The sequence below is a fragment of the Actinomadura macra NBRC 14102 genome (assembly GCF_001552215.1).
Lineage (GTDB): Bacteria > Actinomycetota > Actinomycetes > Streptosporangiales > Streptosporangiaceae > Spirillospora > Spirillospora macra.
Genome location: NZ_BCQT01000027.1, coordinates 1 through 56,214, shown reverse-complemented (window position 1 = coordinate 56,214; position 56,214 = coordinate 1). Strand labels below are relative to the sequence as shown.

Genomic DNA, 56,214 nt, shown 5'->3' with positions numbered 1-56,214 from the left:
CGGTGCGCCGGCCGGAGCTCCGCGTCCCCGAACCGGAGGTGCGCGCCGCGCTCGAACGGCGCCGGGGCCTGTTCGTGTTCCCGGCGCAGAGCAACTTCACCGGCGTCCAGCACCCGCTGGACTGGGTCGCTCTCGCGCAGGAACACGGCTACGACGTGCTGCTGGACGCGGCGGCGTTCGTCCCCGCCAACCGCCTGGACCTGAGCGAGGTCCGTGCCGACTTCGTCCCGGTGAGCTGGTACAAGGTGTTCGGCTACCCGACCGGCGTCGGCGCGCTGGTCGCGCGGCGCGCCGCGCTGGCCCGGCTCCACCGCCCCTGGTTCGCCGGCGGGACGATCCAGGCGGTGAGCGCGCTCGGCGGCTGGCACGTCCTGGCTCCCGACGAGACGGCGTTCGAGGACGGCACCCTCAACTTCCTGTCCATCCCGGACGTGCAGTTCGGGATCGACTGGGTCGGCGGCATCGGCATGGACCTCATCCACCGGCGCGTCCGCTGCCTGACGTCCTGGCTCCTGCACCGCCTCGCCGACCTGCGCCACACCGACGGCTCACCCATGATCCTTTTGTACGGTCCGGACGACACCCATCGCCGCGGCGGCACGGTCGCCTTCAACGTCCTCGACCGCCGCGGCCGGATCGTGGACGAGCGGATCATCGCCCGCGACACCGCCGCCGCCGGAATCTCCGTCCGCACCGGCTGCTTCTGCAACCCCGGTGCCGGGGAGGGCGCGTTCGAGATCTCCGAGCGGGCCCTGCGCAGCACCGCGAGCCACAGCTTGCACACGCTCGACGACTACCTGGGCTTGCTCGGCCTGCCCACCGGCGGCGCCATCCGCGCCTCGCTCGGCCTGGTCTCGAACGTCGCCGACGTCGAACGGCTCGTCACGTTCCTGGACGCCACCTACGCCGACAGCGCGCCCTTCCCGGACGGGCTGAAACCCCGCGAACGGTGCTAGTCGGCTCCACCACGCGGTACAAGCCGGGCATTGGCAGTGCGTACCGCAGAGCTTGCCCGCAGGCACCGCGGGGGTCGGTCACTGGGCACCACGGGGCTTCGCCGCAGGGCACCGCCAGGCCTTGGCCACAGGGCACTGCGGGGATCAGCCACAGGGCACCACGAGGCTTCGCCGCAGGGCACTTCCGGGGATCGGTCACAGAGCACCAAGGGGCTTCGCCGCTGGGCACTGTGGGGGTTGAGGGCAGGGCGACAAGAGGTGCTGTGAGGCAATGGTCATGGAGGGTGACCGCCGGCGGTGCGGGTTACGTGCCCGCGCGTTCTACTACGGTGGCCCATTCCTCCAAGAGTTCCTGGGCGGCATCCTCGTCGGGCCCCTCGGCCCACAGATGGGTCACTGCCTCCGCCGGGTCGGGGAGCACGAGGACCCAGCGGCCGTCGTCCTCGACGACGCGGACACCGTCGGTGGTGTCGACGGTGCGGGCGGAGGCGGCCTCGACCACGTGGCGCATCACGCTGCCCTTCGCCGCCCAGGGGGTCGGAACGGAACGGCGGAGGAGGTGCGCGTCGGGGATCCGGCGGTCGATCTGGGAGAGCGTCAGGCGGGTCCTCGCGACGAGGCCGACGAGACGGATGAACGCGGCGATACCGTCGACGGTGCCGCTGAACTCGGGCATCAGAAAACCGCCGCGCCCGTCCCCCGCGAAGATCACGTCAGGCCGGGCGGCGGCCTTGGTGAGGACGTCCTGGGACGTGGAGGTCCACTCGACCTGGACGCCGTGGAAGCGGCAGACCTGCTCCGCGACCCGGGTCGTGGTGACCGGGAGCGCCACGCGGCCGGCACGGCGCTCGGCGGCGACGAGGTCGAGCATGACGAGCAGCGCCCGGTCGTCGCCGACCAGTTCGCCGTTCTCGTCCACGAGGGAGATGCGCTCCCCCACCGGGTCGAACCGGACACCGAAGGCGGCGCGGGAGGACGACACGAGCCCGCCGAGGCGTTCCAGGTCGCGCATCCGCTCGGCGAGGGTCTCGGTGGGGTTGGCCTCGTCCAGCCGGTTGTTGCGGGTCAGGACCTCCACCCCGAGCTTGCCGAGAAGGTTCGGCAGGACGAGGGACGCGGTGCCGCCCGCGCAGTCCAAAACGATCTTCAGTCCGGCCTCGCGTACGCCGCTGATGTCCACCCGGCGGAGCAGGTCGCGGGTGTAGGTCTCCACGACGCGGGGAGGGTAGGTCAGCTCGGCGATCTCGCCGGGGAACGCGCGCCGGTACTCCTGCCTGCCGAAGACCCGCTCCAGCTTGCGCTGCGCCGCCTGGGACAGGTCGGCGCCGTCCGCGTCGAGGAAGATGATGTCCACGCCCTGCGGGTCGCCGAGGGTGGTGCGGATGTAGATGCCGCCCACGCAGTCGGCGCGGCCGGTCTCGAAGCGGGCGACGGTCAGCGGGGTGGCCTCCAGGTCCTGAACGTCGATGGCGCTGGCGGTCAGCGCGCTGATCACGGCGCGTTTGAGGGTGCGGGCGGCACGCGAGGCGTCCCGCCCGGTGACGACGGTGGTGCCCTTCTTCAGGGTCGTCGCGTAGGCGCTGGCGAGACGCACCGCGAGCTCCGGGGTGATCTCCACGTTGACCAGGCCGGACACGCCGCGGGGGCCGAACAGGTTGCGCTGCCCGCGCGACTCCCAGATCACGCTGGTGTTCACGACGGCGCCGGCCTCGATCGTCTTGAAGGGGTAGACCTTCACGCCGCTGGAGACGTACGCCTCCGCCTCGATGACGCACTCGTCGCCGACGATGGCGCCCTCCTCGACGCGGGCGCCGGCCATGATGTCGGTGTTCTTGCCGATCACGCAGCCGCGAAGGTTCGTGGACGGTGCGACGAACACGTTGTCGTGGACGATCGCCCGGTGCAGGAACGCGCCTTCCTTCACCACCACGTTGCTCCCGAGGACGGTGTACTCCCGGAGCTCGACGCCGGCCTCGACCTTGGCGTAGTCGCCGATGTAGAGCGGGCCCTTCAGCACGGCCTCGGCGTCCACCTCGGCGCCCTCGGCGACCCATACGCCCGGGGACATCTCGAACCCGCCGAGGTCGATGCCGACCTGCCCCGACAGCATGTCGGCCTGCGCCTTCAGGTAGCTCTCGTGGGTGCCGACGTCCTCCCAGTAGCAGTCGGCGACGTATCCGAACAGCGGCGCGCCGTCGGCGAGAAGCCGGGGGAAGACGTCGCCGGACCAGTCGACGACCTCGCCCGCCGCGACGTGGTCGAGGACGTCCGGCTCCATGACGTAGATGCCGGTGTTGACGGTGTCGGAGAAGACCTGGCCCCACGTGGGCTTCTCCAGGAACCGCTGCACGCGGCCCGCGTCGTCCACGATGATGATCCCGAATTCGAGGGGGTTCGGGACGCGTTTCAGGCCGATGGTGACCAGGGCGCCGTTGCGCTGGTGGAAGCGCACCATGTCGGTCAGGTCGATGTCGGTGAGGGCGTCCCCGGAGATCACCAGGAACCGGTCGTCGCGCAGGGCCTCCTCGGCGTTCTTGACGCTGCCGGCGGTGCCGAGCGGGATCTCCTCCGTCGCGTAGCTCAGCGACATGCCGAGCTCCTCGCCGTCGCCGAAGTAATTGCGGATCAGCGCCGCGAGGAACTGGACGGTGACGACGGTCTCGCTGAACCCGTGCCGCTTGAGCAGGCGCAGCACATGTTCCATGATCGGCCGGTTGACCAGTGGCAGGAGCGGCTTGGGCTGGTTGGCGGTCATCGGACGCAGCCGCGTCCCCTCGCCCCCCGCCATCACGACGGCCTTCATGGGGGGTTCTCAGCTCCCTTCTGATCGCCGCCCGGCAGGGTCCGCGGCGGGCGGTCCCCCCGGGTCCGGCACGGCGGCCGGTCCGGGCGGTACGCCCGGGTCCGGCGCGGAAACCGGCGCGGAGGCCGGGGGTGCGGCGCGGCCGGCCAGCACCAGTCGCCGCGTCTGGGTCCAGTAGAGGACGGCCGCCCACCAATACAGAGCCGTTCCCCAGATGGCGAAGGACCAACCGATGACCTTCGCAGTTGTCGCCGCTGCGCCGTCATGGTCTCCCAGCAGCAGCAGCGGGAAGGCGTACAGCAGGCAGAGCGTGGCCGCCTTGCCGATGAAATGGACGGGGAGCGTCCCCCCGTATCCCAGCCGCCGGACGATCGGTGCGATCGGGGTGATCGCCACCTCGCGGGCGACCAGCAGGACCACCAGCCACAGCGGGATGATGTCGCGGATCGTGAGGCCGACGAGCGTGGCGAAGATGTAGAGGCGGTCCGCGGCCGGGTCGAGCACCATGCCGAGCTTGCTGGTCTGGTTCAGCGCGCGCGCCAGCTTCCCGTCCAGCCAGTCCGAGAGTCCGGCGAACACCAGCAGGCCGAGCGCCCACCAGTCCGCCTCGATCAGGACGAGCCACAGGAACAGCGGGACGCCCAGGAGCCGCGCCAGGCTCAGGACGTTGGGCACCGTCAAGATCCGGTCTTGTCCCGCCACAGCACTCACCGACGAGCTCGCCTCCCTGCGTCCCCCTTGATCCTGACCCTACCGGTAAGGGTTGGAAAGCCCCCGATAGCGTCCAGGGCATGCGATGGACTGTGCACGGGGAAAGGTCGATCTACGACAGCCCCTGGATGAACGTGCGGCTGGCCGACGTCGAGCTCCCCGACGGTCGGCGCCTCGACCACCATCTCCTGCGGGTGCGTCCCGCCGCGGGCGTCATCGCGGTCGACGGCCGCTCACGGGCACTGCTCATCTGGCGGCACCGCTTCATCACCGACCGCTGGGGCTGGGAGATCCCGGGCGGGCGGGTCGAGGACGGCGAGGACTCCGCCGAGGCGGCCGCACGCGAGCTCGTCGAGGAGACCGGCCACCGTGCGGGGCCGCTGCGCCGCATCCTGGAGATTCCGCCGTCACCCGGCGTTCACGACGGTATTCACCACATCTACCGGGCGGACGGAGCCGAGCGGATCGGCGAGCCCACCGACGTGGAAGCGGAACGTATCGAGTGGGTTCCGCTGGCGGACGTCCCGGACCTGGCCGCCCGCGGCGAGGTCGGGTCGGCGTCCAGCCTTTGTGGGCTGCTCTTCCTGCACGGCCTCAGCGGGGGGTGACGGACTCCACATCCGCATCCGCGACGGGCAGGAAGGCGGTGACGGCGAACCCGCCGCCGTCCCGGACGCCTGCGTCCAGGGTCCCGCCGACGCTGCGCGCCCGCTCGATCATCCCGAGCACCCCGAACCCCTCCGGTGCTCCCCCTGCCGTCCCGCGCCCGTCGTCGGCGACCCGGACGACGAGCCCGCCCGCGTCCCGGGTCAGGTCGACCGCGACGGTGCTGGCGGCGGCGTGCTTGACAACGTTGGTCAGCGCCTCCTGGACGATCCGGTAGGCGGCGACGCCCACCTCCGGCGGCAGCGTCCCGATCCCGCCGTCGTCCAGCGTGACGGTGAGGCCCGCCGCGCGCGCCGCCTCCACGAGATCGGCGATCCCCTGGACGCCCGGCAGGACCTCCCGCGGCCCGTCGTCGGTGCCCCGCAGGACCTGGAGGGTCCCGCGCAATTCCGTCCGCGCGTCCCGGCAGGTGGCGGCGATCGAGGCCAGCGCCTCGCCGAGCTCCGCGCGGTCCATGGGACGATCCCCGCGGACGAGGTGCGCCGCCGCGCCGGCCTGCACGCCGATCACGGTGATGCTGTGCGCGAGGAGGTCGTGCAGGTCCCGTGCGATCCGGAGCCGTTCCTCGGCGACGCGCCGTCGCGCCTCCTCGTCCCGCGTCCGCTCCGCCCGCTCGGCCCGCTCGGTGATCGCCGCGACGCGGGCACGGTGGCTCCGCCACACCTGCACGGCGATGGCGATCGCGACGACGCCCTCGATCACCGCGATCTGCTCCCGGACGCTGCTGCCGCCCGCGCGCATCGCCATCCCGACCACGCACGTCAGCAGCAAGAGCACGACCACGCTGAGCACGACCCGGACCCGCCGTCCGAGCACCGCGTACCCGAACAGGGCGATCACCTCGGCGGGTACCAGCGCGTGATGCTGGTACTGCAGCAGGTGATACGGCAGCGCCAGGACGACCAGGACCGCCAACGCCCTGCCCGGCCACCGCCGCAGCACTGCCAGCGGGGCGTGCACGCTGACCAGAAGGAGGACGCCCAGCGCGTCCAGCGAACGCATCTCGGGCCATATCGTCGCCGCGACCGCCGCGCACCCGGCGAGCACCGTCGCCGCCAGCGCGTCCCTGACCTGACCGCTCACCCGGGGGACCGTCACCACGCCCCCATCCTCCCCGACCGGATCCCTCTCCTGCACCCGCCCCTGTCCGCGGGCGCAGGCCATCCTCGGAATGCTCGGCGGGCTCACCCTTCCTCCTGGTCATCTGCTGGGGGTTCGCGGCCAGCACCTGCTCGTCACCGGTACCGTCGCCGATGTGCATCGCGAACCGTCGGCCCCTAACAGGAGCACGCCACAGCAGATTCTCGGCACGATCGCGGGAGGTACCCCATGAAGGGGATCTTCCTCATCACCGGAATCCAGGCGTCCGGGAAGTCGACCGTCGCGCAGGTGCTCGCGGAGCGGCTCCCCCGCTCGGTGCATGTGCGGGGCGATGTCTTCCGACGGATGGTGGTGGGCGGGCGGGCGGACATGACTCCGGATCCGTCCGATGAGGCCGTTCGGCAGCTCCGCCTGCGGCACCGGCTGACGGCCCGCACGTGCGACGCCTACTTCCGTGAGGGGTTCACCGTGGTCGCGCAGGACGTCGTCCTCGGCGAGCACCTTTCCGAGATGGCCGATCTCATCGAGGGACGGCCACTGTTCGTCGTGGTCCTCGCCCCGCGGCCGGAGGCGGTCGCGGCCCGCGAAGAGGCCAGAGGCAAGGACGCCTACGACGCGTGGACGATCGACCTGCTCGACAAGGGACTACGGACGGAGACGCCCCGCATCGGCCTGTGGCTCGACACGTCCGACCAGACGCCTCAGGAGACGGTGGACGAAATCCTGATGCGGGCGCGCGAGCCGGACTCCTGGGCCTTGTGATTTCGAAGATCTTCGGGAATGGCGGGCCCTTACCCCATGGGCGACGGTTGCGGCAATGGGGGTGCGGCGGGTTACGGTCGGGCACGACAGATCGCGGGGGCCCGGCGAACCGGGCTGAGATAGCGGCTGGGACGGCTGCTGACCGCTGGAACCTGACCGGGTAATGCCGGCGTAGGGAGAGATCGAGTCGTATGACCGAAACTGTGGTTTCCGCTGCCCGCAAGACGTTCCTCCAGGGTTCGAGACCTGACCTGCGTGTGCCCATGCGGGAGGTGCCGCTGACCAACGGCGACGCCGTCGTCCTGTACGACACGTCGGGGCCGTACACCGACCCGTCACATGAGACGGACGTGCGCCGAGGGCTGCCCGCGTTGCGGGACGCGTGGATAGCCGAGCGCGGCGACACCGTCGCCTACGAGGGGCGGGCGGTGCGGCCCGAGGACGACGGGCGCCGCTCCGGTGACCCGCTGCGCGACCGGGCGGCGTTCCCGCCGAGACGGCCGCGCCGAGCATCGGGAGGGGCGGTGACCCAGCGCGCCTACGCCCAGCGCGGGGAGATCACGCCCGAGATGGAGTTCGTGGCGCTGCGCGAGGGTGTGGCACCGGAGTTCGTCCGGGACGAGCTCGCGGCCGGGCGGGCCGTGCTGCCCGCCAACGTCAACCATCCCGAGATCGAGCCGATGATCATCGGCTCGAACTTCCTGGTGAAGGTGAACGCGAACATCGGCAACTCGGCCGTCGCCTCGTCGATCGAGGACGAGGTGGAGAAGATGACGTGGGCGACGCGGTGGGGCGCGGACACGATCATGGACCTGTCGACGGGCCGCGACATCCACACCACGCGGGAGTGGATCCTGCGGAACTCGCCCGTCCCGGTCGGGACGGTTCCGCTGTACCAGGCCGTGGAGAAGGTCGGCGGCGACCCCGCCGAGCTGACGTTCGAGATCTTCCGCGACACGGTCATCGAGCAGGCCGAGCAGGGCGTGGACTACATGACCGTCCACGCCGGGGTGCTGCTGCCGTACGTGCCGCTGACGGCGCGCCGCAAGACCGGGATCGTGTCGCGGGGCGGGTCGATCATGGCGGCGTGGTGCCTGGCGCACCACGAGGAGAACTTCCTCTACACGCGTTTCCGCGAGCTCTGCGAGATCTTCGCCGCCTACGACATCACCTGGTCTCTCGGCGACGGGCTGCGGCCGGGTTCGATCGCCGACGCCAATGACGAGGCGCAGTTCGCCGAGTTGCGCACGCAGGGCGAGCTGACGCGGATCGCCGCCGAGTTCGGCAACCAGGTGATGAACGAGGGCCCCGGGCACGTCCCCATGCACAAGATCAAGGAGAACGTCGACCTCCAGCGGGAATGGTGCGACGAGGCGCCGTTCTACACGCTCGGACCGCTGACCACCGACATCGCACCCGGCTACGACCACATCACCTCGGCGATCGGGGCGGCGATGATCGGCTGGTACGGCACCGCGATGCTCTGCTACGTCACGCCGAAGGAGCACCTCGGCCTGCCGGACCGCGACGATGTCAAGGCCGGCGTGATCGCCTACAAGATCGCTGCCCACGCCGCCGACCTGGCGAAGGGCCATGCCGGCGCGCAGGCATGGGACGACGCGCTCTCGGAGGCGCGGTTCGACTTCCGGTGGGAGGACCAGTTCAACCTCTCCCTCGACCCGGAGACGGCCCGTGCGTTCCATGACGAGACGCTCCCGGCGGCCCCGGCGAAGACCGCGCACTTCTGCTCGATGTGCGGGCCGCACTTCTGCTCCATGAAGATCACGCAGGACGTCCGCCGGTACGCCGACGAGCACGGCATGGGCACGGACGAGGCGCTGTCCGCCGGAATGCGAGAGAAGGCGGACGAGTTCAAGGCCGCCGGCGGCCGCGTCTACCTGCCGATGGCACCTGGCGGTTCCTGACCGCCCGTCCCAAGCCCGCCGCGGATGCCCGACCCCGCGGCGGGCTTGCGGCTTCCCGGCCTGCGGAGATCGCGGCGCATCCCCGCTACTATCGGGGGACCGTTCCAAACCACGCGTCCGCGTCCCCCGCCAGGAAGGACCGAAGGACCAGGTGACCACCGACGACACACCGCGGGCCCCCGCCGCCCGGCCCGAGCGCGCCGACGTCCGCCGCAACCGCGCGCGCCTGCTCGCCGCAGCCCGGGAGATGTTCCTGCGCGACGGCGCCGACGCCTCCCTGGAGGGCGTCGCCCGGCTGGCCGGCGTCGGGATCGGCACCCTCTACCGGCACTTCCCCACCCGGCAGGACCTCCTGGAGGCCATGCTCGCCGGCGTCTACGACGACCTCGCCGCCCGCGCCCGCGACCTGCTGACGGCGCCCGAGCCGGGCGAGGCGCTGATGACCTGGCTGCGCGCCTTCATCGCTCAGGTCACCGCGTTCCGCGGGATGCCGGCCTCGGTCATGGTCACGCTTAAGGACGAGCGGTCCGAACTCTTCCCGGCCTGCCATGCGATGCGCACCGGCGGCGAGGAGTTGTTCGCCCGTGCGCAGAAGGCAGGTGAGGTCCCGGCGGGCGCCGAGTTCAACGACGTGCTCCGGCTGGCCAACGCCATCGCGATGGCCACCGAGGACGACGCCGCCACCGCGAACCGCCTGCTCGCGCTGGCCGCCGCCGGCCTGCACCCCGGCGGGCGCTAGGCGGGGACGGTGATCGCGGCGGCGATCAGCCCGTCGGCGGTCGTCCAACGGCCGGCGAAACCGGCGAACGGCGCATCGGGGACGAGTATTTCCGCGGTGAACGTACCGGCCGGGTCGAGGACGAGAGAGGCGTCCTCGAAGCCGAGCCAGCGGCGTGCCGTCGGGAACCACGCCTTGTAGACGGCCTCCTTGGCGCAGAAGAGTAACCGGTCCCAGTGCACGTCCGGGGATGCGCGGCGCAGCCCCTCCAGCAGCGGGGCCTCCTCCTCGCGGGCGATGGCGTCAAGGACGCCGTCGGGCAGCGGGCCGTGCGGCTCGGCGTCGATCCCGAGCGCGGCGACATCCGCGGCCCGGGCGACGGCGGCGGCCCGGTAACCGTCACAGTGCGTCATGCTGCCGACCACGCCCTCGGGCCATCGCGGCGCGCCCTTCTCGCCCCGCGTGATCGGGACGGGCGGCATCCCCAGCCCGGCGAGCGCCTCGCGCGCGCACCAGCGGACCGTGGTGAACTCCCGGCGGCGCTTGTCGACGGCACGCGCGACCGCCGGCTCCTCCTCGGGGAGCAGAACGGCCTCGGGCGGGTCGGCGTAGGCGGCGGACGTGACCACGCCCGCCGGCACGATCCGTTCGATCACGCGTCCTCCCGCGCGAGCAGGACGGGACGGGGCCCTCCGGGCGCGGTGTCGCGCTTGCGCCATTCGCGCGGGTAGCCGACGGAGACCTCGACGTGCGGCACGCCGTCGGCCCAGATCGTGCGCGGGATGTGCAGGTGCCCGTACACGACGGAGACGGCGCCGAACCGGACGTGCCAGTCGGCGGTGCGCTCGCTGCCGCACCATTGGGCGAACTCCGGATACCAGAGGACACGCGTGGGTTCGCGGATGAGCGGCCAGTGGTTGACAAGGACCGTTCTAGTGCCGGACGGCAACTCCTTGAGCCGGCGCTCGGTGTAGGCGATCCGCGCGTCGCACCAGGCGTCCCGCGTGGGGTACGGATCGGGGTACAGGTAGACCTCGTCCGTGCACACGATCCCGGCATCCCGCGCGAGCTTGAGGGCCTCCTCCTTGTTGGACGCGCCGTCCGGCCGAAACGTGTAGTCGTAGAGGACGAACAGGGGCGCGACGGTCACCGGCCCGCCCTCGCCCTCCCACACCGGGTACGGGTCCTCGGGCGTCAGCACGCCCAGGCCGCGGCACATCTCGACGAGCCGCCGGTAGCGTGCCTCGCCGCGCAGGCTTACCGGATCGTCCTTCGTCGTCCACAGCTCGTGGTTGCCGGGCACCCAGACGACCGTGCCGAAACGCCCGGCCAGGGTCCGCAGCGTCCACTCGACATCGGAGAAGCGCTCGCCGACGTCCCCGGCCACGATGAGCCAGTCGCCGTCGGACGCGGGCCGGAGTCCCTCCACGAACGCGCGGTTGTCGGGAAATCCCACGTGCAGGTCGCTGATGCCGTACAGACCGCTCATCCAATGATCGTAGGCTGCCCGGAGCACGGACCGCCGCGTCCGCCGGACGCGGGGCACGCCGGCGACCGGCTTGGCCGGACAAGGCCATCCGGGCGCCGGACCTGCGCCGCACCTCAGACGCTGGACCGTCCCGAACGAAGGTCATTCACGGCCCCTCACACGGGTGAGACAATTCACGGCGAGCCGGTCAAGGACGGGTGGTGGTTCGGTGGACGCGCCCCGGCCGGCGCCCGCCGGTGACGAGGATCTGCGGGCCCGGCTCGCGGCGGGCGACGAGCAGGCGCTCGGCGAGATCTACGACCTGTACGCGCCGCTGGTGCACGGGCTCGCGCGGCGGGTCACGGGCGACCGGGAGGCGGCCCGCGACGTCACGCAGGAGGTGTTCACCGGCCTGTGGGAGCGCCCACTGGCCTTCGACCCCCGACGCGGCTCGCTGCGCGGGTGGATCGCGACGCTCGCGCACCGCCGCGCGGTCGACTGGGTGCGCCGCGAGGCCCGGCGCCGGCGTCCGCTGCCCGAGCCCGAACCCGCGCCCGCCGCGGGCGGGGCCGACGAGGCGGTGCTCGCCGGAGAGCTCGCGAGCCGGGTGAAGGAGTCGCTGAAGTCGCTTCCCGTGCCGATGCGCGACGCTCTGGAACTCGCCTACTACCGAGGGCTGACCTACCGGGAGGTGGCCGCGGCCCTGGGGATCCCGGAGGGGACGGCCAAGTCCCGCATACGCAGCGCCCTCGCCCAGTTAGGCCGCCGCCTGGAACGCGAGGGCCTGCTCCCCTGAGCGCGGAGTACGCCTGAGACGCCGGAAAAGCTCAAAACGTTGGGATGTTGTCCCCATCCGGTCATGACCCAATCCGCGGCCGGAGAGGGCGACGAAGGCGTGACATCAGCGGTGCCGGACGAGGCACCGCCTGGCTCGCGAGAAGGACCCAACGATGTCACGATCGTTCCACCTCAAAGCCGCCGCGCTGTTCACGGCGGGTGCCGCGCTCGCGGCGGCGGGCCTGGCCGGCTCCGGGCCCGGCGCCGCCACCGCGTCCAGCCACCGCGAGGCCCCGCTCATCTCCGGGCAGCCGCAGTACGACAACACCGACGTCTACGCGTTCGTCAGCCCCGACAAGCCGGACACGACGACGCTGGTGGCCAACTTCCTGCCGTTCGAGGAGCCGGCCGGCGGCCCGAACTTCTACAAGTTCGCCCACGACGCGCGGTACGAGATCAACGTCGACAACGACGGCGACTCGCTCCCGGAGTTCACCTACCGGTTCGAGTTCAAGGACTCCCTCCAGAACCCGAACACGTTCCTCTACAACACCGGCCCGGTGAAGAGCCTCGTCGACCCGAACCTCAACTTCCGGCAGACCTACGACCTGAAGCTGATCCACCGCAAGGCCGGTGCGGTGGTCGCCACCCGGACGCTGGCGACCCACGTGCCGGTCGCGCCGTCCAACGTCGGCCGGGCGTCGATGCCCAACTACCGGACGCTGCGGGAGCAGGCGGTCAAGACGCTGTCGAGCGGGGCGCAGGTGTTCGCCGGGCAGGCCGACGACCCGTTCTTCCTGGACCTGCGCGTCTTCGACCTGCTGTACGGCGGGAACCTCAAGGAGGTCGGCAACGACACGCTGCGCGGCTACAACGTGCAGTCGGTGGCCCTGCAGATCCCGACGAAGGCCCTGGTCAAGCCGGGCCAGCCGATCGTCGGCGTGTACTCGGCAGTGCAGCGCAAGAGCGCGTCGGGCGACTGGGTGCAGGTGTCGAGGCTGGGGATGCCGCTGGTGAACGAGGTCGTCAACCCGCTCAAGGACAAGGACAAGTTCAACGCCTCGGTGCCGTGGCATGACGCGCAGTTCGCGCCGAACGTGACGGACCCGGAGTTGCCGAAGCTGATCCAGGGCATCTACAAGATCGCAGCGCCGGCCGCGCCGCGCAACGACCTCGTGCAGGTCTTCCTGACCGGCGTGCCGAAGCTCAACCAGCCGCCGAACGTCCGGCCGGCGGAGCTGATGCGGCTCAACACCTCGATCCCGCCCACCGCGAAGCCCAAACGGCTCGGCGTGCTGGACGGCGACAACGCCGGATATCCCAACGGCCGCCGGCTGACCGACGACGCCATCGACATCTCGTTGCAGGTCGTCGAGGGTGAGCTGCTCGGCAAGAAGAACGACCTCGGCGACAGTGTGGACGCCAACGACGTCAAGCTGGAGAGCGCGTTCCCCTACGTCGCGCTGCCGACGTCCGGCTCCGCCGTACAGCGCGGTGACCGCAGGGAGACGCTCGGCAAGAGGAGCTCCAACCTGAAGGCCACGCCGGCGTCGGCCAACGAGCCGACCGGCGAGCGCGTTCCGGTCGTGCCCGTCCTGGCCCTGGGTGTGGGCGCGGCGTTCCTCGTCGGGGGCGGCGCCCTGTGGTTCCGGCGACGCCGTGGGCCCATCCTCTGAGCCGTCCTCGGCACATCGGCCACACCCGATCCCGGTCCGGCCGCGCCCCTGCCCCGGCGCGGTCGGGCCGCCCCGCCCGCACGAAGGATCTTCCATGGCACACGTACTCGCACGGCGCCTGCTGATGGCGGGCCTGATCGCGGCGATGATCACCGGCTTCACGCTCGCCGCGACGATCCGGGTGGAGCGCCCGCCGAGCACCTCCGACGCCTCGTTCGCGGCGAGCGCCGCCCGCGCGCCCGCGGCGACGCTGAGCGGCTCGGTCGACCGGTTGCAGCGGCACCTGCGCGACCAGCCGCGTGACGCGTCCGGCTGGGCGGCGCTGGGGCTGGCCTATGTGGAACGGGCGCGGCTCACCGCCGACCCGTCCTACTACCCGAAGGCGGCGGACGCCCTCGGCAGGTCCATGGGGCTTCGCCCGCGGGACAACGACACGGCCCACGCGGGGCTCGCCGCGCTGGCCGCGGCAAGACACGACTTCCCCACAGCGCTGGCGGAGGCCGACCGAGCCCTGGACATCAACGCCTACGGCGCGCGCGCGCTGGCGGTCCGGGTGGACGCGCTAGTGGAGCTGGGCCGCTACAAGGACGCACGGAAGGCGGCCGAGCACGCCGACGCGACCAAGCCCGGCATCCCCGTCTTCACGCGGCTCGCCTACGTCCGCGAGCTCTTCGGACAGACGGGCGAGGCCCGGCGCGTGCTGCAGCTGGCGGCGTCCTCGGCCACCGACCGGGGCGACGTCGCCTACGTCCGGACACAGCTCGGTGAGCTGGCCTGGAACCGGGGCGACACGCGCACCGCCGGACGCGAGTTCGCGGCGGCGCTCCAGGCCGACCCCACCGACCTTGGCGCGCTCGACGGGCGGGCGCGTGTGCGCGCGGCGACCGGTGACGTGCCCGGGGCGCTGCGCGACCAGCAGGCCCTGGTCGGCCGGACGCCGCTGCCCGCGCGGCTGACCTGGCTCGGCGAGCTGCACGAGTCGGCCGGACGCCGGGACGAGGCGGCCAGGCAGTACGCGGTCGCCGCCGCGTGGGGCGCCCTCGCCAAGGCGAACGGGGTCACGCCCGACCTGGAGACGGCGCTGTTCAACGCCGACCACGGCGACCGTGCGGCGGCGCTGCGCGCGGCGCAGGCCGAGTGGGCGCGCCGTCACAGCGTCCACGTCGCCGACGCCCTCGCCTGGGCGCTCCATGCCAACGGGCGCGACGAGGAGGCGCTCCGCTACGCCCGCGAGGCCGCCGCGACCGGATACCGCAACGCCACGTTCCAGTACCACCGCGGCATGATCGAACGATCCCTCGGGAAGCGGGCCGACGCGCGGCGCGACCTGTCGGCGGCACTGCGCCTCAACCCGCACTTCTCCCCGCTGCACGCCCCCCGCGCCTGGGCGGCGCTGGCGGACCTCGGCGGTGCCGCGTGATCGCGCTGCTGCTCGCGGCCGGCGCCGCCGCGTCCGCCGCGCACCCGCTCGGCAACTTCTCGGTCAACCGCTATGACGGGCTCGTCGTGGCGCCGCACGAGCTGCGCATCGACCACGTCCAGGACCTGGCCGAGATCCCGACGGCGCAGGTGCTCCAGGACGGCACGGACCTGCGCAGCTGGGCCGGGCGCGAGTGCGCGCGTTCGGCCGCGGCGTTCCAGATCACCGCGGACGGGCGCGCCGTTACGGCGACGGTCCGCTCGTCCTCGGCGGTCGCGCACCCGGGTCAGGCGGGGCTGCGGACGCTGCGGCTGGAGTGCACGATCACCGCGCCATTCGAGGGTGCCCGGCTCGGCTTCCGTGACACCGGCGCCGGAGACCGCGCCGGCTGGCACGAGGTGACGGCGGCGGGTGACCGCATGACGCTGACCTCCTCCGACGCCCCCCGCGACTCCCGGACGGCGCGACTCACCCGCTATCCGGAAGACACCCTGGGATCACCGCTCGACCAGCGTGCGGCGACGGCGGAGGTGCGCGCGGGCGGCCCCCCGCTGGCCGCGCCCGCGCCCGGCGCCGCCGCGGACCGGATACTGCCGCGCGGTGCCGATGGGCTCACGCGCGCCTTCACCGGACTCGTCGCGCGCCATGACCTGAGCTTCGGGTTCGCCCTGTTCGCGTTGCTCCTCGCCATGGTCCTGGGAGCGGCCCACGCGCTGGCCCCGGGCCACGGGAAGACGATCATGGCGGCACAGGCCGCCGGGCACGGCCGCCGGTCGCGGCGGGACGTGCTCACCCTCGGCCTGACCGTCACCGTCACGCACACCGCGGGGGTCCTCGCGCTGGGGCTGCTGATCGCGTCCGGTTCGTCCGTCGCCGCACCGCAGGTGTTCCCCTGGCTCGGCGCGGCGGCGGGGTTCCTCGTCGCGCTGGCCGGCGTCACGCTCCTGAGACGCGCCCTGCGCCGGGTCCACCATCATGAACACGGCCATGGGCACGGGCACGGACATGGGCACGGGCATGGGCACGGGCACGGGCACGGGCATGGGCACGGACATGGGCACGGGCACGGACATGGGCACGGGCACGGGCACGGACATGGGCATGGGCACGGTCATGGGAGTGCGAGGCGTGGGATGGTCCTGGTCGGGTTCGCCGGGGGGTTGATGCCCAGCCCGTCCGCCATCGTGGTGCTGCTCGGCGCCCATGCGCTCGGGCACGCCTGGTTCGGCGTCCTGCTCGTGCTCGCGTACGGCGCGGGACTGGCGGTGATGCTCATGTCGGTCGGGCTCCTCGTCACCGGATCAGGGCGGCTGCTGGTCCAGCGGCTGCCCTCACTGCGAACGCTGGGGGCGCCGCGCCTCCTGCCGGTCGGGACGGCGTCGCTGGTGGTGCTGCTCGGGGTGGGCCTCACCGCGCGAAGCCTGGCGCCGCTGCTCGCGTGACACCAGGGCTCCGCACGATCAGCCGTTCCTGCCCCAGACATAGGCGCCGACGCTCATCAGAAGGAGGCTCGCCCAGCTGAACACGGCGCGGGCGGTGTTCCAGGCCGTCCAGCGCCCGGAGTAGTCCGACCAGACCTTCGCGGCGTCGGCGGCGTCGGACGGGATCCGGACCGCGTCCAGGTCGTTGTTCATCGGGATGTTCACCGCGAAGCTCGGCAGCAGCGCACCCGCGAAGTAGACCGCCGCAGCGGCGAAGAACAGCAGCGCGGCGGACCTCTGGCCGAGCGTCAGCAACAGGATCCCCGCGGCCACCGCCACGACGGGCAGGAGGAGGAACGCCCCGACGAACACCGGGTTCTGGATCTTCTGGTTGATGGCCTGCATGGCGTTGATCGCCGAGGACGGCCTGGCGGCGTTCAGTCCCGGCATCACCCCGGTGGAGAAGCCGAAGAACGCACCCGCCATTCCGGCGGCCATCAGGATCGACAGGGCCGCCGAGGCGACCGTGAGGGAGAACTTCATGACTGGTCCAGTTCCTTCCAGATGCCGCTGGTGGCGGTCTCGCGGGCGTAGTCGACAAAATCCCGGGGCTCCCGCCCGAGGGCCCGCCGAACGCCGTCGGTGGTGGGGGTGTTACGGCCGTCGAGGACCGTCGTGAACAGGTAGATCAGGAACTCCACGATGTCGGCGGGCATCCCGTGCCCGGCGAGGGCGGTGGCGTAGTCCCGTGCCCCGACCGGGACGAAGGCGATCTCGCGTCCGGCCGCGCGGCCGATCTCGGCGACCGCCTCGGCGAAGGTGAGCGCCCGGGGGCCGGTCACCTCGTAGACCTCGCCGGTGTGCCCGTCCTCGGTGAGCGCCGCGACCGCCACGTCGGCGACGTCGTCCAGGTGGACGAAAGGCTCGGGCACGTCCCCGGCGGGCAGCGCGACCTCGCCCGCCCGGACGGGCTCCAGCAGGTAGTCCTCGCTGAAGTTCTGCGCGAACCAGCTGGACCGGACGATCGTCCAGTCCAGGCCCGAGCCCTGGACGATCCGCTCGCAGGCCCGCGCCTCGTCCTCGCCGCGGCCGGAGAGCAGGACCACCCGCCGGACCCCCGCATCCACCGCCGCGGCGGTGAACGCGCGGATGGCTCCGGGCGCACCGGGGACGGCGAGGTCGGGATAGTAGACGAGGTAGACCCGCTCGACGCCCCGCAGGACCGCCGTCCAGGTCGCCTTGTCCTCCCAGTCGAAGGCCGGATCGGCCGATCGGGAGCCCATCCGTACCGGGACGTCCAGGGCCTCCAGCCGCTCGACGACCCGCCGGCCTGTCTTGCCGGTGCCGCCGAGGACGAGGGTGAGGCCGTGCTCCGTGATGTTCTCGTTGTCCGTCATGCCCTCAAGTCAACCGACGGACGACTTCAGCGACCATCGTTGAGAGGCTTGGTCGCATACGCGAGCGTCTACGCTGGTCGCATGGACGCCCTCACCGACCTGCTCGACGGGCCGCGCGCCCGCGGGGCGTTCATGCTGCGCTCCTCGCTCAACCCGCCGTGGTCGATGCGGATCCAGGACGAGGCGCCGCTGACCCTGGTCGCGATGGCCCGTGACGAGGCGTGGGTGATCCCCGACCACGGTGGTCCCGAACGCGTCCGGCCGGGCGACGTGATGATCATTCGTGGACCGGACCCGTACACGGTCGCCGACGATCCCGGCACCGAGCCGCAGATCGTGATCCACCCCGGCCAGCGCTGCACCACCCCGGACGGCACGAGCCTGGCGGAGGCGATGGACCTCGGCGTCCGGGCCTGGGGCACCGACCCGAACGGCTCGACGGTCATGCTGACCGGCACCTACCAGATGCGCGGCGCGGTCACGCAGCGGCTTCTCGCGGCGCTGCCGGCGCTTGCGATCGTCCGCGCCGGAACCTGGAAGTCCCCGCTGGTCGGGCTGCTCGGTGAGGAGATCGGCAAGGACGAACCGGGCCAGGAGGTCGTCCTGGACCGGCTGCTCGACCTGCTGCTCATCGCGGCCCTGCGCGCGTGGTTCTCCCGCCCGCAGGCGGAGAAGCCCGGCTGGTACCGGGCGCACGGCGACGCGGTGGTGGGACCGGCGCTGCGGCTGCTGCACGACGACCTGTCGCACCCGTGGACGGTCGCGGACCTCGCCGCCAAGGTCGGCGTCTCCCGGGCCGCGCTCGCGCAGCGGTTCGGCAAGCTGATCGGGGAGCCGCCGATGGCGTACCTGACGGGCGTCCGCCTCGCCCAGGCCGCCGACCTGCTGCGCGAGAGCGACGCGACGCTGGAGGCGGTGGCGCGGCAGGTCGGCTACGGCAACGCGTTCGCGCTCAGCACGGCGTTCAAGCGTGAGCGCGGCATCAGCCCGCAGGAGTACCGGACGGGCGCGGCCACCGCCTGACACTCCCCCGCTACGCCTGCTTGCGGAGGGTCGGCTCGGCGCGGACCACCGTGTCGGACGCGGTCTCGGGGATGAAGGGCACCACGAACGCGTAGTCGGCCAGGACCGCCTCGGGGACCTCGCCCGACTCGCCGAACGCGGCGATCTCGCCCCAGCAGGGCGAGCCGAGCGAGCCGCTGTGGTGGCGCACCGAGAGGCCGGCGCACAGGTTGGCGAACCGGAGCCGCTCGGCGAGCGGCAACCCGGCGAGGGTCGCGAACACGAAGCCGGCGGCGAACACATCGCCCGCGCCGGTCGCGTCGAGCGCCTCCACCGGTAGCGCGCTGATCTCGGCGCGCTCCCCCGTCGCCGAGTCGATGGCGATGGCGCCGTCCCCGCCGCGCTTGACGACGACCACCGGTACCCGCCCTGCCAGGGCGACGGCCGCCGCCTCCGGCGTGCCGGTGCGGGTGTAGGCCATCGCCTCGGCGGCGTTCGGCAGGAACACGTCCACGTGCGCGAGGCGGTCGAGCACCTCGGCGGACCAGGCGCCCGTGGGGTCCCAGCCGAGGTCGGCGAAGACCAGCGCGCCCCGCTCGCGCATCGCGGCGGCCCAGGCTGGCACCGGACGGTCGACGTCGACGAAGCAGGCCCGCGCGGCCGGAGGCGCGGAGCCCGCCAATCCGTCCGACTGCGCGGGGACGGGACGGGCGTAGGTGACCATGCTGCGGTCGGAGTCGTAGGCCATCGACACCGTGACGGGCGTCGGCCAGCCGGGCACCCGGCGGGACAGGCCGAGGTCGACGCCCTCCTGTTCGGCGAGGGTCCGCCACAGGTAGGCGCCGAACATGTCGTCCCCGAAGGGGGCCGCGAGGCCGACGCGCAGCCCGAGCCGGCTCATCGCGACCGCGATGTTGGCGACGCCGCCGGGCGCGGAGCCGAGCCCGTCGGTGACGATCTCGGTGCCGGGCGGCGGCAGGCCGGGCAGCCCGGTGAAGATCATGTCCATGAAGACCTGACCGGCCAGGAAGACGTCCAACGCGGGGCCGGGGGCGCCCGCCGCGACGCGCAGGCGCTCGCCCGCCGGCTCCCGCTCGGCGCATGGATCGGTGAGGGACGGCTCGGGCGGCCGGCCCGGAACGGTCTTCGTCACGGTGCCCCCACGGCGTGGCTTGGAACGTTCTGACGGACGATAATCGCTGGCACCGACAGAATCACATCCGGGGCCGTGTCCCGTGATCGGATCGCTACCTCGGCGCGTACAGGCGGACGTCGTCCACCTGCGCCTTCCCCTCATAGAAGTTCATGTGCGGGTCGCCGATCATGAAGTGGTCGGGGTAGGCGGACCCGGCCGGCCAGGTGTCGTGGTCGACGAGGGTGCCGCCGGGGCCCTGCCACGTCCAGTCTGCGTTGAATCGCCCGTCGTACTCGGTGGGCTTCTGGTTGTAGTGCCAGATCGGCTCACCGTCCTGGACGAAGGACCGCGTGTAGCGGAACGTCGCCTCGCCCACGTGCGCGAAGTCACCGGACATCTCCATCGTGTACGCGCCGTTCCGCCTCTCGACGGCGAACCGGTAGGGCTCCTCGGGCAGGAGTTCGGGCTTGAGGTCGACCGTCGAGACGATCGCGCCGCCCTTGGCGAGCCCGCACTCGCTCTGCATGAGGTACTCGGTGCCGGGCATCGCCGGATACCTCCGGTCGTCTGTCATGAAGATGGCGTTAACGCCGTTGCCGGTTCCGGCGGTGTACGGCTCGTACTGCTTGGTGGCCGGATTGCAGTACCGCAGGCCGGATCCGGTGTACCGGTAGCGGTTGTAGCCGTCCATGGCGACCTTGCGGTGCCCGTGGATGAACACGTTGTTGTGCGGCGCCACCCGCCCGTAGTCCATGATCGACATGTAGTAGAAGCCGTTGGAATCGGTACGGACGTCCGCCCACTGGCACTCGGGCCGGGCGAAATCGCCGCCCGACGCCCAGGGGAAGGTGGTCTTGCAGCCCCCGGGCGCGTAGCCGTTGGTCCGGCCGTCCGGGTAATCCCATGAGCCGGCGCGCTGCCCGCCGAAGTCGAGCCCGCGCAGCGTCATCTCCACCCGGTACTCGGCCGGCAGCGCCCGCGTCGAACGGATCACGACGCCCGCCTGGTGGGCCGGCTCGTGCAGGTGCGCGACCCCGTTGCGGGAGGTGAGCGTGGGCGGCGCGTCGGGCCGGCCGTCCCCGTCGGCGTCGCGGGCGGCGAGTTCGGCGGTGAGCCAGCCCCGCTTCCCGAACGTGAACGACTTGCGGTAGGTCGTCATCTTCGCGAGCTGCGTCCGGAATGCCGGACCCCCAACGGTGTCAAAGTAGGCGCCATCGTTGTCGTAAATGTCAACGTTGTAGAGACTTGACGGCCCATCGCCATCCGGCTTCCACGGCACCATCGCATCGTCCAGGCGCCGATCGAAGGACTCGGCGTCCACGAGCCGCCATCCCGCCGGGCCGGACGGCACCGCACCCGCGTGCGCGGTGCTCGCGAACGTCACCAGCATGATCAGGGGAAACGCCAGCGCCAGCGCCCCCCGCATGAACCCGTTCATCTCGCCCCTTCCCCGCCGCGCGCCCGGCACGATCTCGGCCGGACATCAGACGAACTTCAGCCAGACGGTAGGTCGGGCGGGTGGCGATGACCACGGCAAGAACCGCCAAAGTGGTATTGACCAGTCGACTCAATCGGACATACCGTATGCGCGAGCAGGAACTAGGCATCAGGAGATGAAAAGCGTGCAATCCGCGGGTGAACCACGGGCCGGAAACACCAAACGGCAGGCGGTGCGGCGACAACTGCTGGTGATGCTGGAGGGACTCGACGTCGGGGACGCCCTGCCGTCCGAGCGCCGGCTGGCCGAGGATCTCGGGGTGTCCCGCCCGACACTGCGGCAGGCCATCGACGACCTCGTCGCCGAGGGACTGCTCGACCGGCGGCACGGGAGCGGCACCTACGTGACCGAACCCCGGATCGCCGTCTCGCTGACCATGACCTCCTTCACCGAGGACATGATCAGGCGGGGGATGAAGCCGGGGGGCAGGGTGCTGTCGTTCCGCACGGAGACCGCGGGGGCGCGGATCGGCAGGCGGCTCGCCCTGTCACCCCTGGAAGAGGTATTTACCATTCGGCGGCTGCGGCTCGCCGACGAGGCCACCATGGCCATCGAGACCCTCTACCTGCCGCGGGCACTGCTGCCCGCCCTCCGAAAACAGGACCTGGAGGGCCGGTCGTTCTACGACCTGCTGCGCGGCAACGGCATCGTGATCGCCTCGGGCACCGAGACGATCGAACCGACCGTCACCACCGCCGAGGAGGCCGCCGAACTGGACGTCCCGGTGCACACCCCGGCGTTCCTGTTCGAGCGGGTGACCAGGGACGAGGACGGCAGGCCGCTGGAGTACGTCAGATCCGTCTACCGCGGCGACCGGTACCGGCTGGAACTCGACCTGAGACCGCCCTCGCACTGACCGGCGACCCGCGCTGGCGGGGGCGACAGCGCTCGACCCAACCCCCGAGAAGTGAGGCGACTTCACCATGGACGTCATCAAGGACATCCTCACCTTCCTGGCCGACAACGTGTTCGGCCAGGTGCCCATCCTCATCGGGCTCATCACCCTTCTCGGGCTGCTGCTCCAGCGCAAACGGTTCGAGGACGTGCTCGCCGGCGCGCTGCGGGCGACGATCGGCGTGGTGATCCTTTTCATCGGCGTCGACGTGTTCACCGGCGGTCTGACCAGCTTCCAGACGGTGCTGGCCAGCGCCATGGGCACCACGCCGCCGAAGGCCGACCACTCGCTGACCCAGTTCCTCACCGAGCAGGGCGGGACGATCGCGCTGGTCATCACCGTCGCGTTCCTCACACACGTGCTGATCGTGCGGATCTTCCCGGCGGCCCGGTACCTCTACCTGACCGGGCACCTGATGTTCTGGGTCAGCACGGTGACGGTCGCCTCACTGGTGACGATCGCGCCGGGCCAGGACCAGCTCACGCTCGTGCTCTGCGGCGCCGGGTTCGTCGCCGCCTACTGGACCGTCCAGCCGCTGTGGATGCGGCCCCTCATGCGCCGCGTCATGCCGGACGACCGGTTCGGGTTCGCGCACACCAGCTCGCTGGCCTGCCTGGTCACCGGGTACGCCGCGCGCCCGCTCGGCAGTCGCGAGAAGCACGACACCGAGAAGCTCAAGCTGCCGCGCCAGCTGTCGTTCTTCAAGGACGTCAACGTCAGCACCGCGCTCATCATCTCGATCATCATGCTGGTGGCCGTCGCGTTCGCCGACAACGGCGTGGTGGGGAAGGCCGCAGCCGACATGGACCCCAAGCTGTCCTCATGGGTGTGGGCGCTGCTGGTCGGCCTACGGTTCGCGGGCGGCATCGCGATCCTGCTGTTCGGCGTGCGCATGTTCCTGGGCGAGATCGTCCCGGCGTTCAAGGGCTTCAGCGACAAGGTGATCCCCGGCACCCGTCCCGCGCTGGACGCGCCGACCGTCTTTCCCGTCGCGCCGACAGCGGTCATGCTCGGGTTCGTGGCCTCCACCGGCGTGTTCCTGGTCTGCCTCGCGGTGTTCGCGGGGACCGGCTGGTTCACCCTCGCCCCGCCCATGATCATGCTGTTCTTCGTCGGTGGCGCCGCGGGACTGTTCGGCAACGTCGTGGCCGGCTGGCGCGGGGCGGTGCTCGGCGGTGTGATCTCCGGACTGACCCTCGCGATCGGGCAGGCCGTCACCTGGGGACTCTACGAGAGGACGGCACCGGAGCTCGCCACGCTCGCCGACCCCGACTGGTACGCGATCGGGTGGCTGCTCAAGGCCGCCGACCCCGTCGTCGGCGACGGGACGATCTGGCTGGTGCCCGTCGTGGCGCTGGCCGCCACGGTCGCAACCCTGCTCGTCCTCGGCCGGGCCGAGCGGCGCAGGAACGCCGACGAGGACGCGGCCGCCGGCGCGGGCGACAAGGCCACCGCCAACGCCTGAACGACCGGCAGGAAGAGAACTTGACGAGGGGGACTGACATGGCACTGGACCGGCAACTGGAGATCCTCGCGGTCTGCGGCGTCGGCATGGGCTCCAGCCTGATGCTGAAGATGACCGCCGAGGACGCGCTGCGCTCGCTCGGCGTGGAGGCGCGGGTCGAGAACACCGACGTGTCCACGGCGCGCGGGATGACGCCGGACGTGGTGATCGGCCAGGGGATGCACACCGGCGAGATCGCCGACCTGGCGCCCGTGGTGATCACGATCAGCGACTTCCTGGACAAGGACGGCCTGGAGGCCCAGCTCCGGGAGCGCCTGACCGAGCAGGGCTGGCTCTCATGACGATCGCCGTGGCCACCGACGGGGTCGAGGCGGGCGACTGGAGAGAGGCCGTCGGCACGGCGGCGTCCGCACTGGTCGACGCGGGCGCGGCGGGAGAGGGCTACCCGGACGCGTGCGTCCGGGTGGTCGAGGAGAACGGTCCGTACATCGTCCTGACCAAGGGGCTGGCGCTCGTCCACGCTCGCCCTGAGGAGGGTGGGCTGGCCGTCGGTGTCGGCGTGACCCGGCTGACCGCGCCCGTGGAGTTCGGGCATCCCGACAATGACCCGGTGGACCTGCTGCTCTCGTTCTGCACGCCGGACCCCGATGTGCACGTCGGCACGCTGGCGGGGCTTGCGCGCGCACTGTCCGGCGGTCTGGCCGACCGGCTTCGGGCGGCCTCGGACCAAGACGAGCTGGCCCGCGTCCTGAAGGAGGCCCTGCCCGATGCCTGACGCTGTCCTGATCGAACTCCCCGGCCGGGTGCGGGCCCTGCTGGACGACGTGGACTCCGTCTCCGGCGCGGCCATCGGCGACGCCGCCGCCCTGCTGCTGGAGGCGGTCGAGGCCGATGGGATCGTGCACGTCGCCGGGGCGGGGCATTCCCTGGCGATGGTGTGCGAGACGTTCTACCGGGCCGGCGGGCTCGCCGCCGTCCGTCCGATCTGGGACGCCGGGGTGTTCCCGCTCGACGACGCCGTGCGCAGCACCCGCGTCGAGCGGAAGGCGGGGGTGGGGCGCGCGGTCGTCGAGGCGGCCGCACCCGCCCCGCCGGACGTCGCGGTGGTCTTCTCCACCAGCGGCCGCAACCCCTACCCCGTCGAGGTGGCCGAGGCGTGCGCGGCGCGGGGGGTGCCGGTCGTCGCGGTGACCTCGGCGCGGGCCTCGCGCGGCGCCGCCGCGCGGACGCCGACGAGCCTCGCCGACCACGCCACGGTCGTCCTGGACACGCGTGTTCCGCTCGGCGACGCGCTGCACCCGCCGGAGGCGCCCCGCACCGCGGCGGCGTCCACGATCCTCGCCGCGTACACGTGGGCGCGCGTGCTGGCCGACCTCGACGACCTCGCCGCGGCGCGCGGCGTGGAGCTTCCGCGCTGGACGAGCGCGAACGTCCCGGGAGGCGACGAGGGGAACGCGGCGCTCCTCGCGCGCTACCGGGACCGGATCCCGGAGCTCAGCGGGGAGTGAGGGCCGAGCGCCCGGCGGGCCGCCCGGCGTTGCGCCGGGGGACCTGCTCGCCCGGCATGCGATGATGCGGGCATATCGGACCAGAATCGAGGAGCGAGATGACCACCAGGCCGACCGAGGACGATCTTCTTGCCGTGTTCACGCGCGCGGACCTCGGCGGTGACGAGAAGCTCGACCTGATGGAGTTCACGCTCGTCCTGGAGAGCCTCGGGCTGTCCTGGACGCGCGCGGAGACCCAGGACAGGTTCGAGCAGGCGGACACCAACCGCGACGGGTTCATCTCCTACGCCGAGTTCCGCGCCATCCTGGAGGCACAGGGCTGGGCCGAAGGCCCGCTCCCGAAGGCACGGGGCTGACCGGGGACCAGCTGATCGAACGCCACGAGAAAGGGCCCGCCGGACGACCGGCGGGCCCGTTCCGTACGCGTGTCAGGCGCCCGGCTCAGATCGCGCGGCCGCGCATCCGCCGGTACTCGCGGACGAGCGCCGCGGTGGAGGGATCCGGCGCCTCGGCCGGCGGCTCCTCGGAGGTGAGCGCGGGCGCCAGATCCATCGCCATGACCTTGCCGAGCTCCACACCCCACTGGTCGAAGGAGTCGATGCCCCAGATCGTCCCCTCGACGAACACGATGTGCTCGTAGAGGGCGACCAACTGCCCGAGCACCGCCGGGCTGAGCTTCGGCGCGAGGATCGTGCTGGTGGGACGGTTGCCCGGCATGACCTTGTGCGGGACGACCGCGGCGGGCGTCCCCTCGGCGGCGATCTCCTCGGCGGTCTTGCCGAACGCCAGCGCCGAGGTCTGCGCGAGCATGTTCGCGATCAGCAGGTCGTGCATGCCCGCACGGTCCTCGAACGGCTCTGCGAACCCGATGAAGTCGGCGGGGACGAGGCGTGTGCCCTGGTGCAGCAGCTGGTAGAAGGCGTGCTGGCCGTTGGTGCCGGGCTCACCCCAGAAGATCTCTCCCGTCTGGGCGACGACCGGGGCGCCGTCGGCCCGCACCGACTTGCCGTTGGACTCCATCGTGAGCTGCTGGAGGTAGGCGGGGAAGCGGGACAGGCGCTGGCTGTAGGGCAGGACGGCTCGGGTCTGGGCGCCGAAGAAGTCGGTGTACCAGATGCCGAGCAGGCCCATCAGGACCGGCATGTTCGCCTCGAACGGCGCGGTGCGCAGGTGCTCGTCGATCTCGCGGAACCCGGCGAGCATCTCGCGGAACGCCTCGCCGCCGATCGCGATCATGAGGGACAGGCCGATCGCGCCGTCGAAGGAGTACCGGCCGCCGACCCAGTCCCAGAACCCGAACATGTTGGTCGTGTCGATGCCGAACTCGGCGACGCGCTCGGCGTTGGTCGACACCGCGACGAAGTGCCGGGACACCGCCTTGTCGTCGCCGAGCCGCTCCACCAGCCACTGCCGCGCGACCTTGGCGTTGGTGAGGGTCTCCAGGGTGCCGAACGTCTTGGAGCTGATGACGAACAGCGTCCGCTCGGGGTCGAGGTCCGCGAGGGTCCCGGCGATGTCGGCCGGGTCGATGTTGGAGACGAACCGGCAGGAGATGCCCGCGTCGGCGTAGTCGTGCAGCGCCTCGTAGGCCATGGCGGGGCCGAGGTCGGAACCACCGATGCCGATGTTGACGACGGTGGTGATCGACTTGCCGGTGAAACCCGTCCACTCCCCCGCGCGGACGCGCCCGGAGAACTCGGCCATCCGGTCCAGGACGGCATGAACGTCGCCCGCGACGTCCTGGCCGTCCACGGTCAGTCGCTCACCCGGCGGCAGTCGCAGTGCGGTGTGCAGGACGGCGCGGTCCTCGCTGACGTTGATGTGCTCGCCGGAGAACATCGCCGCGATCCGCTCGCGCAGTCCCGCCCGTTCCGCGAGGGACACCAGCAGCCCGAGCGTCTCGGCGGTGACGCGGTGCTTGGAGTAGTCCAGGCGGAGGTCCCCCGCGCTGACCGTCATGCGCTCGGCGCGCCCGGGGTCGTCAGCGAACAGCTCGCGCAGGTGCCGTCCCGCCAGCACCGCCTGGTGATCGGCGAGCGCGGACCACTCGGGCGCCTCGGTGATATCAGCCATTGCCTCTCTCGTCTCCTCAGCGGGGCCGTGCGGGCACCGCTGTCCCCGGGCGCTCCGCCGTCCCCACGGCGATCATAGGTCGGCCGCGCGCGCGACCGTACCAAAGCCCGCCAGCGCCCGGGTGGTACAGACCGAATACCTCAGGTAAGAGGAGCGTATTGGGCACATCACGTTTGAACTGGGCAGACAAGCCTGACCTGGAGTAGCACCGTCGGCCTCACGCGGCCGTTAGGCTCGGCCCTGCCGCCCGCCTCCGAAGGCGGGCGATCACGTTTCGGCCGGGATGGGGGCGCGGGTGGACGAACGGTTCTTCTGGGTGGGCACCTACACCGGTGAGGCCGGTGCGGGCGAGGGCGTCTACTGGGTGCGACAGACGCCGGACGGCACGCTGGCAGATCTGGAGCTCGCGGTCGAGGCGGTGTCCCCGTCCTACCTGGCGGTCCATCCCGGCGGGGACGTCGTGTACACGGTCCGGGAAGAGGAGGCGGGCGGCGTCCTGGCCTACGCGGTCGCGGACGGCCGGCTCCGCGAGATCGGCCGGCGCGCCGCGGGGTCGCTTCCGTGCCATGTCTCCGTGAGTCCCGGCGGCGGGCACCTGATCGTCGCCGACTACGGGTCCGGCACGGTCAGATCGGTGCCGCTCGACCCGAACGGCGGGTTCGTCGGCGAACCGGACGTGGTGGAGGGGCACGGCGGCGGCCCCCGCGAGGACCGACAGGAAGGCCCGCACGCGCATGCCGGCGCGCACGCCCCGGACGGCACCGTGCTGACCACCGACCTCGGCGCCGACCTCGTCCGCTCCTTCCGCTTTGAGGCCGGGAGGCTGCGGCCCGTCGGCGAGACCGCCCTGCCGCCCGGATGCGGACCCCGGCACCTGGCCGTCCACCCGAGCGGGCATGTGTACGTGCTGACCGAGCTGGCGGCAACCGTGCTCGTCCTGCGCCCCGCGGACGGCTACGCCCGCCTCGACCAGATCGCCGAGTCCCCCGCGACGGCGGATCCGGTGGCCGGCGACACGCTCGGTGCGGCGATCAAGCTCGGGGACGGCGGCCGGTACGTCTACACCTCGGCGCGCGGCGCGGATGTGGTCACCACCCACCGTGTGCTGGACGAGGGGGCGGCGCTGGCTCCCGTCGCGGACACCGGGTCCGGCGGGGACTGGCCCCGGGACCTGCACGTGGACGGTGAATGGATGCATGTGGCGAACGAGCGGAGCGATCTTCTCGTGACCTTCCGGATCAGCGCCGACGGCATCCCGGCGGCCGTGGGGACGCCCCTGGAGGTGCCGTCGCCGGTGTGCGTCGTCCCTGCCTGAGCCGCCTTTTCGGCGCGACCGGCGGGTGTTTCCGGTACGACCGCGAGGGCACGTCCCGGAGGGACGAGGGGAGCACCCGGACATGACCACCATCGCGACGACCAATCCCACGACGGGACAGGTGGAGAAGACCTTTGACGCGTACTCGGCGGCGGAGGTCGACCGCCGCATCGGGCAGGCGGCCACGGTGTTCGCCTCGTACCGCACGACCCGCATCACCGAGCGCGCGACGTGGATGAACGCGGCGGCGGACGTTCTCGACGCCGAGGCGGGCCAGATCGGCGCCTTGCTGACCACCGAGATGGGCAAAACGCTCACTTCGGCCGAGGCGGAGGTCCGCAAGTGCGCGAAGGCGTGCCGGTACTACGCCGAACACGCGGCGGAGTTCCTCGCGGACCGTCCCGCCGATGCGCAGGCGGTGGGCGCCGCGGACGCCTACGTCCGCTACCAGCCGCTCGGTCCCGTGCTGGCGGTCATGCCGTGGAACTTCCCGCTCTGGCAGGTGATCCGCTTCGCGGCGCCGGGGCTGATGGCGGGCAACGTGGGGCTGCTCAAGCACTCCTCGAACGTCCCGCAGACGGCCCTGTTCCTGGAGGACCTGTTCCGGCGCGCGGGATTCCCCGAGGGCGCGTTCCAAACGTTGCTCATCGGGTCGGGCGAGGTCGAGCGGGTGCTGCGCGACGCGCGGGTGCGGGCGGCGACGCTCACCGGCAGCGAGCCCGCCGGGCGGTCGGTGGCCGCCGTCGCCGGGGACGAGATCAAGCCGACGGTGCTGGAGCTCGGTGGCAGCGACCCGTTCGTGGTGATGCCGTCGGCCGACGTCGAGGCGGCGGCGAAGGCCGCGGCGACGTCGCGCTGCCTCAACAACGGGCAGAGCTGCATCTCGGCCAAACGCTTCATCGTCGACATCGAGGTCGCCGACGAGTTCGAGCGGCACTTCGTCGAGGCGATGCGGGCTCAGCGGGTGGGCGACCCCATGGACGAGGCCACCGACGTGGGGCCACTGGCCAGCGAGCAGGGCCGCGCCGACGTCGAGGAGTTCGTCGCGGACGCGGTCGGCAAGGGCGCCACGGTGCTGTGTGGGGGCGAGCGTCCGGACGGGCCCGGCTGGTTCTACCCTCCGACGGTCATCTCGGACGTCACGCCCGAGATGCGCATGTACCACGAGGAGGTGTTCGGGCCGGTCGCCTCGCTGTTGCGCGTCCGTGGCGTGTCCAAGGCGGTCGAGGTGGCGAACGCGACCGGCTTCGGCCTCGGCTCGAACGCCTGGACGCAACGCCCGGACGAGCGCGAGCGGTTCGTCCGGGAGCTGGACGCCGGACAGGTCTTCATCAACGGGATGACGACCTCCTATCCGGAGCTGCCGTTCGGCGGCGTCAAGCGCTCCGGCTACGGCCGCGAGCTGTCCGAGCAGGGCATGCACGCGTTCTGCAACGTCAAGACGGTGTGGATCGGCTAGGCGGTCTGGATCGGCTGGGCGGTGCGGGTCGGCTAGGCGGTGCGGGTCGGCTAGGCGGTGCGGGTCGGCTGGGCGGGTCCCTGTAGCCGATTGCCCGGGACATCGTCCACGGGGCGCAGTGTGACGAGGCCGATAGCAGGTCCGAGGTGCCTTTACGCTTGACTTCCAGTATTCCTACCTTAATTATGGGAAATATGCCGCACGTCGTACTGACCGTCCGGCGCGTGGTCGACTTCATGCGCCTGAACAGCACTCTTTGTCGGTGACCGCGCCGCCCGCGCCGCAGCCTCCGCGCTTTGACGCGCGATCCGGCCGGGCCGATCCCACCCCGTCCGCCCGTCCGGCGCACTGACGCGCCCGAGACCGGCCCCCTTTACCGCACACCACCGTTCTCCGAACCGAGCCCACCGCCGTCGTCCGGCGTCGGCAGGGCTCCCGCCGGCGTGCGGCCGGCGCCCGCCCGCCGCCCCGCCCGACACATGAGGGGCTACGCCACCATGTCCAACCTCCGTCACCGATCGCGTCTCGCAGCCGCCGCTGCCGCCGCCGCCCTGCTCAGCCTCACCGCCGCGTGCGGCGGCCAGGCCAAGGCAGGCGGGGCCGGGAGTGGTTCCGACGGCGCCGCCGTGATCAAGCTCAAGGACCCCGGGAACGCCGGCCCGCTCGCCTACGCCAAGCGGGAGGGCATCCTGGACAAGCGGCTTAAGGCCGTCGGCGCCCGGGTCGAATGGGGCGGCTCGTACGCCTCGTTCACCGCGACGATCGACGCGGTCCGCTCCGGATCCGTGAACGTCCTGGAGGGCGCGATCTCGCCCGCGCTCGGGTATCTCGCCAACAGCCGCAACATCAAGATCTTCTCGTTCACCGACCCCGTGACCGACCGGTCCGCACCCCCGCGGGACGGCCTGGTCGTTCCCGCGAACAGCTCCGTCAGATCCCTCAAGGATCTGGTCGGCAAGCAGGTGGCCGTCAACAAGGGCGGCCGCGGCGAGTACCTCCTGCTGCTCGCGCTGCGGCAGAACGGGATACCCGTCGACCAGGTGAAGCGGGTCTACCTGAACCCGGTGCAGGGAGCGTCGGCGTTCGCCACCGGCAAGGTGGACGCCTGGTGGGCCATCGTGGACGCCTACCCGGAGGTGGTCGCCAAGGGGGCCCGCGTCCTGGTCAACGGACGGGACCTCCCCGACCGGGACCTCAACATCTGGGCCGCGAGGACGGAGCTGCTCGACAAGCATCCCGAAGCCGTGAAGGTCCTCCTCGACACGCTGCGCGAGCTGACCGAGCAGGAGAAGCGGTCGCCGGAACAGTTCCAGAACGTCTTCCTCAAGAAGGGGCCGACGGCGGTCTCCGGAGCGCGGCTGCAGGACAATCTCGCCGAGGCCCGATTCCAGAACGTCCCCCGCTACGCGGGCAAGACCGACGGCAAGTACGTCGAGGACGTCGCCGGGATCTTCCGCCAGTACGGCGTGTTGCCGGCCGCCATCCCGTCCACCGAAGTGATCTTCGACCTGCGGTCGTCGGCCGCACCGGCCCCGTCCGGGCGGTCGTCATGACGCTGGAGCGATCGCCCGCACCGCCCCTCCGGAAGGATCCGGCGGACCCGCCGGTGAACGCCCCCGCCGGGACGGAGGTGGAACTGCGCGTCCCGCCCCGGATCGGGCCCCGGCGCCGCCGTCCGGCGGTGTCGCTCGCGGTCCGGACGGCCGTGCCGGTGCTACTGGTCGCGGCGTGGTGGTACGGGTCGGCGAGCGGCCGGATCCCGCCCGACGTCCTCACCGGACCCGGCGCGGTACTCGGGGCGCTGCGCGAGCTGGCCGAGACGGGACAGCTCACCGACTACCTGCTGGCCTCGGGACGGCGGGCGGCACTGGGCGTGCTCGCCGGCGCGGGAGCCGGGCTGCTCCTCGGGGTCGCGGCGGGCCTGTCGGCGCTCGGCGAGGAACTGATCGACCCGACGATGCAGATGAAGCGGGCCGTCCCGTTCCTGGCGCTCGTGCCACTGTTCATCTCCTGGTTCGGCGTCGGCGAATCGTTCAAGATCGTCCTGATCGCGGTGGCGACGGCCGCGCCGATGTACGCCTACACCTACCTCGGCGTACGCGGGGTGGACCGCGAGGTCGTGGAGGCCGCGCGCGGCTTCGGGCTGCGCGGGGCCCGGCTGGCGCTCGCGGTGATCGTGCCGAGCGCGCTGCCCAGCATCCTGATGGCCTTGCGGATCAGCCTGTCGGTCTCGCTGACCGGCCTGATCGCCGCCGAACAGATCGGCGCGAGCGAGGGCATCGGCTACCTGGTGACGCTCGCGCAGCAGTACTACCGCAACGACTACATGGTGCTGTGCATCCTGATCTACGCGCTGATCGGCCTGCTCATCGACCTGGTGATCCGGGGCGTGGAGCGGGTGGCGATGCCCTGGCGCGTGCAGGTGGCGGCCCGATGAGCGACGTCGCCGTACGCATCGCGGGGTTGCGCAAGTCGTTCGGCCCGAAGACCGTCCTGGACGGGGTGGACCTGGAGATCCGGCGCGGCGAGTTCTTCGCGCTGCTCGGCCCCAGCGGCACCGGCAAGACCACCCTCCTGCGCCTGCTCGCGGGCCTCCAGGTCGCCGACGGCGGGACGGTGCTGGCCGCGCCCCGCCGCACGACCGTCTACCAGGAGCCACGGCTCGTGCGGGCCCGGCGCGTGCTGCCGAACGTGACGCTGGGCCTGCCGCGCTCGTCCCGCGCGGCAGGGCGCCGCGCGCTGGAGGAGGTCGGCCTGGCGGGACACGAGCGGGCCTGGCCCGCGACCCTGTCGGGCGGTGAGGCGCAGCGGGTGGCGCTGGCGCGGGCGCTGGTCCGCGACCCGCAGGTGCTGCTGCTCGACGAGCCGTTCGCCGCCCTCGACGCGCTCACCCGGCTGCACATGCAGGACCTCGTCGCGGAGCTGTGCGCCCGGCACCGCCCGGCGGTCGTCCTCGTCACCCACGACGTGGACGAGGCGCTCCGGCTGGCCGACCGGGTCGCGGTGCTGCGCGAGGGGACGTTCGCCGCCGACGAGGTCATCGACCTGCCGCGACCGCGCGACCGCGACGACCCGGCCCTGGTCCGGCTCCGCCGGGCGTTCCTGTCCCATCTCGGGGTCGAGCCGGCCCCGTCCCCGAGTTCCGAATCGCATTGAGGAGTGCCGTGTCTTCGGTAGAGAAAATCTGGTTCACCCGCTGCCCGGTGCCGACGGCCAGCGGCCTGGCGCACCGTCAGGGCTGGCTGGCCGAGGCGTTCGGCGCCGCCGGCCTGGAGGTGGGCGTCCTGCAGGACGCCGGTCCCGACCTGGCCCGGCACCACTTCGACCACGACCTGCTCGGGCTCTTCCGCGAGGGCGGGAACGTGCCCGCGCTCGCGGCGCGGTCGGCGGGCGCGCCGACGCGGCTGATCGGGCTGACGTGGATCGAGGAGTGGCAGTCGATCCTGGTACGGCCCGGGTCGGGGATCAAGGACGCCGGCGGCCTGCGCGGGGCCCGGGTCGCCCTGCCCGGCTGGGCCGGGACGCGCGCGACGAGCTTCCCGCGCGCCATGGCGCTGCACGGCGTGAAGGGGGCGCTCACGCAGGGCGGTCTCACCCTCGACGACGTGACGTTCGTGGACGTCCCGGCCGACCTGTCCCCCTCCGTCGGACGGGACGCGCGTGGTGGACGGCTGTCCTGGCCGGGCCTTGAGCAGCTGAACGCCGGCGAGGTGGACGCGGTGTACGTGAAGGGAGCGCGCGCCGCGGACCAGGCCCGGGAACTCGGCCTCGTCGTCGCCGTGGACCTGGACGCCCACCCCGACCCGCGGACCCGCGTCAACAACGGCACTCCGCGGCCCATCACCGTTCACGAGCGGCTGCTGGAGGAGCGGCCCGAACTGGTCGTGACGTTCCTGGCGCAGACGCTGCGGGCGGCGGACTGGGCGACGGAGAACCTCGGTCCCGTCCGCGAGATCCTCGCCGGCGAGACCCGCTCGGACGCCGAGGGCGTGGCCACCGCGTACAGGGGAGACTTCCACCGTTCCCTGCACCCCGAGCTTTCGGACGAGCGGCTCGCCCTGCTGCGCGTCCAGAAGGACTTCTTGCTGGTGCACGGGTTCCTGGACGCCGACGTGGACCTGGAGGCCTGGGTGGCGCCCGAGCCGCTCCGCCTCGCCCGCGAGCGCCTGGCCGCCGAAGGAGTCGCGGCATGACGGAGTTCATCGTCACGTTGCCCTCGCGCGGGGACGGCGCGCGCGGGGACTGGGGACCGCCGCCCGCTCCCCCGCCGCCGTTCGTGACCGACCTGCGCAACGGCGCGTATGGGCCGTTCGATCATCTGGCGCAGGTCGGCCGGGCCGCCGAGATCGTCGGCTTCGACGGCGCGCTGGCGCCGTTCGACCCGGGCGGCGAGGAGTCGGTCGTCGTCACATCGGGGTTGCTGCGGGCCAGCCGGTGGCTGCGCGGCGTGGCGGGCCTGCATCCCGGCGTCGCGACGCCGGTGTACGCGGCGAAGGTGTCGGCGTCATTGCAGCGGTTCTCCGGCGGACGGCTCGACTGGCGGCTGTCGGTGGACCTCGACCCATCCGTCGCGCGGGCGCAGGGCGACTTCGTCGAGGGCATCGACCGCTACGCGCGGGCGGACGAGTTCCTCACCATCGCCAAAGGCGTGTGGGGCGAGGACTCCTACACCTACGAGGGGCGGTTCTTCCAAGTGCTGGCGGGCGGCTTCCAGGAGCCGCTGTCCAGCCGTCCGTTCCCCCGCGTCCATCTGACCGGCACCTCGGAGGCGGCGCTCGACCTGTCGGCACGCCACGCCGACGTGCACGTCTTCGACCTCGGGGACGACCTGGACGCGCTCATCGCCGATCTCGGCGCCCGGGCCTCGGACGCCGGCCGGACCGTGGCGTACGGGCTGACACTGCCCGTGCTGGCGCGCGAGGACGGGGAGGAGGCGGCGGCCGAGGCCGTCCGCCGCGCCAGCGCGGGGACGCCGCCCGCCGGGCTCGTCGGGTCGTACGCGGACGTCGCGGACGTCATCGGCGGCTTCGCGGCACGCGGCGTCACCACGTTCGTGCTGGAGGCCGCGCCCTACGTCGAGGAGACCTACCGGCTGGGTGAGCACCTGCTCCCCCTGCTGGCCACGCCGGACACGGCGGCCGCGCCGGACACGATCAGGGGGCACGCACATGTCCATTGACATCTACTGGCGGATCGGGACCCACGGCGACCAGCGCTCACTCCGCCGCCGTGTCGCGAGCCGCGGGGACTGGGCGCCGGGCGAGCCCGGGGCGATCACGCCCGGCGTCCGCGGCGGGCGCCACGACGGGTACAGCCACCTCGACCACATGGCGGATGTGGCGCGGGCGTCGGAGCTGTCAGGGTTCGTCGGCGGGTTGCTGCCGTCGTTCCCGTTCACCGACGACCCGTGGGCGGCGGCCGCGAGCCTGGCCCGCGAGACCACCACCTACCGGTTCATGATCGCCTACCAGCCCGGGTTCCTGCATCCGGTCCAGGCCGCGCGCATGTCGGCAAGCCTGCAGCGGGCGACCGGCGGCCGCGTGGTGTACAACGTCATCTCCGGCGGCGGCGGGCCCGCACAGCTCTGGTGGGGCGACAAGGTCGACCACGACGACCGGTACGCGCGGACCTCGGAGTTCCTGGACGTGCTGAAGGGCGTCTGGAACGGCGGTCCGTTCGACTACGAGGGCCGCTTCTACCAGGTCGAGGGCGCCGGGCTGCCCGAGCCGCTCGCCCGGCAGCCGTTCCCGGAGATCTACTTCTCGGGCTCCTCCCCCGCCGCGATCCAGGCGGCCGGGCGGCATGCCGACTACTACCTGTCGTGGCTGGAGCCGTTCGAGGCGCTGGCCGCCAAGTTCGCTCAGGTCCGCGAGCACACCGAGGCGCTCGGGCGGGCGCCGAGGTTCGCCGTGCGCATCGACGTGCTCGCCCGGGAGACCGAGGAGGAGGCCTGGGAGGAGATCCGGCGCGGCTGGCGGCAGGTGGACGCCGCCCAGCTCCGCGGCGCGGAGTCCTCGGGCGACTCGGTCGGGTGGCTGCGCAGTTCGTCCTTCGTCACCTGGCCGGTCACGCACTACCGCGAACTGGAGGCGGCACCGAACGTGTGGGGCGGGTTCCACCTGCTGCGCGGCGGGCCCGCGTTCGGGCTGGTCGGCAGCTACGCGCAGGTCGCCGCGCGGCTGGACGAGCTGATCGGCATCGGTGTGGACGCGTTCATCCTCGCCGGCGTCCCCCACCTCGAAGAGGCCCACCGCGTGGGCGAGCGGGTGCTGCCGCTTCTGCGCGGCCACGACCTGCGCGACCGCACCCCGATTTCCGCAACGAGAGGAACCATCTGATGTCCGATTCCGCACCCGTCCGCGTCGGCTACTTCCCGCACAACAACTCCCTCTGGGTCCTGCGCCATCGGGGCATCCTGGAGCGTTCCCTTCCCGACGTCGAGTGGGTGGACTTCCGCTCGCTTCCGTCCGGGGGACGGCCGTCCCCCGCCGAGGGACTGCCGTCCGCACACGGCGACCACCTCTTCGACGGCGGGTACGACTTCATCGGGACCGGCTCGACGCCGCCGGTCACCGCGCAGGCCAACGGCCACGACATCGTGTACGTGGCGACGTCGGGACCGCGGCACGAGAACGGGAGGCTCGTCGTCCACGAGGATTCGGGCATCGTCTCGCCCGCCGACCTCAAGGGCAAGAAGGTCGCGCTCGGGCACGGGTCATGGCAGACGACGCTGCTGCTGTTCGCGCTGGACGGCGCCGGGCTCGGCTGGAAGGACATCGAGCCGGTGGACGCCTACGGCGACGCCGCGCAGCTGTTCCTGGACCGCGAGGTCGACGCCTGGGTCGGTTCCTATCCCGCGTTGACCCGGGTGGAGCGGGAGGCGTCCCCGCGCACGCTCATCGAGACCGACGGCCTGTTCAGCCACCGGTCGCTGTGGTTCACCCGCCGCGACTTCGCCGAAGGCCACCGGGAGGAACTGGCCGCGATCGTCTCCGCCCTGCGCGAGTCGGACGCCTGGATCAAAGAGAACCCGGGCGAGGCGGCGAAGCTGTTCGCGGCCGACGACGGCGGCGACGTGGCCGCCTGGGAGCACGCCCTGCGGCGGCGGCCGTTCGGGCTGGAGCCGGTGAGCGAGGAGTTCGTCGCCGAGCAGCAGCGCGCGGCCGACCTCTTCCACGCCGCCGGGCTGGTCGACCGGAAGATCACCGTCGCGGACGCGGTCCTGCCGGAGGTGGCGGAGCTGATCGGGGCGGCCCGCGCGTCCTGACGGCGGGATCCGGCCGGCGCCGGGCGGCCCGTCACACCCTGACGAGTTGCCCGGCGCCCGCGGCGCGGGCCCGGTCCGCGGCCTGACCACCGGGCCCGGTGTCGTGGCGGCGGCGATCGTCAGACCAGGCCGTTCTGGACCAGCCACGCCTTCGCGACAGCCTCCACCGGGTCCCGGTTCACCGCGACCCGCGCGTTCATGTACCGCAGGTCCTCCGTGGTGAGTTTGGCCGAGACGGCGTCGAGCGCGGCCCGGGCGCCGTCGTCCACACCGCGCCGGTTGACCAGCGGGGTGACGTTCTGCGCGCCGAACAGGCGCTTCGGGTCGTCCAGCACGACGAAGTCGTGGACGCGGAGCGCGGGGTCGGTGGTGAACATCTGCGCAGCCTGCACCGATCCCTTGGCCAGCAGGTCGGCGAGCGTCTCGAAGTCGTCGTGCCGGAAGGGCTGGAAGTCCTTGAACCGGGCGCCGTAGACGGCCCTGAGGCCGATCATCCCCTGGTGCCGCGTCTCGGCCTCGGGGGTGCCACCGAGGACGAAGCCGTCCGAGACCGCCCCCAGTCCGGCGAGGGAGGTGAGCCCGTACCGGGTCATGGTCCGCCGGGTGACCACGATCGCGTCCTTGTCCTCGGCCCTCGCGGAGTCGAGGATCTGCAGCGAGGGCGGGAGCTCCTTGCGGATCGCGGCGTTCACCGACGGCGTCGACACCGGGCCTCTGGCCTCCAGGCCGAGGACCCCGATGTAGGAGGCGAGCGCGCCGTTGTACTCGGGGATGACGTCGATCTCGCCGGCCCGCGCCAGGGGGTAGTAGGTCTCCCGGGAGCCGATGCCGCGCCGCCGGGTGACGCTCCGCCCGCGGACCTCCAGTATCTGCGCGTAGATCTCGCTCAGCAGGACGCTCTCGGGGAAGTTCGCCGCGCCCACGGTGATCGGCCGTGCGGCAGGCGGAGGGCCGCCGCTCGCGGGGCGACGGTCGGCCGCGTCCTGCGGGCGCGGCCACAGGACGGCCGTGACGGCCACCGCACTGGACAGGGCGAGGGCGGTGGCCACGATCAGGAGCCGATGGCGGCGCCAGGCCGAGATCACGGTGCGACCGGACGCGGGCCCGGGGTGCCCCTCGGCGGCAGCCCCGGACGGTGCCTCGACGCGGCGCCCGATGGTCGGCGCGCGTGGGTGCCCGACGCTCGGTTCGGGCGTCCGGGACGGTTCCGGCGCCGGTCCGGAGCCGGTGTCGCGCCTCGTGGAGGTGCCGGACTCCTCCCCCGCGGGCGGCATGGCGGTCTCCTGCCGGCGGCCGGGTCCGTGGCCGAGCAGGCGGAGCAGCACCTCGCTCGCAGCCGGGCGCTCCACGGGGTCCTGCGCCAGGCAGGGCGCGACGACCTCGCTCAGCCAGGACGGCAGGTCCACCAGATACCGCTCCAGGCGTAGCAGCCGGTCGAACGCGCTGTGGGGTCCGCCATCGCCGAACACCCGCGGTCCGAGCGCGGCGAAGCTCATCGTGACGGCCCAGGAGTACACGTCCGCCGCCGCGCCGACCTCCTCGCCCGCCGCCTGCTCGGGCGCCATGAACGCGGGCGTCCCGGACACGCCGGGCTCGCCCCGTCCGGACGGCCCGAGCGCCTTGGCGACGCCGAAGTCCACCACACGCGGCCCGTCGGCGGCGAGCAGGACGTTTCCCGGGGTGAAGTCGCGGTGGACGACGTTCGCGGCGTGCGTGGCGGTGAGCGCCACCATCGTCCCGACGGCGAGCCGCTCCAGCTCGGCCCCGCCCAGCGGCCCGCCCTCCTCCACCACGCCGCGAAGTGTGGGCCCGTCCACGTACTCGCTGACGATGAAGGGCCGGCCCCCGTCGGTCCCGGCGTCCAGGACCCGGGCGGTGCAGAACCGGGCGACCTGACGGACGAGCGTGATCTCCGAAAGGTCGGCGACCGGATCCTCGCCGGGGCGGACGTGGGGTGTCTTCACCGCCACCCGCTCGCCGGACCCGGGCCACCGCGCGAGGTAGACCACGCCCTGGCCACCCGCCCCGAGGCGGCCGATGATCTCGTATCCGCCGATCACGGCCGGGTCCTCTGGCCGCAGGGGTTCGACCGCCACCGCGGGCCGCCTTTCCTCGGACGTGTGCGGACGTGTGCCCCGTCCGGCACCGGGCACGGCGGGGCCAAGCCGGTCGGGATCCGGTCCGCTCCCCCGGCGGATCAGAAGGTTCCAGCTTGCCCGCCGACAAGCCTCAAAACGGCGACTTCTATCACATTCTCCGACAGCAGCACATGGTAGGCGGCATCGCCGAGCGGGATGAAGCTGTCCTCGCTCGTGACGCGGGCGGCGCGGCCGCGAAAGCCCCGATCGGCGAGCGCGGTGAGGACGGCCTCGGAGACGCCGCCGGTACGGCGGGTCTCGTCGGCGACCAGGACGGCGCCGGTCGCCGCCGCCTCGCGGAGCAGGTCGTCCACCGGAAGCGGTGCGATCCAGCGCAGGTCGAGGACACGGCAGCGCACGCCCCGGCCCTCCAGGCGCCGCGCCGCGCGCAGGCTCATCCGCAGCCCGTTCGCATACGTGACGATCGTGACGTCGCCGCCCGTCCCGTACACCCGCGCCCGGCCGAGCGGGACCGCGGCGGACCCGGGCGCGGCGAGCCAGCCGCCGTCACCGTCCTCGTACAGGTCACGATGGTGGTAGAGGGCGATCGGTTCCAGCAGGACGCAGACGCGCCCGGCGTCCTCGGCGGCGTCCACGCAGGTGCGCAGCATCCCGGCGGCGTCGTCCGGACGCGCGGGCGAGGCGATCACAAGGCCGGGCACGTCGCGGAGCGCCGCCACCGCGTTGTCGTTGTGAAAGTGGCCGCCGAACCCCTTCTGATAGGCGTACGCGGCGATGCGCACGACCATCGGGTTGCGGTAGCGCCCGGCGGAGAAGAACGGCAGGGTCGCCGCCTCGCCGCGGATCTGGTCGGCGGCGTTGTGCAGGTAGGCCAGGTACTGGATCTCCGGCACCGGGACCATCCCCGCCAGCCCGAGCCCGAGCGCCAGGCCGAGGATCGACTGCTCGTCCAGGATCGTGTCGAACACACGTGCCGCACCGGCCCGCCGGGCCAGCCCTCGGGTGACGCCGTACACGCCGCCCTTACGCGCCACGTCCTCACCGAACACCAGCAGCCCCGGCCGCTCGTCGAGCAGCTCACCGAGGGTCCGGTTGATCGCCTGCGCGACGGTCGCCGGCTCACCGGCGGGCCGGTCGTGTACGGGCCGATCCGGCGCCGGGCGCGTGCGGACGGGGGCCGCCAGCGGGGCCATGACCTCCGCCGCCGAAGCGAGCCGCGGGGAACCTGCGACCTCGCCGGCGAGGGTCGCCACCTCGACGCGCTTGGCCTCGTACAGCGCGACGATCTCGGCGGCGGTCGCCGCGCCCCGGTCGACGAGCAGCCGCGCGGTGCCGAGCAGCGGGTCGGCCTCCAGGTCGGCGGCGATCTCGGCGGAGGTGCGGTAGGAGGTCTCGACGTCGGAGCCCGCGTGCCCCATCAAGCGGACGGTGCGCAGGTGAAGGAATGCCGGACGGCGGTGCGCACGGACCCAGGCCGCGGCCCGGCACGCCGCGTCGTAGGCGTCCTCAAGGTCGCAGCCGTCGCCACGGAAGTAGGCCAGCCCGGGGCGGGAGCCGTAGGCCGCATGGATCCAGCCGGGAGGTGTGCGGACGCTGATGCCGATGCCGTTGTCCTCGCACACCAGCAGGAGCGGCATCGGCAGGCCCTGGTAGCCGCAGTTCACCGCCGCGTTGATCGCACCGGTCGCGGTCGAGTGGTTGGCCGAGGCGTCGCCGAAGCCGCAGACGGTCACCGCGTCGCGCGGCCAGGGTGCGTCGAGGCCGAGCCGTGCCGCGCGCTCGATCGCGAAGGCGACACCGAGCGCGCGCGGGAGGTGGGAGGCGATGGTCGACGTTTGCGGGATGACGTTGAGCCGGTGGCCGCCGAACACCTTGTGGCGCCCGCCCGAGACGGGGTCCGCCGCGGCGGCGACCAGGCCGAGGAGGATGTCGCGGAGCGCGTTCCCGCCCGGCACCTGCCTCGCGCGTTCCAGGAAGAACGCGCCGGACCGGTAGTGCAGCAGCGCCGGATCCTCCGGACGCAGGGCCGCGGCCACGGCGGCGCCGCCCTCGTGACCGGCCGAGCCGATCGTGTAGAAGCCGTGCCCGTCCGCCCGGAGCCGGCGGGCGGCGAGATCCAGGTGCCTGCTGCCCATCTGCGCGTCGAACAACTCCAGGAGGCGCCCGTCGGTGAGCAGCCGGGACGGAGGAGGGGGCGACGCCTCCGGTGGCCGGAGGGCCGCGGCCTTCTCCAGAAAGTGGACGTCGGCGGGCTCGGACATGCGGGCTCCTGCGTCGTCGTGCCTGCGAAGTGCTACACCATGCCGGCGATCTACCGGCGGATTCGAGCATCGGCCGCCGCCGGCGTCGGAGCCAAGCTCCGCAGGCCGCGAACCGGTTGGCGGTTGGCCAAGGAACGCTAACGGCGGGAGCCTCAGCCGGGCTTGGCCTCGCGGTAAGCAAGACACGCTCTTCCCGATCTTGGCGTGGACGCGGCCGCCCGGCCAGGCTGGGAGCGTGCTCTCCTCCATCATCGGCGGCGCCCGGATCCCGGCGGGGCCGCGCTCCTACCACTCCACCGACCCCTCCCGCACGTCCGAGGTCGTCGCCGAGGTGGCGCTCGCCGAGGCCGGTGACGTCGTGGCCGCGTGCCGGGCCGCGCGGGCGGCGCAGGACGCCTGGCGAGATGTGCCGGCACCCGTCCGCGGGCAGGCCATCGCCGCCGCAGGGCGGCTGGTCGAGGCCAACAAGCAGGCCCTCGCCCGGGTGGTCACCCGGGAGGTCGGCAAGCCGTACGCCGAGGCGCTCGGCGAGGTCCAGGAGATCGCGGACACGTGCGCTTTCTTCCTCGGAGAGGGGCGGCGGCTGTACGGGCAGACCGTCCCGTCCGAGATGCCGGACAAGCAGCTGTTCACGTTCCGCGACCCGGTCGGCGTCGTCACCGTGATCACGGCCGGGAACTTCCCGGTCGCCGTGCCGTCCTGGTACATCGTGCCGGCGTTGCTGTGCGGGAACACGGTCGTGTGGAAGCCCGCCGAATACGCGGCGGCGTGCGCGGAGGCGTTCTACCACCTGTTCGCGCACGCCGGCCTCCCCGAGGGCGTCCTCAACCTCGTGTACGCCGACGGCCCGGAAACGTTCCGCGGCCTTGAACTCGCGCTGGACGCGGGGCTCGTCGACAAGGTGGGCTTCACCGGCTCCACCGAGGTCGGGTCGCGGATCGGTGGGTTGTGCGGCCGGCACCTGCAGACACCGTGCCTGGAACTGGGCGGCAAGAACCCGATGGTGGTCACCGAGGACGCCGACCTTCCCCTGGCGGTCGAGGGCGCCCTGTTCTCCGGGTTCGGGACGGCCGGGCAGCGGTGCACCTCCCTGGGCACGGCGATCGTGCACGAGTCGGTGCACGCGGAGTTCGTCCGGTTGCTGGACGAGGCGACGCGCGCCGCGCCGGTCGGCGACCCCGCCGGCGACGTGCTGTTCGGGCCGCTGATCAGCGAGCGTTTCGCGGACGGCTTCGAGAAGGCCCTCGGCTGGATCGGCCCGGGCCACACCGTGCACGGCTCGTCCGGGACGGGGCGGATCACGGCGGCGAACCCACGCGCGGGCTTCGTCGGCGACCCGGCTGCCGGGCTCTTCTACCACCCGGTGATCGTGGACGGCACGGGTCCCGGCGACGCGCTGTTCATGAACGAGACGTTCGGCCCGATCATCGGCGTCGCGCCGTACGGCACGCTGGACGAGGCCGTCGCCCTCGCCAACGCCCCCGGCTACGGGCTGTCCGCGTCGATCTACACCTCGGACCCGGCGAAGGTGTTCGCGTTCCGGCGGCGGATCTCGGCGGGAATGGTCAGCGTGAACAACTCCACCTCCGGGGCCGAGGCGCACCTGCCGTTCGGCGGGAACGGACGGTCGGGCAACGGGAGCCGCCAGTCGGGCATGTGGGTGCTGGACCAGTTCACCCGCTGGCAGTCGATGAACTGGGACCACTCGGGACGGCTCCAGAAGGCGCAGATGGACGTCCTAGAGATCGAACCCGACCTGGACTTCCGGCTGTAGGGGGCGCGGTGGACGCGGCCGAGGTCGTCGTCATCGGCGGCGGCGTGATGGGGACGAGCATCGCCTTCCATCTCGCCGAGGCCGGGGTACGGCGGGTGGTGCTGGTGGAGCGGGACGAACTGGGCTCCGGCTCGACCTGCAAGGCGGCGGGCGGGATCCGGGCGCAGTTCTCCGACGAGGTCAACATCCGGCTGGGCGCCCGCAGCCTGGAGGCGTTCGCCCGTTTCGGAACGCGGCCGGGTCAGGAGATCGATCTGCGCCGGGTCGGGTACCTGTTCCTGCTGTCGCGGGCGGCGGACGTCGAGGCGTTCGAGCGGAGCGTGGCTCTGCAGAACGGGCTTGGCGTGCCGAGCCGCATGCTCACGGTGGCGGAGGCCCGGCGGCTGTCCCCGCTGATCGAACCGGACGGGTTGCTGGCCGCCGCGTTCTCCCCCGACGACGGGCACTGCACGCCGGAGTCGGTGGTGCTCGGGTACGCGACCGGGGCACGCCGGCACGGCGCCGAGATCCGCACCCGCTGCGCGGTCCTCGGCATCGACGCCAACGGCGGGCGGATCACGGCGGTCCGCACCTCGCACGGCCGCATCGAGACGTCCACGGTCGTCTGCGCGGCGGGGGCCTGGTCCGCGGCCATCGGCGCGATGGCGGGGGTGGACCTCCCGGTGCAGCCGCTGCGGCGGCAGATCGTCTTCACCGAGCCGATGCCGGATCTGCCCCGCCCGGTGCCGATGACGATCGACTTCACGACCTCGTTCTACTTCCACGGCGAGGGTGCGGGCCTGATGCTCGGGATGTCCGATCCGGATGAGCGGCCGGGGTTCGCGCTCGGCTACAGCGACGCCTGGCTCCCCCGCCTCACCGAGGCGATCGGCTTGCGCGCGCCTCGGCTGCTGGACGTCGGCCTGACGGGCGGCTGGGCGGGGCTGTACGAGGTCACCCCCGACCACAACGCGCTCATCGGCGAGGACCGGGAGGTGTCCCGCTTCCTGTACGCGACGGGCTTCTCCGGCCACGGCTTCCTCCAGGGGCCGGCGGTCGGTGAGGTGATCCGGGATCTGTACCTCGGCCGCGAACCGTTCGCGGACGTCGCCCCGCTGCACGCGGCGCGGCTGGCCGGCGACCGGCTCCGCCCGGAGACCAACCGTGTCTGACGTGCACGCGCCGAGGGTGCGGGTGGCCGAGCCGGCCCGGCTACTCGCGCTGCCCGCCGGGGCCGGCGCCGCCGCAGATCTCGGCCTGCACGCTGCGGGCGGCCTCGGTCAGTCCGCGCATCGCGTCCTTGACGAGCGGGTTGGTGTTGGTGACGCGGCGCAGCACGGTCACGTGCCGGCGCGGGGTACGGCGGCTGAGCCGCAGGGTCCGCAGCCCCGGGCGGGGGACGCAGCCGAGCGCGGGGACCAGCGCGATGCCCAGGCCGCAGCCGACCAGCCCGCACACCACCGCATAGTCGTTACTGCGGAACGCGATGTTGGGCGTGAACCCGGCGGTGCCGCACAGCCGCAGCAGCGCCTGCGCACCCGCGCTCTCCGGGCGGCTCGCGATCCAGGTCTCCGACCGCAGCTCCCGCAGCCGGACGGTACGGCCGCCGGCGAGGGGATGGTCGACGGGCACGCACAGCACCAGGTCCTCGTCCATCACCGGCGTCTCGACGATCCGGGCGGGCCAGGTGCGCGGGATCAGGTCGTAGCGGTAGACCAGTTGCAGGTCGAGGTCGCCGTCGAGCAGTTCGGGCAGCAGTTCGTCCGGCTCGCCCTCCGACAGCGTGATCTCGATCCCGGGCCGGACCCGCGACAGCTCCGCCAGCATTCCCGGCAGGATGCGGGCGCTGGCGGTCGGGAAGCTGCCGAGTTGCAGCGCGCCGTGCTCCCCGCTGGCGACCGTGCGCAGCTCCCTTTCCAGCGTGTCCAGCGCCGACAGAACGTCGTTGCCCTTGCTGACCAGCAGGAACGCGGCGCTGGTGGGGCGGACGCTGCGGGCCCGGCGCTCGAACAGCAGCAGCCCGCAGGCCCGCTCCAGCGCGGCGACCTGCTGGGACACGGCGGACGCCGTGTAGCCGAGGTTGCGCGCGGCGTCCGCGAACGACCCGGTGCGCACGACCTCGCGCACCGTCTGGATGTGCAGCGGGCTGATCATGCCGCGCCTTCCGGTCGGTGCGCCGGTCAGTCGTGGACCGGCCGCTTGGCCACCAGGGTCAGCACGTCGTACTTGGCGACCGAGGCGCCGTCCTGGTTGGTGACGTCGGTGTCCCAGCGGACCTCGCCGTAGTCCGCGCCCTCCCGCGGGGTGATCTGCTTGGCGGTCAGCGTGACGGTCAGCTCGTCCCCCGGGTTGACGGGGGCGAGGAAGCGCAGGTTCTCCAGGCCGTAGTTCGCCAGGACGGGCCCGGGGGCCGGGTCGACGAACATCCCGGCCGCGAAGGACACGATGAGGTAGCCGTGCGCGACACGCCCGCCGAAGAACGGGTTGGCGCGGGCGGCCTCCTCGTCCATGTGGGCGTAGAAGGTGTCGCCGGTGAACTCGGCGAAATGCTCCACGTCGTCGAGGGTGACCGCACGCGGCCCGCCGACGGCGGTGTCGCCGACCCGCAGGTCCTCCAGATGCTTGCGGAACGGGTGCTCGCCGGTGACCGTCCGGTCGGTGCCGGGGACCCACCGGCCGGTGATCGCGGTGAGCATCGCCGGACCGGCCTGGACGGCGGTGCGGCGCATGTGGTGGACGACGCCGCGGATCCCGCCCAGTTCCTCGCCGCCGCCGGCGCGCCCGGGGCCGCCGTGGACGAGCGCGGGCAGCGGCGACCCGTGCCCGGTGGACTCCTTGGCGTCCTCGGTGGTCAGGACGAGCAGCCGGCCGTGCCAGGGCGCGGTGCCGAGCACGACGCGGCGCGCGAAGTCGGCGTCGGCGGTGACCACGGACCCGGCGAGGCTGCCCCGGCCGCGCGCGGCGAGCTCGATCGCCCGTTCGGCCCCCTCGTAGGGCAGCAGGGTGCTCACCGGCCCGAACGCCTCGACCTCGTGCGGCTCGGCGCGGTCGGCGTCGTCGGCGCGCAGCAGGATCGGCGCCATGAACGCGCCCCGCTCGGCGTCCGCGCCCACGACCTCGACGCGGCCGGGGTCACCGGTGACGACACGCGCCGCGTCCAGCAGTGCCTTGAGCGAGCGCCGCACCTCCTCGCGCTGGTCGAGGCCGGCGAGTGCTCCCATCCGGACCTCCGGGACGGCCGGGTTCCCGACCGTGATCGCGGCCAGCCGCTCGGCGGCCGCGCCGGCGACGTCGTCGATGCGGGACGCCGGAACCAGCGCACGCCGGATCGCGGTGCACTTCTGCCCGGCCTTCACGGTCATCTCGGTGACGAGCTGGTCGACGAACAGGTCGAACTCCGGCGTCCCGGGTGTGGCGTCCGGGCCGAGGATCGAGCAGTTCAGCGAGTCGGCCTCGGCGTTGAACCGCACGGCGTTCCCGACGATCACGGGATGCGTGCGCAGCAGCCGTGCCGTGGACGCCGATCCGGTGAATCCGACGATGTCCTGCTCGGTGAGGTGGTCGAGCAGGTCGCGCGGCTCTCCGCACACCATCTGCACCGTGCCCTCCGGCAGGATGCCGGACTCGACGATCAGCTCCACCAGCCGGGCCGTCAGATAGGCGGTCTGGCTCGCGGGCTTGATCAGGCTCGGTACCCCCGCGAGGAACGCGGGCGCCAGCTTCTCCAGCGGCCCCCACACCGGGAAGTTGAACGCGTTGATCTGGACCGCCACGCCCCGGGACGGCGTGCACAGATGCTGCCCGGTGAACGTGCCCTCCTTGCTCAGTGGCTCGACGTTCCCCTCGATCAGGATCCGGTCGTTGGGCAGTTCCCGCCTGCCCTTGCTCGCATAGCCGAACAGCACGCCGATACCGCCGTCCACGTCGAACCGGGCATCGTTCAATGTCGCACCGGTCCGCGCCGACAAGGCGTACAGCTCTTCGCGGTGCTCCCTCAGGTGGGAGGCGAGCGCCTTCAGCAGCGCGGCGCGCTGGTGGAACGTCAACTCCCGCAGCACCGGGCCGCCGACACGTCTCCCATGGTCGAGGGCGGCGCCCATGTCGATCCCCGCCGAGGAGATCCGCGCGACCTCCTCCCCCGTCACGGCGTCGCGCAACGGCGCACCCTCGTCATCCGGCGAAGACCACGAACCCGATACATAACTGCGCAGCACGACCACCGGGACCTCCTCGTCCTGATCTCAGAGTCATTCCTGCCACGGTCGGGCTCCATTCACGCCTCCGGCCACCTCCGAAGCAGTCGTGCCCGCCCCCAGGCGATCGTGGTCGCGGGCTTCGGGGGCACTGCGGTACACCGCGCTCCACCGAGCCCGCTGACCAGGTCATTCTTCCGAGACGACGTCCCAGGCGTCTTGGCGCGCCTCCACATGGGCGGAGCCGCGCAGCATCTTCAGGAGGTCGCGCCAGTCGGCCGTCCAGCCCGCCGCGCGGCCGCCCATCTGGACAAGGCCAACGGCCAGCAGGTGCGCGGCGACATCGTCCCCGCCGGAAAGCAGCCGGGCGGCGGGCAGGACCTTCGCCGGTTCGGTCCAGCTCCCCCGGAAGCCGCCGAGGAGGCGGTCCAGCCGGTCGCGGACCTGCACGGCGAGGACCGGGCGATCACGGAGCAGGTCCGCGACGGCTGCCAGCCCGGCTGCGACGCGTTCGGGGTCGCGTTCGCCGTCCAGGCGCGCCGCACCGATCGCGATATCGACCGCCCGGGCCGCGTGGAGCGGCCGGGCGGCCAGGAGGTCCACGGCGCGGCGCGCGAGCGGAGGCCACCATGCGGTGTCCGAATGGCGGCTGTTCCCGAACTCGATGAACTGTGCGACGCAGACCGTCCTGCTCCACGTGCGCTCGTCCAGGTCGGCGTCCAGCAAGCGTGCGAGCACGTCGAGGACCCCTCCAGCACCGCCGCGGCGGCCTCGTCCGCCACGGGGAGGGTCCGGACGGCACGGAGCGCCGAGCGCCGCAGTGCTCGGTCGGGTCCGGCGAGCACCCTTTCGACGAACGGCAGGCCACGCGCCGCCATCGCCATGTGGAGTGCGGTACGGCGCTCGTCACGTCCGCGCGTGGACAGGTTTTCGAGAAGATCGCGGAGTTCCGCGGTCCCGGCGAGCCCGCGGGCGCGCAATGCCAGCTCGCGCATGCGCCGGGAATGAGGAAGAGGGTCGCGGGCCGGTTCCTGGACCGGCTCGACGGGGCTCAACGGCCCGGGCGGGTTCCACCCTTCCTGAGAGTCATGCGCCGATCATGGCGGATCACTACCGCGCCCGGCAACCCATGGGCTCGGTTTCGATGGACGCGATCCGGTCAGTGGACGTGGTCGGGAGCGGCGGCTTCGGGGTTGGCGAGCAGCCAGTCGATACGGTCGCGGCTCTCGTCGTCGGTCAGCGTGTAGACGATCATGCGGGCGCCGGGTGCACCGCTGAGCTCCATGCTCGTGGTGCGGGTGCGCACCAGGCCCACCGCGTGATGCCGGAACACCTTGACCCGCTGGCCCGGCACCGCGACATCGTGGTCGGCCCACAGCCGGGCGAACTCGGGGCTGGCCGCCTGGAGCCGCCGCACGAGCTCCTTCCAGCCCGGCTCGTGCAGGTGCCGGCTGTAGCGGTGGCGGAACATCGCGACGTGCATCGGCGCCTCCGAGGCCATGTTCACGACCGGGTTGCAGCACGACGGCAGCGTGAACGCCATCCACATCGTGTTGCGCTCGCACGCCGGCGCCTTCACCACGACCGGGAAGATCGCCGCATAGGGGCGGTTCCACGCGAGGACGTCGGAACGCCCGTTGCAGACCGCGGCGGGAATGGGCTCCAGCGCGTCCAGGATCGTCTGCACGTCCTCGGGAAGGACGTCGACATCGTCCGGCAACGCCGCGTCCGGGACCTCGGCGAGCCGGTACAGGTGTTCGCGCTCGGCCACGTCGAGGCGCAGCGTGCGGGCCACCGCGTCCAGCACCTGGGGGCTGGCGTTGATCGGACGGCCCTGCTCCAGCCACGTGTACCAGGTGACGCCCACGCCGGCGAGCTGCGCGACCTCTTCGCGGCGCAGGCCCGGCGTGCGGCGGCGCGGGCCGGGCGGCATCCCGACGTCGGCGGGCGTGATCCGATCGCGCCGGCTGCGCAGGAAGGCCGCGAGCTCGCTGCGGCGCGCCCGCCCCGTGGCGCCGTTCGTCGTGCCCACGCTGGTCGTCGTCACGTCTTCAGACTGCCGCATGGTCGCGACCCGTTCCAGGTGCTGTCAGTACCAGTATCCACGGGCTCTCGTTACCGGTACCTGTTCTTCGTAATGCTCGTATACATGACACAAGCACCCGATTTGCTCGGGGTTGTTCCTGAACGGGGAACACAGAACGGGCCCGGCCGCATAACACTCGCCCTGCTCCTGCTCGGGCAGTTCATGGCCATTCTCGACGTCAACATCGTCAACGTGGCCCTGCCGACCCTGCGCGCGGACCTGAACGCGTCGGGCGCGGGGCTGCAACTGGTCGTTGCCGGGTACATCATCTCCTACGCCGTCCTGCTGATCACGGGGGCCAGGCTCGGCGACATCGCGGGGCACCGGCGCATGTACCACCTCGGGCTGGCCACGTTCACGGTGACGTCGCTGGCCTGCGGGCTCGCGCCGTCCACCTGGACGCTGGTGGGGTTCCGGTTCCTCCAGGGCGCCGGCGCCGCGCTGATGACCCCGCAGGTCATGTCGATGATCCAGCGGAACTTCTCGGGCGCGGCCCGGGCCCGCGCGCTCGGGGTCTACTCGGCCGTCATCGCGGGCGGCGTCGTCGTCGGCCAGGTCGCCGGCGGCCTGCTGGTCAGCGCGGACCTGTTCGGCGCCGGCTGGCGGACGGTCTTCCTCGTCAATGTGCCGATCGGCGTCGCGTTGCTGCTCGCCGGGCCCCGGCTGCTGCCACGCGACGAGAACCTGCGCGGCGGCGACCTGGACCTGCGGGGACTGGCCATGCTGTCCCCGGCGGTGCTGCTGCTGGTCGTCCCGTTGATCCTCGGCCACGAGCTGGGCTGGCCGCTGTGGGGCTGGGCGTCGCTGGTCGCGAGCGCCCTGTTCCTGATCGCGTTCGTCGCGGTGGAGCGCCGGGTCGCGGCCGGGGGCGGGCGTCCCCTCATCTCCGGGCGGGTGCTGCGCGCGCCAAGGCTCCCGGTCGCCTGCGCCGTGCTGCTGGCCGGGCCGTGCACGTGGGCGGCGTTCCTGTTCACCACGACCTTGCACCTGCAGGGCGACCTGGAGATGTCGCCGCTGAAGTCCGGGCTGGCGTTCGTGCCGTGCGTCACCGCGTTCGGACTGGTCGGGCTGAGCTGGCAGCGGCTGCCGGCCCGGTGGCACCGCCGCGTCGTCCCGATCGGGTTCGCCGTCGCGGCGGTGGGCTACCTGTGCGTCGGTCCGCTCGCCGACGGCGGCCCCGGCTACCTGGTGCTGACGACGATCATCGGCTTCGGCCTCGGCGTGATGCCGATCGTGATGACGACGGCGCTGCAGCACGTCCCGGCACAGGACGCCGCCGACGCCAGCGGCCTGCTGCTGACGCTCATGCAGATCGGTCAGGTGGTCGGCGTCGCGACCGTCGGGACGCTGTTCCTCACCCTGGCCGAGGACGGCGGCTCCACACGGCACGCCGAGTACGGCACCGGGTGGGCGCTCGCCGTCGCCGCCCTGATCGCGACCGTATGGGGCCTCGTCCTCGCGCGTGGCGGGACGCCTCGCGCACCGGCGACCCGGGCCTGATGTCCGGCCGGGACGGCGGTGCGGGGATGGGGCGCTCGGCGAGCGCGGCCACGACGGTCACGAGGCGGGAGGCGACCGACCGGCCGGCGTCGTCCTGCGGCACCTGGCGCGGCCCTACCCCGCCCACCGGCCGGAAGCGTCGCTTCACCTGCGGCTTCGCTTCACGCTCTTCAGCCGGGGGAGTTTAGAGCAGCGGTTCCCGGCAATGCCAGATCACCTCAGGGGGATTCACTCCGGCAAGGCGCCCAGTCGATGCCCATGACGGAGGCATCGCGGCTCCACTCACCGCTGCGCAGAATCGGGGGCTCCGCATGCGTGTGCTCGGAATCAACCGTGTGCTCGAAATCAACGCGCTCCTCCACGATCCGTCCGCCGCGCTCGTCTCGGACGGGACCGTCATCGAAGTGGTGTCCCCGTGCGGGTGCTGATCGCCAGGCAGGACAACATCGGCGACGTGCTACTCGCCGGGCCCGCGGTGCGGGCGGTGGCCGCCCGCACCGAGGAGGTCGTGCTGCTGTGCGGGCCACGCGGCCGCGCCGCCGCCGGCCTGCTTCCCGGCGTGGACGAGGTGATCGAGTGGTGCGCGCCGTGGATCGACCCGGAGCCGGACCCGGTGGACGTCCGGGACGTCGAGCAACTCACCGGAATGCTCGCGGGGTTCGACCGGGCGCTGATCCTGACCTCGTCCCACCAGTCGCCGCTACCGCTGGCGCTGCTGCTGCGGCTGGCGGGGACACCGTGGATCGGCGGGATCAGCGAGGACTACCCCGGCTCACTGCTGGACCTGTGGCACCGTCCGGAGGGGGACGTGCCCGAGCCGCTGCGGATGCTGGCGCTCGCCGAGGACGCGGGATTCCCGGCGCCGGCCGACGCCCGGTTGCGGGTTCGCGAGCCGCTTCCCGACACCGGCCACCTCACCGGCGGGCCCGGGTACGTGGTCGTGCATCCGGGGACGTCGGTCCCCGCCCGCGCCTGGCCGCCGGAGCGCTGCGCGGACGCGGTACGGCTGCTCGCCGCGGCCGGGCACCGGGTGGTCGTCACCGGCCACGGCGACGAAAAAGAGCTGACCGCGTTCGTCGCCGGCGAGGACGGCCTGGACCTCGGCGGCCGGACGACGCTGCCCGAGCTCGCGTCGGTGCTGCGGGGCGCACGCGCCGTCGTCGCGGGCAACACCGGGCCCGCGCACCTCGCCGCAGCCGTGGGAACGCCCGTCGTGTCGCTGTTCGCGCCGACCGTCCCGGCCGCGCGGCGGGCCCCGTTCGGTGTGCCGCTGGCCCTGCTCGGTGACCAGCAGGCGCCGTGCAAGGACAGCTGGGCCCACGAATGCCCCGTCGACGGGCACCCATGTCTCGCGTCCGTCGCCGCCGACGAGGTCGCCGCGGCCGTGGAGATCGTCGCATCCGACGTCACGCCCGACGGATCGGTGTCCGGCCGATGAGGGTGCTAGGGCTCTTGAGCACGTTCCTCACCACCGGGAGACAGTACGGGCACCTACCGGTTTATTGGAACGGCCACATGGGCAGAGTCACGGGGCGGCCCACTCGCGAGCCCGGAGCCACGTGCTCAGGACTGCGAGCCTGGGCCGCACCATGCTTTCCTGGTCGGCTTTGCTTTCCCGGTCGGCTTTCCCCGAGACGAGCCCTCCGTCAGCCGGTGACGGCCGCCGCGACGACCATCCCGCAGTAGGCGGCGCCCAGCCCCGCGGCGACGCTCGCGGCGGCGTTGGCGACGGAGTAGAAGCGCGCCCCGTCCTCGGCAAGACGCATCGTCTCGTAGCCGAACGTGGAGTAGGTGGTCAGCGCGCCGCAGAAGCCCGTCCCGGCGAACGCCATCGTGCCGGCGCCCGCCGGGAGCGCGGCGAGGAACCCCAGCACCGCGGACCCGACGACGTTGACGGTGAACGTCCCCCAAGGGAACACCGAGTCGTGCCGGGACTGCACCGCTCGGTCGGTCAGGTAGCGCAGCGGCGCGCCGAGCGCCGCGCCGAGCACGACCAGCAGCACGGTCACCAGGGCACCATCCTTCTCACAGGCACCCGTACGGTGCTTGGTGTCATGGGCGATGCCCGTGACGTGGGCGGGCGAGCAGGCGTGTCAGCCGTACCCCGGCGAACACGGCCAGCAGCGCGGCGGCGAGCGTCCCGGCGAGGTAGCCGAGAGCGAGCGCGGCGGCGCCGTCCTCCACGGCCCGCTGGATGTCCACGACATAGGTGGAGAACGTGGTGAAGCCGCCCAGCACCCCGACGCCGAGGAACGGCCGCACCAGCCGGTGCGCCCGCCGGATCTCGGTGATCAGCACCATCAGCGCCCCGATCGCCAGGCAACCCGAGGCGTTGATCCCGAAGACCGCCCAGGGGAACTCCCCCGGCCCGTACGGGAAGGCGCTGGTCAGCCCGTACCGGGCCAGGGCGCCGAGGACCCCGCCTGCCGAAACCGCCGCGAGCGTCGACCAGGGGGCGCGGCGCAGCTCGAAACGCTGCGCGGGGACGTGCAGGTCGACATCGGGATCGATGGGGCCGTCGGCCGGCGCATCGGTCATGCTTCACTCCTACCAGCGGGGACACGCGTCACCGGTAGGGACCGTTGGCGGCGGTGCCGCGGGCTCCCCGGGAGGGGACGGCGGGCCCCACCGCCGCGGAGTCCCTCGTCCGAGGGGCACCGACGGACAGTCTACCGATCACGCGGGCCGCCGATCACCCGGACGCCGCAGGTGGGAGCCCTGGCCGGCGGCTTCCCCACCGCCGGTGTGAGCGGGCCTCCGCAGGGTAAAGGGACCGAGCCGGTCGTCACGTCCACCGGCCCGCAGCCGCGAAGGAGACGCCACAGATGACGACGGCGCAGACCACCCGGCCGGCCCGATTCGAGGACGGTGAGACCGAGGAACTGCTCGCGGAGATGAACCGGCTCCCGGACGGCGACACGCGCCGCGAGCGGCTGCGTGCCCGGATCGTGGACCTGCACGTCCCTCTCGTGCGCGGGGTGGCGCGGCGCTACTCCGGCCGCGGAGAGCCGATCGACGACCTCCAGCAGGTCGCCTACCTGGGGCTCGTCAAGGCGATCAACCGGTTCGATCCCGATGTCGGCGACAGGTTCGTCACCTACGCCTACCCGGTGGTGACCGGGGAGGTGAAGCGGCACTTCCGGGACAAGACGTGGGGGATGCGGGTCTCGCGCCGCATCCAGGAGATGCGTCCCGTCCTCCAGCGCACCGCGCAGGAGTTCACCCGTGAGAACGGCCGGTCCCCCACCACCGGGGAGGTCGCCGCCCTCATGGGCGTCACCGAGGAAGAGGCGGTGGAGGTGCTCGTCGCGTGCGACGCCTATCGGCTGCTGTCGCTGGAGGCGCCGGTGGACGGCGCGCCGGACGGCGATCACGGCTCGGTCGGCGAGTACCTCGGCTCCGACGACCCCGCCCTGGACGCCTTCATCGACGGTCACGCCCTGCGGCCCCTGATCGACGGCCTCCCCGAGCGAGAGCGGACGATCCTGCTGCTGCGGTTCTTCGGCAACAAGACCCAGACGCAGATCGCCGAGCAGGTGGGGCTTTCCCAGATGCACGTGTCGCGGCTGCTGCGAGGCACGCTGGAGAAGCTCCGCGCCGAGTTGCTCGACGGATCCTGACCAGTCCGTCAGTGCTCGTCAGCGCACGGCGGCCGGCCGCGGAAGCGCGCAGGACTTTCCGAGCAGGACGTCGTTGCCCCTGCTGAGGCAGCGGGCGAGCAGGTACGTCTGCTGCGCGTAGTGGATGCCCTTGCGGACGGTGACGCCTCCGTCCCGGTCGACCTCGCAGGGGTTGTTGAGGGTGCACCGCTTGCCGTCGTCGTTGCCGGTGTTGTTGACACCGACCACCCGGCCCGTGCGGACCTCGATGACCGGCGAGCCGGACGTGCCGTGGATCGTCCGGCACTCGGGCGCGTAGCGGATGGAGTCCTTCCAGGTCCACTCGCCCTCGCGCAACCGGTGCACCGTTGCCTCGGTCCTGCAGCCGAAGATCCTCTTCCAGTAGCCGGACACGACGCTGATCTCGGTGCCGTCGGGCGGTCTGGAGGTGGACAGGAGCAGCGCCGGAGCGGCGTACTTGCGCTCGATGTCGGCGTAGCTGCTGGCGAGCCGGTAGATCGTGACGTCGGTGTCGGTCATGGTGGCGTACTCGACGCGCGTCGCTCGCAGGGTGCCCAGTTCCTTCGTCCCGGCCGGGTCCAGCAGCTCGAACGTCCGGCTGGACGGCCGGTCGACGATGACCTCGCCGGCCTTCGGCATGCCGTTCTCCAAGCAGTGGCCGTTGGTCATCACCAGGGCGGCGTCGCCGTCGCGGGAGTGTGGGCCGCGGACGAGTGAGCCAGAGCAGTTGCTCAGCGCCACGATGCCGGTGAAGTCGACCTCCCCTCGGCCGTGTCCGGCCGACGGGGACGGCACAGCCCGGGCGGCGCCGCCGGTCGCGCCGAGCACGGCCGCACACGCCGCGGCGGCGAGCGCGGCCCCTGCGAGTCGTCTGGTCATGGGATCCTCTCGACGGGCCGACGGGCCGACGGGACGCGCGGCCGGAACGGTGCTGTTCCGCCGGATGCTAGATCATCACCGGGCATCCCCTAAGGCCGGGACACGCCGACGATGACGGTCCTTTGCGCAGGCCAGCGACGTGCGAGGTGTCCCGGAAACGGTTACTCGACGTCGATCCAGTCGAGGGTGCGTTGTACGGCTTTCTTCCAGGTGGTGTAGCCGTGCTGGCGTTGGTCGGGGGTCCAGGTGGGGTGCCAGCGTTGGGCTTCGTTCCAGTTGTGGCGTAGTTCGTCGGTGCTGGCCCAAAAGCCGGTGGCCAGTCCGGCGGCGTAGGCGGCGCCCAGGGCGGTGGTTTCGGCGACGACGGGGCGGGAGACCGGGACGCCGAGGATGTCGGCTTGTAGT

The 56,214-nt window shown here is 72.4% G+C and carries 49 protein-coding genes, 1 pseudogene and 1 riboswitch (1 of these 51 only partly in view); of the genes and pseudogenes, 30 read left to right on the top strand and 20 right to left on the bottom strand.

The window, feature by feature from the left end; genetic code table 11:
• Positions 1-956, top strand: the 3' portion of a protein-coding gene (locus AMA02S_RS36205) for an aminotransferase class V-fold PLP-dependent enzyme (RefSeq protein ID WP_218005241.1). 466 nt of this gene lie to the left of the window's left edge; the window shows 956 of its 1,422 coding nt (coding positions 467-1,422); its start codon lies beyond the left edge, outside the window; the stop codon is at positions 954-956.
• 304 nt (positions 957-1,260) lie between these two features.
• Here AMA02S_RS36205 and AMA02S_RS36200 read toward each other — a convergent pair whose 3' ends face one another.
• Both AMA02S_RS36200 and clsA read right to left on the bottom strand, forming a co-directional pair.
• A complete protein-coding gene (locus AMA02S_RS36200; RefSeq protein WP_067468312.1) occupies positions 1,261-3,759 on the bottom strand; it encodes a mannose-1-phosphate guanyltransferase in 2,499 nt (832 codons plus the stop codon).
• A gap of 9 nt (positions 3,760-3,768) precedes the next feature.
• Complete coding sequence (clsA, locus tag AMA02S_RS36195) at positions 3,769-4,470, bottom strand: cardiolipin synthase ClsA (protein ID WP_157431070.1); 702 nt, start codon at positions 4,468-4,470, stop codon at positions 3,769-3,771.
• Positions 4,471-4,550: 80 nt separating this feature from the next.
• Here clsA and AMA02S_RS36190 point away from each other — a divergent pair, with 80 nt between their 5' ends.
• On the top strand, positions 4,551-5,078 hold the full coding sequence (locus AMA02S_RS36190) for an NUDIX hydrolase (RefSeq protein ID WP_067468309.1): 528 nt from the start codon (positions 4,551-4,553) through the stop codon (positions 5,076-5,078).
• On the opposite strand, the gene AMA02S_RS36185 is transcribed toward AMA02S_RS36190, so the two are convergent.
• A complete protein-coding gene (locus AMA02S_RS36185) occupies positions 5,065-6,237 on the bottom strand; it encodes a sensor histidine kinase (protein ID WP_169806958.1) in 1,173 nt (390 codons plus the stop codon). The genes AMA02S_RS36190 and AMA02S_RS36185 overlap by 14 nt on opposite strands.
• A gap of 228 nt (positions 6,238-6,465) precedes the next feature.
• Between AMA02S_RS36185 and AMA02S_RS36180 the strand changes: the two genes are divergently transcribed.
• The 3 genes from AMA02S_RS36180 to AMA02S_RS36170 all read left to right on the top strand — a co-directional run bounded on the left by AMA02S_RS36180 (position 6,466) and on the right by AMA02S_RS36170 (position 9,663).
• A complete protein-coding gene (locus AMA02S_RS36180) occupies positions 6,466-6,999 on the top strand; it encodes an AAA family ATPase (RefSeq protein WP_067468303.1) in 534 nt (177 codons plus the stop codon).
• Between the two features lie 83 nt (positions 7,000-7,082).
• A riboswitch (TPP riboswitch) is annotated at positions 7,083-7,196 on the top strand.
• Positions 7,191-8,924 (top strand): phosphomethylpyrimidine synthase ThiC, encoded by a 1,734-nt coding sequence (gene thiC / locus AMA02S_RS36175; protein WP_067468300.1) that lies wholly within the window; start codon positions 7,191-7,193, stop codon positions 8,922-8,924. (Overlaps the previous riboswitch by 6 nt.)
• Positions 8,925-9,075: 151 nt before the next feature.
• Positions 9,076-9,663 carry a TetR/AcrR family transcriptional regulator gene (locus AMA02S_RS36170; protein WP_067468298.1) on the top strand — a complete coding sequence of 196 codons (588 nt, stop codon included), beginning with the start codon at positions 9,076-9,078 and terminating at the stop codon, positions 9,661-9,663.
• On the opposite strand, the gene AMA02S_RS36165 is transcribed toward AMA02S_RS36170, so the two are convergent.
• Positions 9,660-10,298 (bottom strand): 4'-phosphopantetheinyl transferase family protein, encoded by a 639-nt coding sequence (locus tag AMA02S_RS36165; RefSeq protein ID WP_067468295.1) that lies wholly within the window; start codon positions 10,296-10,298, stop codon positions 9,660-9,662. The genes AMA02S_RS36170 and AMA02S_RS36165 overlap by 4 nt on opposite strands.
• Positions 10,295-11,131 carry a metallophosphoesterase family protein gene (locus AMA02S_RS36160; RefSeq protein ID WP_067468292.1) on the bottom strand — a complete coding sequence of 279 codons (837 nt, stop codon included), beginning with the start codon at positions 11,129-11,131 and terminating at the stop codon, positions 10,295-10,297. The genes AMA02S_RS36165 and AMA02S_RS36160 overlap by 4 nt, the downstream gene beginning before the upstream one ends.
• Positions 11,132-11,339: 208 nt before the next feature.
• Between AMA02S_RS36160 and AMA02S_RS36155 the strand changes: the two genes are divergently transcribed.
• The 4 genes from AMA02S_RS36155 to AMA02S_RS42505 all read left to right on the top strand — a co-directional run bounded on the left by AMA02S_RS36155 (position 11,340) and on the right by AMA02S_RS42505 (position 16,425).
• The gene (locus tag AMA02S_RS36155) at positions 11,340-11,906 is read left to right on the top strand and encodes an RNA polymerase sigma factor (RefSeq protein WP_067468289.1); all 567 of its coding nucleotides are present in this window, start codon (positions 11,340-11,342) and stop codon (positions 11,904-11,906) included.
• Positions 11,907-12,060: 154 nt separating this feature from the next.
• On the top strand, positions 12,061-13,563 hold the full coding sequence (locus tag AMA02S_RS36150) for a DUF4331 domain-containing protein (protein ID WP_067468288.1): 1,503 nt from the start codon (positions 12,061-12,063) through the stop codon (positions 13,561-13,563).
• Between the two features lie 94 nt (positions 13,564-13,657).
• Positions 13,658-14,983: a tetratricopeptide repeat protein gene (locus tag AMA02S_RS43115; RefSeq protein ID WP_169806957.1), complete on the top strand. Its 1,326-nt coding sequence runs from the start codon at positions 13,658-13,660 to the stop codon at positions 14,981-14,983.
• On the top strand, positions 14,980-16,425 hold the full coding sequence (locus AMA02S_RS42505) for a nickel/cobalt transporter (protein ID WP_169806956.1): 1,446 nt from the start codon (positions 14,980-14,982) through the stop codon (positions 16,423-16,425). The genes AMA02S_RS43115 and AMA02S_RS42505 overlap by 4 nt, the downstream gene beginning before the upstream one ends.
• Before the next feature lie 18 nt (positions 16,426-16,443).
• On the opposite strand, the gene AMA02S_RS36135 is transcribed toward AMA02S_RS42505, so the two are convergent.
• Both AMA02S_RS36135 and AMA02S_RS36130 read right to left on the bottom strand, forming a co-directional pair.
• Complete coding sequence (locus AMA02S_RS36135; protein WP_067468285.1) at positions 16,444-16,947, bottom strand: anthrone oxygenase family protein; 504 nt, start codon at positions 16,945-16,947, stop codon at positions 16,444-16,446.
• Positions 16,944-17,801, bottom strand: a complete 858-nt coding sequence (locus AMA02S_RS36130) for an NAD(P)H-binding protein (RefSeq protein WP_067468282.1) — start codon at positions 17,799-17,801, stop codon at positions 16,944-16,946. The genes AMA02S_RS36135 and AMA02S_RS36130 overlap by 4 nt, the downstream gene beginning before the upstream one ends.
• An 81-nt stretch (positions 17,802-17,882) precedes the next feature.
• Between AMA02S_RS36130 and AMA02S_RS36125 the strand changes: the two genes are divergently transcribed.
• On the top strand, positions 17,883-18,824 hold the full coding sequence (locus AMA02S_RS36125) for an AraC family transcriptional regulator (RefSeq protein WP_067468279.1): 942 nt from the start codon (positions 17,883-17,885) through the stop codon (positions 18,822-18,824).
• 10 nt (positions 18,825-18,834) lie between these two features.
• On the opposite strand, the gene AMA02S_RS36120 is transcribed toward AMA02S_RS36125, so the two are convergent.
• A complete protein-coding gene (locus AMA02S_RS36120) occupies positions 18,835-19,956 on the bottom strand; it encodes a carbohydrate kinase family protein (protein ID WP_245667983.1) in 1,122 nt (373 codons plus the stop codon).
• A gap of 94 nt (positions 19,957-20,050) precedes the next feature.
• Positions 20,051-21,376, bottom strand: coding sequence for a hypothetical protein (locus AMA02S_RS36115; protein ID WP_067468277.1), 1,326 nt, complete (start codon positions 21,374-21,376; stop codon positions 20,051-20,053).
• 175 nt (positions 21,377-21,551) lie between these two features.
• Here AMA02S_RS36115 and AMA02S_RS44800 point away from each other — a divergent pair, with 175 nt between their 5' ends.
• The 6 genes from AMA02S_RS44800 (at position 21,552) to AMA02S_RS36085 (ending at position 25,660) form a co-directional block, all read left to right on the top strand.
• A complete protein-coding gene (locus AMA02S_RS44800) occupies positions 21,552-22,292 on the top strand; it encodes a GntR family transcriptional regulator (RefSeq protein WP_067468274.1) in 741 nt (246 codons plus the stop codon).
• A 67-nt stretch (positions 22,293-22,359) separates the two neighbouring features.
• Positions 22,360-23,796 carry a PTS ascorbate transporter subunit IIC gene (ulaA, locus tag AMA02S_RS36105; RefSeq protein WP_067468271.1) on the top strand — a complete coding sequence of 479 codons (1,437 nt, stop codon included), beginning with the start codon at positions 22,360-22,362 and terminating at the stop codon, positions 23,794-23,796.
• Positions 23,797-23,834: 38 nt separating this feature from the next.
• Positions 23,835-24,137, top strand: coding sequence for a PTS sugar transporter subunit IIB (locus tag AMA02S_RS36100; protein ID WP_067468269.1), 303 nt, complete (start codon positions 23,835-23,837; stop codon positions 24,135-24,137).
• Positions 24,134-24,571, top strand: a complete 438-nt coding sequence (locus AMA02S_RS36095; protein WP_067468266.1) for a PTS sugar transporter subunit IIA — start codon at positions 24,134-24,136, stop codon at positions 24,569-24,571. Before AMA02S_RS36100 ends, AMA02S_RS36095 begins: the two co-directional genes overlap by 4 nt.
• Positions 24,564-25,304 carry a sugar isomerase domain-containing protein gene (locus AMA02S_RS36090; RefSeq protein WP_067468263.1) on the top strand — a complete coding sequence of 247 codons (741 nt, stop codon included), beginning with the start codon at positions 24,564-24,566 and terminating at the stop codon, positions 25,302-25,304. Before AMA02S_RS36095 ends, AMA02S_RS36090 begins: the two co-directional genes overlap by 8 nt.
• Positions 25,305-25,402: 98 nt before the next feature.
• Positions 25,403-25,660 carry an EF-hand domain-containing protein gene (locus AMA02S_RS36085; RefSeq protein ID WP_067468260.1) on the top strand — a complete coding sequence of 86 codons (258 nt, stop codon included), beginning with the start codon at positions 25,403-25,405 and terminating at the stop codon, positions 25,658-25,660.
• A gap of 85 nt (positions 25,661-25,745) precedes the next feature.
• Here the strand turns inward: AMA02S_RS36085 and pgi are convergent, their stop codons facing one another.
• Positions 25,746-27,377, bottom strand: coding sequence for a glucose-6-phosphate isomerase (gene pgi, locus AMA02S_RS36080; protein ID WP_067468258.1), 1,632 nt, complete (start codon positions 27,375-27,377; stop codon positions 25,746-25,748).
• Positions 27,378-27,672: 295 nt separating this feature from the next.
• Between pgi and AMA02S_RS36075 the strand changes: the two genes are divergently transcribed.
• The 9 genes from AMA02S_RS36075 (at position 27,673) to AMA02S_RS36035 (ending at position 37,418) form a co-directional block, all read left to right on the top strand.
• On the top strand, positions 27,673-28,692 hold the full coding sequence (locus AMA02S_RS36075) for a lactonase family protein (protein ID WP_157431068.1): 1,020 nt from the start codon (positions 27,673-27,675) through the stop codon (positions 28,690-28,692).
• A gap of 82 nt (positions 28,693-28,774) precedes the next feature.
• Positions 28,775-30,151: an NADP-dependent succinic semialdehyde dehydrogenase gene (locus tag AMA02S_RS36070; protein WP_067468252.1), complete on the top strand. Its 1,377-nt coding sequence runs from the start codon at positions 28,775-28,777 to the stop codon at positions 30,149-30,151.
• A 497-nt stretch (positions 30,152-30,648) separates the two neighbouring features.
• Positions 30,649-31,704 carry an NrtA/SsuA/CpmA family ABC transporter substrate-binding protein gene (locus AMA02S_RS36065; RefSeq protein WP_067468249.1) on the top strand — a complete coding sequence of 352 codons (1,056 nt, stop codon included), beginning with the start codon at positions 30,649-30,651 and terminating at the stop codon, positions 31,702-31,704.
• Positions 31,701-32,588 (top strand): ABC transporter permease, encoded by an 888-nt coding sequence (locus AMA02S_RS36060; protein ID WP_067468246.1) that lies wholly within the window; start codon positions 31,701-31,703, stop codon positions 32,586-32,588. Before AMA02S_RS36065 ends, AMA02S_RS36060 begins: the two co-directional genes overlap by 4 nt.
• Positions 32,585-33,307 (top strand): ABC transporter ATP-binding protein, encoded by a 723-nt coding sequence (locus tag AMA02S_RS36055; RefSeq protein ID WP_067468243.1) that lies wholly within the window; start codon positions 32,585-32,587, stop codon positions 33,305-33,307. The genes AMA02S_RS36060 and AMA02S_RS36055 overlap by 4 nt, the downstream gene beginning before the upstream one ends.
• 8 nt (positions 33,308-33,315) lie before the next feature.
• Positions 33,316-34,344 (top strand): ABC transporter substrate-binding protein, encoded by a 1,029-nt coding sequence (locus AMA02S_RS36050; protein ID WP_067468240.1) that lies wholly within the window; start codon positions 33,316-33,318, stop codon positions 34,342-34,344.
• Complete coding sequence (locus tag AMA02S_RS36045) at positions 34,341-35,330, top strand: LLM class flavin-dependent oxidoreductase (protein WP_067468237.1); 990 nt, start codon at positions 34,341-34,343, stop codon at positions 35,328-35,330. The genes AMA02S_RS36050 and AMA02S_RS36045 overlap by 4 nt, the downstream gene beginning before the upstream one ends.
• Positions 35,320-36,489, top strand: coding sequence for an LLM class flavin-dependent oxidoreductase (locus tag AMA02S_RS36040; RefSeq protein WP_067468235.1), 1,170 nt, complete (start codon positions 35,320-35,322; stop codon positions 36,487-36,489). The genes AMA02S_RS36045 and AMA02S_RS36040 overlap by 11 nt, the downstream gene beginning before the upstream one ends.
• Positions 36,489-37,418, top strand: a complete 930-nt coding sequence (locus AMA02S_RS36035; protein ID WP_067468233.1) for an ABC transporter substrate-binding protein — start codon at positions 36,489-36,491, stop codon at positions 37,416-37,418. The genes AMA02S_RS36040 and AMA02S_RS36035 overlap by 1 nt, the downstream gene beginning before the upstream one ends.
• A 119-nt stretch (positions 37,419-37,537) precedes the next feature.
• On the opposite strand, the gene AMA02S_RS40950 is transcribed toward AMA02S_RS36035, so the two are convergent.
• Both AMA02S_RS40950 and AMA02S_RS36025 read right to left on the bottom strand, forming a co-directional pair.
• The gene (locus AMA02S_RS40950; RefSeq protein ID WP_157431067.1) at positions 37,538-39,514 is read right to left on the bottom strand and encodes a glycine betaine ABC transporter substrate-binding protein; all 1,977 of its coding nucleotides are present in this window, start codon (positions 39,512-39,514) and stop codon (positions 37,538-37,540) included.
• Between the two features lie 101 nt (positions 39,515-39,615).
• Positions 39,616-41,778 carry a thiamine pyrophosphate-dependent enzyme gene (locus AMA02S_RS36025; RefSeq protein WP_067468231.1) on the bottom strand — a complete coding sequence of 721 codons (2,163 nt, stop codon included), beginning with the start codon at positions 41,776-41,778 and terminating at the stop codon, positions 39,616-39,618.
• Between the two features lie 235 nt (positions 41,779-42,013).
• Here AMA02S_RS36025 and AMA02S_RS36020 point away from each other — a divergent pair, with 235 nt between their 5' ends.
• Together AMA02S_RS36020 and AMA02S_RS36015 are read left to right on the top strand one after the other, a co-directional pair.
• Positions 42,014-43,552 (top strand): aldehyde dehydrogenase family protein, encoded by a 1,539-nt coding sequence (locus AMA02S_RS36020; protein ID WP_245667982.1) that lies wholly within the window; start codon positions 42,014-42,016, stop codon positions 43,550-43,552.
• A gap of 8 nt (positions 43,553-43,560) precedes the next feature.
• Positions 43,561-44,703, top strand: a complete 1,143-nt coding sequence (locus tag AMA02S_RS36015) for an NAD(P)/FAD-dependent oxidoreductase (protein ID WP_245667981.1) — start codon at positions 43,561-43,563, stop codon at positions 44,701-44,703.
• 40 nt (positions 44,704-44,743) lie between these two features.
• Here AMA02S_RS36015 and AMA02S_RS36010 read toward each other — a convergent pair whose 3' ends face one another.
• The 4 genes from AMA02S_RS36010 to AMA02S_RS35995 all read right to left on the bottom strand — a co-directional run bounded on the left by AMA02S_RS36010 (position 44,744) and on the right by AMA02S_RS35995 (position 49,771).
• The gene (locus AMA02S_RS36010) at positions 44,744-45,685 is read right to left on the bottom strand and encodes a LysR family transcriptional regulator (protein WP_067468229.1); all 942 of its coding nucleotides are present in this window, start codon (positions 45,683-45,685) and stop codon (positions 44,744-44,746) included.
• A 26-nt stretch (positions 45,686-45,711) separates the two neighbouring features.
• Positions 45,712-47,751 (bottom strand): phenylacetic acid degradation bifunctional protein PaaZ, encoded by a 2,040-nt coding sequence (paaZ, locus tag AMA02S_RS36005; RefSeq protein WP_157431066.1) that lies wholly within the window; start codon positions 47,749-47,751, stop codon positions 45,712-45,714.
• Positions 47,752-47,913: 162 nt separating this feature from the next.
• Positions 47,914-48,462 carry a hypothetical protein gene (locus AMA02S_RS36000; protein ID WP_067468226.1) on the bottom strand — a complete coding sequence of 183 codons (549 nt, stop codon included), beginning with the start codon at positions 48,460-48,462 and terminating at the stop codon, positions 47,914-47,916.
• A gap of 421 nt (positions 48,463-48,883) precedes the next feature.
• On the bottom strand, positions 48,884-49,771 hold the full coding sequence (locus AMA02S_RS35995; RefSeq protein ID WP_245667979.1) for a helix-turn-helix transcriptional regulator: 888 nt from the start codon (positions 49,769-49,771) through the stop codon (positions 48,884-48,886).
• Positions 49,772-49,873: 102 nt separating this feature from the next.
• Here AMA02S_RS35995 and AMA02S_RS35990 point away from each other — a divergent pair, with 102 nt between their 5' ends.
• Together AMA02S_RS35990 and AMA02S_RS35985 are read left to right on the top strand one after the other, a co-directional pair.
• Complete coding sequence (locus AMA02S_RS35990; RefSeq protein ID WP_157431065.1) at positions 49,874-51,310, top strand: MFS transporter; 1,437 nt, start codon at positions 49,874-49,876, stop codon at positions 51,308-51,310.
• 415 nt (positions 51,311-51,725) lie between these two features.
• A complete protein-coding gene (locus AMA02S_RS35985) occupies positions 51,726-52,748 on the top strand; it encodes a glycosyltransferase family 9 protein (protein WP_218005240.1) in 1,023 nt (340 codons plus the stop codon).
• A 208-nt stretch (positions 52,749-52,956) separates the two neighbouring features.
• Here the strand turns inward: AMA02S_RS35985 and AMA02S_RS35980 are convergent, their stop codons facing one another.
• Positions 52,957-53,319 (bottom strand): fluoride efflux transporter FluC, encoded by a 363-nt coding sequence (locus AMA02S_RS35980; RefSeq protein ID WP_067468220.1) that lies wholly within the window; start codon positions 53,317-53,319, stop codon positions 52,957-52,959.
• Positions 53,320-53,362: 43 nt separating this feature from the next.
• On the bottom strand, positions 53,363-53,848 hold the full coding sequence (locus tag AMA02S_RS35975; protein ID WP_067468218.1) for a fluoride efflux transporter FluC: 486 nt from the start codon (positions 53,846-53,848) through the stop codon (positions 53,363-53,365).
• A 287-nt stretch (positions 53,849-54,135) separates the two neighbouring features.
• On the opposite strand from AMA02S_RS35975, the gene AMA02S_RS35970 reads away from it, so the two are divergent.
• Positions 54,136-54,930 carry a SigB/SigF/SigG family RNA polymerase sigma factor gene (locus tag AMA02S_RS35970; RefSeq protein ID WP_067468215.1) on the top strand — a complete coding sequence of 265 codons (795 nt, stop codon included), beginning with the start codon at positions 54,136-54,138 and terminating at the stop codon, positions 54,928-54,930.
• An 18-nt stretch (positions 54,931-54,948) separates the two neighbouring features.
• Here AMA02S_RS35970 and AMA02S_RS35965 read toward each other — a convergent pair whose 3' ends face one another.
• Complete coding sequence (locus AMA02S_RS35965; RefSeq protein ID WP_067468213.1) at positions 54,949-55,809, bottom strand: S1 family peptidase; 861 nt, start codon at positions 55,807-55,809, stop codon at positions 54,949-54,951.
• Positions 55,810-55,970: 161 nt separating this feature from the next.
• A pseudogene (locus tag AMA02S_RS35960) lies at positions 55,971-56,214 on the bottom strand (FGGY-family carbohydrate kinase); the annotation flags it as partial.

What these genes read in the sequence shown, in the direction of transcription:
- AMA02S_RS36200 (WP_067468312.1), bottom strand. Translation starts at nt 3,759, where the DNA reads ATGAAGGCCGTCGTGATGGCGGGGGGCGAGGGGACGCGGCTGCGTCCG.
- AMA02S_RS36190 (WP_067468309.1), top strand. Translation starts at nt 4,551, where the DNA reads ATGCGATGGACTGTGCACGGGGAAAGGTCGATCTACGACAGCCCCTGG.
- AMA02S_RS36180 (WP_067468303.1), top strand. Translation starts at nt 6,466, where the DNA reads ATGAAGGGGATCTTCCTCATCACCGGAATCCAGGCGTCCGGGAAGTCG.
- thiC (WP_067468300.1), top strand. Translation starts at nt 7,191, where the DNA reads ATGACCGAAACTGTGGTTTCCGCTGCCCGCAAGACGTTCCTCCAGGGT.
- AMA02S_RS36160 (WP_067468292.1), bottom strand. Translation starts at nt 11,131, where the DNA reads ATGAGCGGTCTGTACGGCATCAGCGACCTGCACGTGGGATTTCCCGAC.
- AMA02S_RS36150 (WP_067468288.1), top strand. Translation starts at nt 12,061, where the DNA reads ATGTCACGATCGTTCCACCTCAAAGCCGCCGCGCTGTTCACGGCGGGT.
- AMA02S_RS43115 (WP_169806957.1), top strand. Translation starts at nt 13,658, where the DNA reads ATGGCACACGTACTCGCACGGCGCCTGCTGATGGCGGGCCTGATCGCG.
- AMA02S_RS36135 (WP_067468285.1), bottom strand. Translation starts at nt 16,947, where the DNA reads ATGAAGTTCTCCCTCACGGTCGCCTCGGCGGCCCTGTCGATCCTGATG.
- AMA02S_RS36130 (WP_067468282.1), bottom strand. Translation starts at nt 17,801, where the DNA reads ATGACGGACAACGAGAACATCACGGAGCACGGCCTCACCCTCGTCCTC.
- AMA02S_RS36125 (WP_067468279.1), top strand. Translation starts at nt 17,883, where the DNA reads ATGGACGCCCTCACCGACCTGCTCGACGGGCCGCGCGCCCGCGGGGCG.
- AMA02S_RS36115 (WP_067468277.1), bottom strand. Translation starts at nt 21,376, where the DNA reads ATGAACGGGTTCATGCGGGGGGCGCTGGCGCTGGCGTTTCCCCTGATC.
- AMA02S_RS44800 (WP_067468274.1), top strand. Translation starts at nt 21,552, where the DNA reads ATGAAAAGCGTGCAATCCGCGGGTGAACCACGGGCCGGAAACACCAAA.
- ulaA (WP_067468271.1), top strand. Translation starts at nt 22,360, where the DNA reads ATGGACGTCATCAAGGACATCCTCACCTTCCTGGCCGACAACGTGTTC.
- AMA02S_RS36100 (WP_067468269.1), top strand. Translation starts at nt 23,835, where the DNA reads ATGGCACTGGACCGGCAACTGGAGATCCTCGCGGTCTGCGGCGTCGGC.
- AMA02S_RS36095 (WP_067468266.1), top strand. Translation starts at nt 24,134, where the DNA reads ATGACGATCGCCGTGGCCACCGACGGGGTCGAGGCGGGCGACTGGAGA.
- AMA02S_RS36090 (WP_067468263.1), top strand. Translation starts at nt 24,564, where the DNA reads ATGCCTGACGCTGTCCTGATCGAACTCCCCGGCCGGGTGCGGGCCCTG.
- AMA02S_RS36085 (WP_067468260.1), top strand. Translation starts at nt 25,403, where the DNA reads ATGACCACCAGGCCGACCGAGGACGATCTTCTTGCCGTGTTCACGCGC.
- pgi (WP_067468258.1), bottom strand. Translation starts at nt 27,377, where the DNA reads ATGGCTGATATCACCGAGGCGCCCGAGTGGTCCGCGCTCGCCGATCAC.
- AMA02S_RS36070 (WP_067468252.1), top strand. Translation starts at nt 28,775, where the DNA reads ATGACCACCATCGCGACGACCAATCCCACGACGGGACAGGTGGAGAAG.
- AMA02S_RS36065 (WP_067468249.1), top strand. Translation starts at nt 30,649, where the DNA reads ATGTCCAACCTCCGTCACCGATCGCGTCTCGCAGCCGCCGCTGCCGCC.
- AMA02S_RS36060 (WP_067468246.1), top strand. Translation starts at nt 31,701, where the DNA reads ATGACGCTGGAGCGATCGCCCGCACCGCCCCTCCGGAAGGATCCGGCG.
- AMA02S_RS36055 (WP_067468243.1), top strand. Translation starts at nt 32,585, where the DNA reads ATGAGCGACGTCGCCGTACGCATCGCGGGGTTGCGCAAGTCGTTCGGC.
- AMA02S_RS36045 (WP_067468237.1), top strand. Translation starts at nt 34,341, where the DNA reads ATGACGGAGTTCATCGTCACGTTGCCCTCGCGCGGGGACGGCGCGCGC.
- AMA02S_RS36040 (WP_067468235.1), top strand. Translation starts at nt 35,320, where the DNA reads ATGTCCATTGACATCTACTGGCGGATCGGGACCCACGGCGACCAGCGC.
- AMA02S_RS36035 (WP_067468233.1), top strand. Translation starts at nt 36,489, where the DNA reads ATGTCCGATTCCGCACCCGTCCGCGTCGGCTACTTCCCGCACAACAAC.
- AMA02S_RS36025 (WP_067468231.1), bottom strand. Translation starts at nt 41,778, where the DNA reads ATGTCCGAGCCCGCCGACGTCCACTTTCTGGAGAAGGCCGCGGCCCTC.
- AMA02S_RS36010 (WP_067468229.1), bottom strand. Translation starts at nt 45,685, where the DNA reads ATGATCAGCCCGCTGCACATCCAGACGGTGCGCGAGGTCGTGCGCACC.
- AMA02S_RS35990 (WP_157431065.1), top strand. Translation starts at nt 49,874, where the DNA reads ATGACACAAGCACCCGATTTGCTCGGGGTTGTTCCTGAACGGGGAACA.
- AMA02S_RS35975 (WP_067468218.1), bottom strand. Translation starts at nt 53,848, where the DNA reads ATGACCGATGCGCCGGCCGACGGCCCCATCGATCCCGATGTCGACCTG.
- AMA02S_RS35970 (WP_067468215.1), top strand. Translation starts at nt 54,136, where the DNA reads ATGACGACGGCGCAGACCACCCGGCCGGCCCGATTCGAGGACGGTGAG.
- AMA02S_RS35965 (WP_067468213.1), bottom strand. Translation starts at nt 55,809, where the DNA reads ATGACCAGACGACTCGCAGGGGCCGCGCTCGCCGCCGCGGCGTGTGCG.